At 71.7% G+C, this 55,855-nt stretch carries 51 protein-coding genes, 1 tRNA gene and 2 pseudogenes; 18 read left to right on the plus strand and 36 right to left on the minus strand.

The window, feature by feature from the left end:
* Positions 1–95 precede the first annotated feature (95 nt).
* Positions 96–950: a diacylglycerol kinase gene (locus tag ACIQ9G_RS18490; protein WP_403610402.1), complete on the plus strand. Its 855-nt coding sequence runs from the start codon at positions 96–98 to the stop codon at positions 948–950.
* A 101-nt stretch (positions 951–1,051) separates the two neighbouring features.
* Here the strand turns inward: ACIQ9G_RS18490 and ACIQ9G_RS18495 are convergent, their stop codons facing one another.
* Positions 1,052–1,549: a GbsR/MarR family transcriptional regulator gene (locus ACIQ9G_RS18495; protein ID WP_403610404.1), complete on the minus strand. Its 498-nt coding sequence runs from the start codon at positions 1,547–1,549 to the stop codon at positions 1,052–1,054.
* A 103-nt stretch (positions 1,550–1,652) separates the two neighbouring features.
* Between ACIQ9G_RS18495 and ACIQ9G_RS18500 the strand changes: the two genes are divergently transcribed.
* Positions 1,653–2,555: an ATP-binding cassette domain-containing protein gene (locus tag ACIQ9G_RS18500; protein ID WP_403610407.1), complete on the plus strand. Its 903-nt coding sequence runs from the start codon at positions 1,653–1,655 to the stop codon at positions 2,553–2,555.
* Positions 2,552–4,165: an ABC transporter permease gene (locus ACIQ9G_RS18505; RefSeq protein ID WP_403610409.1), complete on the plus strand. Its 1,614-nt coding sequence runs from the start codon at positions 2,552–2,554 to the stop codon at positions 4,163–4,165. Before ACIQ9G_RS18500 ends, ACIQ9G_RS18505 begins: the two co-directional genes overlap by 4 nt.
* A gap of 5 nt (positions 4,166–4,170) precedes the next feature.
* On the opposite strand, the gene ACIQ9G_RS18510 is transcribed toward ACIQ9G_RS18505, so the two are convergent.
* The 4 genes from ACIQ9G_RS18510 to ACIQ9G_RS18525 form a co-directional block, all read right to left on the minus strand.
* Positions 4,171–5,523: a cytochrome P450 gene (locus ACIQ9G_RS18510; protein WP_403610412.1), complete on the minus strand. Its 1,353-nt coding sequence runs from the start codon at positions 5,521–5,523 to the stop codon at positions 4,171–4,173.
* Between the two features lie 94 nt (positions 5,524–5,617).
* Complete coding sequence (locus tag ACIQ9G_RS18515; protein WP_392192284.1) at positions 5,618–6,283, minus strand: response regulator; 666 nt, start codon at positions 6,281–6,283, stop codon at positions 5,618–5,620.
* A complete protein-coding gene (locus tag ACIQ9G_RS18520; protein WP_403610416.1) occupies positions 6,280–7,623 on the minus strand; it encodes a sensor histidine kinase in 1,344 nt (447 codons plus the stop codon). Before ACIQ9G_RS18520 ends, ACIQ9G_RS18515 begins: the two co-directional genes overlap by 4 nt.
* A 132-nt stretch (positions 7,624–7,755) precedes the next feature.
* Complete coding sequence (locus ACIQ9G_RS18525; RefSeq protein ID WP_403610418.1) at positions 7,756–8,691, minus strand: alpha/beta hydrolase; 936 nt, start codon at positions 8,689–8,691, stop codon at positions 7,756–7,758.
* Positions 8,692–8,929: 238 nt separating this feature from the next.
* On the opposite strand from ACIQ9G_RS18525, the gene ACIQ9G_RS18530 reads away from it, so the two are divergent.
* Positions 8,930–9,622: a TetR/AcrR family transcriptional regulator gene (locus ACIQ9G_RS18530; RefSeq protein WP_403610421.1), complete on the plus strand. Its 693-nt coding sequence runs from the start codon at positions 8,930–8,932 to the stop codon at positions 9,620–9,622.
* A 270-nt stretch (positions 9,623–9,892) separates the two neighbouring features.
* Here ACIQ9G_RS18530 and kynU read toward each other — a convergent pair whose 3' ends face one another.
* From kynU to ACIQ9G_RS18580, 10 genes are all read right to left on the minus strand, one after another.
* Positions 9,893–11,119: a kynureninase gene (kynU, locus tag ACIQ9G_RS18535; protein WP_403610424.1), complete on the minus strand. Its 1,227-nt coding sequence runs from the start codon at positions 11,117–11,119 to the stop codon at positions 9,893–9,895.
* Entirely contained in the window at positions 11,112–11,960 is an 849-nt protein-coding gene (locus tag ACIQ9G_RS18540) for a tryptophan 2,3-dioxygenase family protein (protein WP_403610427.1), read from the minus strand. The genes kynU and ACIQ9G_RS18540 overlap by 8 nt, the downstream gene beginning before the upstream one ends.
* A gap of 185 nt (positions 11,961–12,145) precedes the next feature.
* Positions 12,146–12,559: a DUF3151 domain-containing protein gene (locus ACIQ9G_RS18545; protein WP_356184711.1), complete on the minus strand. Its 414-nt coding sequence runs from the start codon at positions 12,557–12,559 to the stop codon at positions 12,146–12,148.
* A 46-nt stretch (positions 12,560–12,605) separates the two neighbouring features.
* A complete protein-coding gene (locus ACIQ9G_RS18550; protein WP_403610430.1) occupies positions 12,606–14,081 on the minus strand; it encodes an MFS transporter in 1,476 nt (491 codons plus the stop codon).
* A 188-nt stretch (positions 14,082–14,269) separates the two neighbouring features.
* Positions 14,270–15,301 carry a class II fructose-bisphosphate aldolase gene (gene fbaA / locus ACIQ9G_RS18555; protein ID WP_403610433.1) on the minus strand — a complete coding sequence of 344 codons (1,032 nt, stop codon included), beginning with the start codon at positions 15,299–15,301 and terminating at the stop codon, positions 14,270–14,272.
* Positions 15,302–15,441: 140 nt separating this feature from the next.
* Positions 15,442–15,990: an orotate phosphoribosyltransferase gene (pyrE, locus tag ACIQ9G_RS18560; RefSeq protein WP_403610435.1), complete on the minus strand. Its 549-nt coding sequence runs from the start codon at positions 15,988–15,990 to the stop codon at positions 15,442–15,444.
* A 10-nt stretch (positions 15,991–16,000) separates the two neighbouring features.
* Complete coding sequence (locus tag ACIQ9G_RS18565) at positions 16,001–16,789, minus strand: aldose 1-epimerase (protein ID WP_403610438.1); 789 nt, start codon at positions 16,787–16,789, stop codon at positions 16,001–16,003.
* A 107-nt stretch (positions 16,790–16,896) separates the two neighbouring features.
* Complete coding sequence (locus ACIQ9G_RS18570; protein WP_403610441.1) at positions 16,897–17,796, minus strand: SRPBCC family protein; 900 nt, start codon at positions 17,794–17,796, stop codon at positions 16,897–16,899.
* A 75-nt stretch (positions 17,797–17,871) separates the two neighbouring features.
* Positions 17,872–19,512, minus strand: coding sequence for a polyamine aminopropyltransferase (locus tag ACIQ9G_RS18575; RefSeq protein WP_403610444.1), 1,641 nt, complete (start codon positions 19,510–19,512; stop codon positions 17,872–17,874).
* An 88-nt stretch (positions 19,513–19,600) separates the two neighbouring features.
* Positions 19,601–20,128 (minus strand): DUF2617 family protein, encoded by a 528-nt coding sequence (locus tag ACIQ9G_RS18580; RefSeq protein WP_403610446.1) that lies wholly within the window; start codon positions 20,126–20,128, stop codon positions 19,601–19,603.
* 1,441 nt (positions 20,129–21,569) lie between these two features.
* Between ACIQ9G_RS18580 and ACIQ9G_RS18585 the strand changes: the two genes are divergently transcribed.
* The 4 genes from ACIQ9G_RS18585 (at position 21,570) to ACIQ9G_RS18600 (ending at position 26,055) form a co-directional block, all read left to right on the plus strand.
* Entirely contained in the window at positions 21,570–21,923 is a 354-nt protein-coding gene (locus tag ACIQ9G_RS18585) for a hypothetical protein (protein ID WP_403610449.1), read from the plus strand.
* 940 nt (positions 21,924–22,863) lie between these two features.
* Positions 22,864–24,102, plus strand: a complete 1,239-nt coding sequence (locus ACIQ9G_RS18590; RefSeq protein ID WP_403610451.1) for a pyridoxal phosphate-dependent aminotransferase — start codon at positions 22,864–22,866, stop codon at positions 24,100–24,102.
* A gap of 403 nt (positions 24,103–24,505) precedes the next feature.
* Positions 24,506–24,958: a hypothetical protein gene (locus ACIQ9G_RS18595; protein ID WP_403610453.1), complete on the plus strand. Its 453-nt coding sequence runs from the start codon at positions 24,506–24,508 to the stop codon at positions 24,956–24,958.
* Positions 24,959–25,311: 353 nt separating this feature from the next.
* Positions 25,312–26,055 carry a hypothetical protein gene (locus ACIQ9G_RS18600; RefSeq protein WP_403610456.1) on the plus strand — a complete coding sequence of 248 codons (744 nt, stop codon included), beginning with the start codon at positions 25,312–25,314 and terminating at the stop codon, positions 26,053–26,055.
* 46 nt (positions 26,056–26,101) lie between these two features.
* Here ACIQ9G_RS18600 and ACIQ9G_RS18605 read toward each other — a convergent pair whose 3' ends face one another.
* From ACIQ9G_RS18605 to ACIQ9G_RS18620, 4 genes are all read right to left on the minus strand, one after another.
* Positions 26,102–26,263: a hypothetical protein gene (locus tag ACIQ9G_RS18605; protein WP_403610459.1), complete on the minus strand. Its 162-nt coding sequence runs from the start codon at positions 26,261–26,263 to the stop codon at positions 26,102–26,104.
* A 12-nt stretch (positions 26,264–26,275) separates the two neighbouring features.
* Positions 26,276–27,166, minus strand: a complete 891-nt coding sequence (locus tag ACIQ9G_RS18610) for a hypothetical protein (RefSeq protein ID WP_403610461.1) — start codon at positions 27,164–27,166, stop codon at positions 26,276–26,278.
* A gap of 271 nt (positions 27,167–27,437) precedes the next feature.
* Positions 27,438–27,581, minus strand: a complete 144-nt coding sequence (locus ACIQ9G_RS18615) for a DUF397 domain-containing protein (RefSeq protein WP_403610464.1) — start codon at positions 27,579–27,581, stop codon at positions 27,438–27,440.
* A complete protein-coding gene (locus tag ACIQ9G_RS18620) occupies positions 27,532–28,452 on the minus strand; it encodes a Scr1 family TA system antitoxin-like transcriptional regulator (protein WP_403611275.1) in 921 nt (306 codons plus the stop codon). The genes ACIQ9G_RS18615 and ACIQ9G_RS18620 overlap by 50 nt, the downstream gene beginning before the upstream one ends.
* Before the next feature lie 208 nt (positions 28,453–28,660).
* On the opposite strand from ACIQ9G_RS18620, the gene ACIQ9G_RS18625 reads away from it, so the two are divergent.
* Positions 28,661–29,140: an ATP-binding protein gene (locus ACIQ9G_RS18625; protein ID WP_403611278.1), complete on the plus strand. Its 480-nt coding sequence runs from the start codon at positions 28,661–28,663 to the stop codon at positions 29,138–29,140.
* Here ACIQ9G_RS18625 and ACIQ9G_RS18630 read toward each other — a convergent pair.
* A complete protein-coding gene (locus ACIQ9G_RS18630) occupies positions 29,121–29,573 on the minus strand; it encodes a hypothetical protein (protein WP_403610467.1) in 453 nt (150 codons plus the stop codon). The two genes, ACIQ9G_RS18625 and ACIQ9G_RS18630, sit on opposite strands and share 20 nt — an antisense overlap.
* Positions 29,574–29,770: 197 nt before the next feature.
* Between ACIQ9G_RS18630 and ACIQ9G_RS18635 the strand changes: the two genes are divergently transcribed.
* Positions 29,771–30,841 (plus strand): zinc-binding dehydrogenase, encoded by a 1,071-nt coding sequence (locus ACIQ9G_RS18635; protein ID WP_403610469.1) that lies wholly within the window; start codon positions 29,771–29,773, stop codon positions 30,839–30,841.
* Between the two features lie 215 nt (positions 30,842–31,056).
* Here ACIQ9G_RS18635 and ACIQ9G_RS18640 read toward each other — a convergent pair whose 3' ends face one another.
* Positions 31,057–31,593: a YbjN domain-containing protein gene (locus ACIQ9G_RS18640; RefSeq protein ID WP_403610472.1), complete on the minus strand. Its 537-nt coding sequence runs from the start codon at positions 31,591–31,593 to the stop codon at positions 31,057–31,059.
* Between the two features lie 136 nt (positions 31,594–31,729).
* Here ACIQ9G_RS18640 and ACIQ9G_RS18645 point away from each other — a divergent pair, with 136 nt between their 5' ends.
* Complete coding sequence (locus tag ACIQ9G_RS18645; RefSeq protein ID WP_403610474.1) at positions 31,730–32,245, plus strand: hypothetical protein; 516 nt, start codon at positions 31,730–31,732, stop codon at positions 32,243–32,245.
* A 116-nt stretch (positions 32,246–32,361) separates the two neighbouring features.
* Here the strand turns inward: ACIQ9G_RS18645 and clpB are convergent, their stop codons facing one another.
* Positions 32,362–34,959 carry an ATP-dependent chaperone ClpB gene (gene clpB / locus ACIQ9G_RS18650; protein WP_403610476.1) on the minus strand — a complete coding sequence of 866 codons (2,598 nt, stop codon included), beginning with the start codon at positions 34,957–34,959 and terminating at the stop codon, positions 32,362–32,364.
* 131 nt (positions 34,960–35,090) lie between these two features.
* Between clpB and ACIQ9G_RS18655 the strand changes: the two genes are divergently transcribed.
* Positions 35,091–35,507, plus strand: a complete 417-nt coding sequence (locus tag ACIQ9G_RS18655; RefSeq protein WP_403610479.1) for a pyridoxamine 5'-phosphate oxidase family protein — start codon at positions 35,091–35,093, stop codon at positions 35,505–35,507.
* Between the two features lie 148 nt (positions 35,508–35,655).
* Here ACIQ9G_RS18655 and ACIQ9G_RS18660 read toward each other — a convergent pair whose 3' ends face one another.
* On the minus strand, positions 35,656–35,991 hold the full coding sequence (locus tag ACIQ9G_RS18660; protein ID WP_392192264.1) for a hypothetical protein: 336 nt from the start codon (positions 35,989–35,991) through the stop codon (positions 35,656–35,658).
* 292 nt (positions 35,992–36,283) lie between these two features.
* Here ACIQ9G_RS18660 and ACIQ9G_RS18665 point away from each other — a divergent pair, with 292 nt between their 5' ends.
* On the plus strand, positions 36,284–37,294 hold the full coding sequence (locus ACIQ9G_RS18665) for a helix-turn-helix transcriptional regulator (RefSeq protein WP_403610481.1): 1,011 nt from the start codon (positions 36,284–36,286) through the stop codon (positions 37,292–37,294).
* Here ACIQ9G_RS18665 and ACIQ9G_RS18670 read toward each other — a convergent pair.
* The gene (locus tag ACIQ9G_RS18670) at positions 37,257–38,300 is read right to left on the minus strand and encodes a LuxR C-terminal-related transcriptional regulator (RefSeq protein ID WP_403610484.1); all 1,044 of its coding nucleotides are present in this window, start codon (positions 38,298–38,300) and stop codon (positions 37,257–37,259) included. The two genes, ACIQ9G_RS18665 and ACIQ9G_RS18670, sit on opposite strands and share 38 nt — an antisense overlap.
* Before the next feature lie 340 nt (positions 38,301–38,640).
* A complete protein-coding gene (locus tag ACIQ9G_RS18675) occupies positions 38,641–39,747 on the minus strand; it encodes a sugar ABC transporter substrate-binding protein (RefSeq protein ID WP_403611280.1) in 1,107 nt (368 codons plus the stop codon).
* A gap of 296 nt (positions 39,748–40,043) precedes the next feature.
* On the opposite strand from ACIQ9G_RS18675, the gene ACIQ9G_RS18680 reads away from it, so the two are divergent.
* Complete coding sequence (locus ACIQ9G_RS18680; protein ID WP_403610486.1) at positions 40,044–41,729, plus strand: PA14 domain-containing protein; 1,686 nt, start codon at positions 40,044–40,046, stop codon at positions 41,727–41,729.
* Positions 41,730–41,792: 63 nt separating this feature from the next.
* Here ACIQ9G_RS18680 and ACIQ9G_RS18685 read toward each other — a convergent pair whose 3' ends face one another.
* From ACIQ9G_RS18685 to ACIQ9G_RS18705, 5 genes are all read right to left on the minus strand, one after another.
* The gene (locus tag ACIQ9G_RS18685) at positions 41,793–42,239 is read right to left on the minus strand and encodes a heat shock protein transcriptional repressor HspR (protein ID WP_356184975.1); all 447 of its coding nucleotides are present in this window, start codon (positions 42,237–42,239) and stop codon (positions 41,793–41,795) included.
* A 5-nt stretch (positions 42,240–42,244) separates the two neighbouring features.
* The gene (gene dnaJ, locus ACIQ9G_RS18690) at positions 42,245–43,420 is read right to left on the minus strand and encodes a molecular chaperone DnaJ (RefSeq protein ID WP_403610488.1); all 1,176 of its coding nucleotides are present in this window, start codon (positions 43,418–43,420) and stop codon (positions 42,245–42,247) included.
* A gap of 36 nt (positions 43,421–43,456) precedes the next feature.
* Entirely contained in the window at positions 43,457–44,143 is a 687-nt protein-coding gene (gene grpE / locus ACIQ9G_RS18695; protein ID WP_403610491.1) for a nucleotide exchange factor GrpE, read from the minus strand.
* Positions 44,140–45,984: a molecular chaperone DnaK gene (gene dnaK, locus ACIQ9G_RS18700; RefSeq protein WP_356184786.1), complete on the minus strand. Its 1,845-nt coding sequence runs from the start codon at positions 45,982–45,984 to the stop codon at positions 44,140–44,142. The genes grpE and dnaK overlap by 4 nt, the downstream gene beginning before the upstream one ends.
* Positions 45,985–46,078: 94 nt before the next feature.
* Positions 46,079–47,344, minus strand: coding sequence for an MraY family glycosyltransferase (locus ACIQ9G_RS18705; RefSeq protein WP_403610494.1), 1,266 nt, complete (start codon positions 47,342–47,344; stop codon positions 46,079–46,081).
* Between the two features lie 227 nt (positions 47,345–47,571).
* Here ACIQ9G_RS18705 and ACIQ9G_RS18710 point away from each other — a divergent pair, with 227 nt between their 5' ends.
* A complete protein-coding gene (locus tag ACIQ9G_RS18710; protein ID WP_403610496.1) occupies positions 47,572–49,854 on the plus strand; it encodes a (Fe-S)-binding protein in 2,283 nt (760 codons plus the stop codon).
* Between the two features lie 81 nt (positions 49,855–49,935).
* On the opposite strand, the gene ACIQ9G_RS18715 is transcribed toward ACIQ9G_RS18710, so the two are convergent.
* Positions 49,936–50,301 (minus strand): antibiotic biosynthesis monooxygenase family protein, encoded by a 366-nt coding sequence (locus ACIQ9G_RS18715; RefSeq protein ID WP_403610498.1) that lies wholly within the window; start codon positions 50,299–50,301, stop codon positions 49,936–49,938.
* 244 nt (positions 50,302–50,545) lie between these two features.
* Here ACIQ9G_RS18715 and ACIQ9G_RS18720 point away from each other — a divergent pair.
* Positions 50,546–50,746: pseudogene (locus ACIQ9G_RS18720) on the plus strand (hypothetical protein); the annotation flags it as partial.
* Positions 50,747–50,999: 253 nt separating this feature from the next.
* The gene (locus ACIQ9G_RS18725) at positions 51,000–52,004 is read left to right on the plus strand and encodes a Yip1 family protein (protein WP_403610500.1); all 1,005 of its coding nucleotides are present in this window, start codon (positions 51,000–51,002) and stop codon (positions 52,002–52,004) included.
* Between the two features lie 73 nt (positions 52,005–52,077).
* On the opposite strand, the gene ACIQ9G_RS18730 is transcribed toward ACIQ9G_RS18725, so the two are convergent.
* From ACIQ9G_RS18730 to dcd, 3 genes are all read right to left on the minus strand, one after another.
* The gene (locus tag ACIQ9G_RS18730; protein WP_403610502.1) at positions 52,078–52,563 is read right to left on the minus strand and encodes a hypothetical protein; all 486 of its coding nucleotides are present in this window, start codon (positions 52,561–52,563) and stop codon (positions 52,078–52,080) included.
* 472 nt (positions 52,564–53,035) lie between these two features.
* A complete protein-coding gene (locus tag ACIQ9G_RS18735) occupies positions 53,036–53,545 on the minus strand; it encodes a phosphoribosyltransferase (RefSeq protein ID WP_403610504.1) in 510 nt (169 codons plus the stop codon).
* A gap of 11 nt (positions 53,546–53,556) precedes the next feature.
* Entirely contained in the window at positions 53,557–54,132 is a 576-nt protein-coding gene (gene dcd / locus ACIQ9G_RS18740; RefSeq protein ID WP_403610507.1) for a dCTP deaminase, read from the minus strand.
* A 525-nt stretch (positions 54,133–54,657) separates the two neighbouring features.
* Here dcd and ACIQ9G_RS18745 point away from each other — a divergent pair.
* Positions 54,658–54,731 (plus strand) — tRNA-Gly (locus ACIQ9G_RS18745).
* A gap of 49 nt (positions 54,732–54,780) precedes the next feature.
* Here the strand turns inward: ACIQ9G_RS18745 and ACIQ9G_RS18750 are convergent.
* Together ACIQ9G_RS18750 and ACIQ9G_RS18755 are read right to left on the minus strand one after the other, a co-directional pair.
* Positions 54,781–55,239, minus strand: a pseudogene (locus ACIQ9G_RS18750) (tyrosine-type recombinase/integrase); the annotation flags it as partial.
* An 89-nt stretch (positions 55,240–55,328) separates the two neighbouring features.
* Positions 55,329–55,643, minus strand: a complete 315-nt coding sequence (locus tag ACIQ9G_RS18755; protein WP_403610509.1) for a hypothetical protein — start codon at positions 55,641–55,643, stop codon at positions 55,329–55,331.
* Positions 55,644–55,855: the final 212 nt, after the last annotated feature.

Here is a 55,855-nt window from a genome sequence, read left to right on the forward strand (position 1 = left end):
GGACCGGATGCCCCGGAATAGACGAAGCCCCTGGCGCAATAGCGCAAGGGGCTCTTGCACAAAGATGCTACCCGAGGAAGCGAGGCAGGACCGAGGTGGCGACTTCCGACCCGTTGCTGGTGGTCATCGACCCGGTCGCCCGAAGGACCGACGGCGAGTCCGTACGCATCGCGAAGGACGTGCTCAGCGCGGGTGCGGCCGCCAAGGTGTGCCTGCCGGAGGGGCCCGAGGAATTCGCCCGCGCACTGGCGCGGCGCGGCTCGCGCCGGCCCGTGGTGGTGGGCGACGACCGGGCGCTGCTGCGGGCCGTGGCCCTGCTCCACCGGCAGCGGGAGCTGGCGGCGTGCGCGCTGTCGGTGGTGCCGGTCGGGGGCGTGCTGTCCCTGACCCGCTCGCTGGGCGTGCCGGCCGGGGCGGTCGCCGCGGCGCGGGCGGTGCTCGACGGGGCCGAACGACGGCTCGACCTGCTCGTCGACGACAGCGACGGGGTGGTTCTGGGCGCGCTGCGCATCCCGCCGCTCTCCCTGCGGGAGGTGCCCGCCGGGGCGGCTGCCGCGGCGGTCTCCGCGGAGCCGGCCCACCCCTGGCTGCGGACCTGCCAGTCCCTCGTGCGGACGCTGGTGACCCGCCCGCCCCGGACGACGACACTCACCGGGCCCAGCCCCTCCCGGCTGCGGGTGGAGGTCGACGGGCGGACGGTGATGGACCTGGACCACCCCGTGGAGGCGGTGTCGGTCTCCCCGGGCGCCCCGGGGCTGGCGGAGGTGGAGATCCGGCCGCTGTCGGTGGGGGCGGAGGCCTCGCCGGTGCGGGCGGAGGGCCGGACGGTGACGGTGTCGGGCGCGGACTTCCGCTACCGGGCGGACACGGTGCTGTCGGGCCCGGTGCGGACCCGGACGTGGACGGTACGGGAGGAGGCCTGGCGGCTGACGCTGCCCGTGCCGGGGTGATCCGGGACGAGCTGGATTGAGCCGGGGTGATCCCGGGTGAGCCGGGGCAGCCCGCCCGTCCGCGGCACGATCGGCCGGACGGGCGTCCCGGGACAGCACACCTAGTCCTGGCCGAAGAGCCGTTCCCGGTGGACTCGCCAGCGCTCCATCATGGCCTCGACCTCGTGCTCGACGAACTCGAAGAAGGCCAGCGTCTCGGCCAGCCGGCGGCCCGCCGGGGTGTCCGCGCCGAGACTGGTCACACCCTCGCGCAGGGCGTCCTCCCACCGCTTGATGATGGCCTCGCGGTTGGTCAGCGCCTCGTACCACTGGTCGCCGTGGACCCGGTACCGCTCCCGGCGCGAGCCGGGCGCCCGCTCGCGCGACACCATGTGCACCTGGGCCAGATAGCGCACCGCCCCCGAGACGGCCGCGGGGCTGACCTGCAGCTGCTCCCCCAGCTCGGCGGAGGTCAGGGCGCCGGTGTCGGAGGCGAGCAGCGCCGCGAAGACCCGTCCGGGCATCCGGGGCAGGCCGGCCTCGACGAGCTGTGCCGCGAAGTGCTCCACGAACCGCGACACGGACTCGGGGTCACGCCCCACCGCCTTCGGCTCCGTCATGTCCGGATCATCTCCCCTGTTCAGACGCCTCCCACAGTCTACCGGAAGGTTTCCATCCTTCTTTAACTTCACAAATTTCTGAAAGAAGCGTACGTTCTGGAGCATGACGAAGGCCATCACCGTCTCCGGACTGCACAAGTCCTTCGGCCGGACGCACGCGCTGGACGGGCTCGACCTGGAGGTCGAGACCGGTGAGGTGCACGGCTTCCTCGGCCCCAACGGCTCCGGCAAGTCCACCACCATCCGGGTCCTGCTCGGCCTGCTGCGCGCCGACGCGGGCGCCGCGCAGGTGCTGGGCCACGACCCGTGGAAGGACGCCGTGGAGGTGCACCGCCGGATCGCCTACGTCCCCGGCGACGTGACCCTGTGGCGCAACCTCTCCGGCGGCGAGGTCATCGACCTGTACGGGCGGCTGCGCGGAGGGCTCGACCGGGGGCGGCGCGCGGAGCTGACCGAGCGGTTCGAACTGGATCCGACGAAGAAGGGGCGGACGTACTCCAAGGGCAACCGGCAGAAGGTCGCCCTGGTCGCCGCCTTCGCCTCGGACGTCGACCTGCTGATCCTGGACGAGCCGACGACGGGCCTCGACCCGCTGATGGAGGAGGTCTTCCAGCGGTGCGTCGAGGAGGAACGCGGGCGCGGGCGGACCATCCTGCTCTCCTCCCACATCCTCAGCGAGGTCGAGGAGCTGTGCGACCGGGTGAGCATCATCCGCAAGGGGCGCACCGTGGAGAGCGGCTCGCTCGCCGACCTGCGCCATCTCACCCGCACCAGCGTGACGGCCGAGCTCGCGGGCCCGCCGAACGGGCTGTCCCGGCTCCCCGGCGTCCACGACCTCGACGTCCGGGGCAGCCGGGTGCGGCTCCAGGTCGACACCGACCGGCTGGACGGCGTACTCCGGCAGCTCGGCGAGTCGGGCGTGCGCTCCCTGACCTCCAAGCCGCCCACCCTGGAGGAGCTGTTCCTGCGCCACTACCAGGACGACCTCGGCGAGGTGCCCCGATGACCGCGACGGCGACACCGCGTCCGACGGTGCGGCCCCGCGGCACCCGCCAACTCGCGGGCACGGGAGTGCTGTTGCGCTTCGCCCTGCGCCGCGACCGGGTGCTGATCCCGGTCTGGGTCGCGGTGAACGCGGTCATGATCCTCTCCATGCCGAACACGCTGCGCAGCCTGTACGGCACCACCGCCCAACGCGAGGGCCTGCTGCGGCAGATGGAGGCCAACGCCTCCTTCCGCGCCCTGATCGGCCCGGTCTTCGACACCTCGATCGGCGCCCTGACCGCCTGGCGCGTTGGCGTCTACGCCGCCGCGCTCGGCGCCGTGACGAGCCTGCTGATCGTCGTCCGGCACACCCGCGACGAGGAGGAGAGCGGCCGGCAGGAGCTGTTGGCGTCGGGGGCGGTGGGCCGCCGCGCCTCCCTCACGGCGGCGCTGCTCGCCGCGGCCGTCGCGAACGCGGCCCTGGCCCTGCTGGTCACGGCGGGCCTGGCCGGGCAGGGCGGCGCGGGGGCGCTGTCCTTCGGGCTCGGCCTGGCCGGGGTCGGCATGGTCTTCGCCACGACGGCGGCGGTCGTCGCCCAGCTGACCGAGAGCGCGCGCCTCGCCCGCGGGCTGACGGCGGCGGTGCTGGGTGCCGCGTTCGTGCTGCGCGCGGCGGGCGACTCCGCGAGGGCCGACGGCTCGTCCGTGCCGACCTGGCTGTCGCCGCTGGGCTGGCTGGAGAACCAGCGGTCCTTCGCCGGCGAGCGGTGGTGGGTGCTGGTGCTGTTCGCGGCGGCGGTGCTGGTCCAGGGCGCGCTGGCGTACCAGCTCGCCGGGCGCCGGGACGTCGGCATGAGCTTCCTGCCCACCCTCCCCGGCCCCGCCGCCGGCCGCCTGGGCACGGCCGGCGCGCTGGCCTGGCGGCTCCAGCGCGGCGGCGTGATCGGCTGGTCGCTGGGCTTCCTCCTCGCCGGGGTGGTGTACGGCGGGATGACGGACGGCGCGGCCGACCTGGTCCGCGACAACGACCGGGCGCGGGAGATCTTCGCGCGGATGGGCGGGCAGAGCGCCCTCACGGACATGTTCCTCGCCGCGATGGTCGGGATGCTCGGCCTGATCGCCGCCCTCTACGTCGTGGGGTCCGTGCTGCGCCTGCACGGCGAGGAGACCTCGGGCCGCGCGGAACCGCTGCTGGCGGCCCCAGTGGGGCGGCTGCGCTGGGCCGCCGGCCATCTGGTGATCGCCTTCGGCGGGACCGTCCTGATCATGCTCCTGGCGGGCCTGGGCCTCGCCATCGGCTACGGCAGGGAGGCCGGACCGATCCTGGGCGCCTGCCTGGTGCAGCTCCCGGCGGTGTGGGTGATCGGCGGGCTGACGCTCCTGCTGTACGGCCTCGCCCCCCGCGCGGCGACGGCGGCCTGGGGCGTAGCGGTGGCCGTCCTCCTGATCGGCTGGGTCGGCCCGGCCCTGAACGCCCCCCGACTGGTCCTGGACCTCTCCCCCTTCGCCCACCTGCCGAAACTGCCGGGCGGACAGATGCAGTGGGGCCCGGTACTCCTCCTCACGGCCCTGGCCGCGCTGCTGACGAGCGCGGGCCTGGCCGGTCTGCGCGGGCGGGACATGACCACCTGACGGGATCACCCCACCTCGACGTCCAAGCCCTCCAGGCCGCGGATCACGAAGTTCGGCTTGCGTTTCGGTTCCGCGGCCGCGGTGAGGGTGGGGGCCTTCTTCAGGAGGGCCGTCATCGAGGCGGCCAGCTCCATGCGGGCCAGGGGGGCGCCGATGCAGTAGTGGATGCCGGCGCTGAAGGAGATGTGCGGGTTGTCCCGGCGGGTGAGGTCGAGCCGGGCGGGGTCGCCGAACACCGCCGGGTCGTGGTTGGCGGAGCCGAAGAGCATGGCGATCTCCGCGCCCCTCGGGACCGTCGTGCCGTCGATCTCGATCTCGTCCAGGACCCAGCGCTCGAAGAGCTGGAGCGGGGTGTCGTAGCGCATCAGCTCCTCGACGGCGGACGGGACCAGGGAGTGGTCCGCGCGCAGGGCCGCGAGCTGGTCCGGGTTGCGGAACAGGGCCCACCAGCCGTTGACCGTGGCGTTCACCGTGGCCTCGTGCCCGGCGTTGAGGAGGAGGACCGCCGTGGAGATCATCTCCTGCTCCGTCAGGCGGTCGCCCTCGTCGTGCGCCGCGATCAGGCCGGAGATCAGGTCCTCGCCGGGCTCCGCGCGGCGGGCCGCGATCAGCTCGCGCAGGTAGTCGGAGAACTCCACCGACGCCCGCACCGCCCGCTCGGCCGTCTCCCCGGACGGGTTGAGCTCGTACATCCCGCAGATGTCCGCCGACCAGGGGCGCAGCAGCCCCCGGTCCGGCTCGGGGATGCCGAGCATCTCGGCGATCACCGCGACCGGCAGCGGCTCCGCGACGTCCGTCAGCAGGTCGCCGCCGCCCGCCTCCACCAGGGCGGAGACCAGGTCGTCCGCCAGGCCGTGGACGTACGGCCGGAGCCGCTCCACCGTGCGCGGGGTGAACGCCTTGGACACCAGGCGCCGGATGCGGGTGTGGTCCGGCGGTTCGAGGTCGAGCATCCCGTGGTCGTTGAGGACGTGGAACGGCTCGTGTTCCGCCGGGGGCGCGGTGCGGCCGAAGTCCTCGTGCGTGAACCGGTGCCGGTACGTCCGGCCCAGCCTGCGGTCCCGCAGCAGCGCCGAGACGTCCGCGTGGTGCGGGACAAGCCACTGGTCGGTCAGCGCGTAGTGGAGCACCCGGCCCCGGGCCCGCAGCTCGGCGTACGCCGGGTACGGATCGGCGAGGAAGGCCGGGTCCCAGGGGTCGAAGGCGAGGCCGGAGGCCGGGCCGGAGGCCGGGCCGGAGGCGGGTTCGGGGGCGGGGCCGGAGGCGGGTTCGGGGGCGGGGCCGGAGGCGGGTTCGGGGGCGGGGCCGGAGGCGGGTTCGGGGGCGGGGCCGGAGGCGGGTTCGGAAGCTGCTGCCATGGACGGACGCTAGCCCGGCCGCCCCCGGTCCGACCAGGGCTCCCCGGGTCCGACCAGGGCTCCCCCGGTCCGGACGGTCCCCGGTGTGCCGGGCTCAGCCCGGTGTGACCAGCCTCGCCTCGTAGGCGAACACCGCCGCCTGGGTGCGGTCGCGCAGGCCCAGCTTCACCAGGATCCGGCTCACATGGGTCTTGATGGTCGACTCGGCGACCACCAGCCGCTCGGCGATCTCCGCGTTCGACAGGCCCTGCGCGATGAGCACCAGCACCTCCGTCTCCCGCTCGGTGAGCTCGCCGTACGCCCCCGGGCCGGCCGGGGTCGGGCGCGGGACGTCGGCCAGCTTCGAGAACTCCGTGATCAGCCGCCGGGTGACCGAGGGCGCGAGCAGGGCCTCACCGGCCGCCACCACCCGTACGCCGTCCGCGAGTTGCCTCGCCGAGGCGTCCTTGAGCAGGAACCCGGAGGCGCCCGCCCGCAGCGCCTGGTACACGTACTCGTCCAGGTCGAAGGTGGTCAGCACCAGCACCTTCGCCGTACCGTCCGCGGCGACGATCTCCCGGGTCGCCTCGATGCCGTTCAGCTCCGGCATACGGATGTCCATCAGCACCACGTCCGGGGCGAGTTCGCGGACCCGGTCCACGGCCTCGCGCCCGTTGACGGCCTCGCCGACGACCTCGATGTCCGGCATCGCGTTCAGCAGGACCGAGAAGCCCTCGCGCACCATCATCTGATCGTCCGCGATCAGCACGCGGATCGTCATGCCGCATCCTCGCCCGCGGGCGGCACCGGCAGGAACACCGCCACCTCGTATCCGCCGTCCGGTGCCGGCCCCGCCGTCATCTCGCCGTTCAGCATGGCCACCCGCTCCCTCATGCCGGTGATGCCGTGTCCGGCGCCGGGCGACGGCCGCAGCGGCGCCGGACCGGGCGGCGGGCCGTTGACGACGCGCAGGCCGAGCCCGCCGAGGACGTAGCCGACCTCCACGCGGGCGCTCGCGCCGGGCGCGTGCCGCAGGGTGTTGCTCAGCGCCTCCTGCACGATCCGGTACGCCGACAGCTCGACGCCCTGCGGGAGTTCACGGACCGCGCCGGTCACCGCCCGCTCCACGTCCAGGCCCGCCTCCCGCACGTTCGCCAGCAGGGTGCCGAGATCGGCGAGCGTGGGCTGCGGGGCGTCCGGCGCCGCGTAGTTCTCCGCGCGGACGACGCCGAGCACCCGGCGCAGTTCGGTCAGCGCGGCCACCGCGTTCTCCCGGATGGTGGCGAAGGCCTTCTCCAGCTCCGGCGGCGGGTTCTCCACCCGGTAGGGGGCGGCCTCGGCCTGGATGGCGACCACGGACATGTGGTGCGCCACCACGTCGTGCAGCTCCCGCGCGATGGTGGTGCGCTCCTCCAGGAGGGTGCGGCGGGAGCGCTCGTGCGCGGTCACCGACTGCTGGGCGGTCACCTCCTGCTCGGCGCTGCGGCGGACGTGCCAGACGGTGACGGCCAGCAGCGCGAGCGCGGAGACGGCCAGCACCGGCGCCGAGTTGGTGCTGAAGCGGTAGCCGAACAGGCCCTCGGCGAGGAAGGAGTAGGCCGCGGTGAGCACCCACATCCACGCCGCCGTGCGCGGCCTGGTGCGGATCGCCACCACGGTGAGCACCGTCAGGTGCGAGACGATGCTGCCGGGCTGCCACGGCCAGTCGCCGAAACCGCCGGAGATCACCGACGAGGCCGCGGCCGCCGTCAGGGACACCCAGAAGGCGCCGACCGGGCGGACCAGGGTCAGCAGCACCGGGACAAGCGCCAGCAGACCGGTCACCAGGCCCGCCGGGCCTTCGGCCTGGGCCGCCAGGGCGACGAGCATCGCCAGCGCTCCGGCCGCCGCCACCAGGGCGTGCGGCCGCCAGGCCGCGTACCTTCGGGTGCGACCGGACAGCCGCCTGCCCAGCGGGCCGTCGGCGCTCGCGCGGGGCAGCGGGCGGTAGGCGAACGCGTCGTGGAACAGGTCCTGCCGCAGTCCGCGCAGTGCCTGCGCTGCCGCCCGGTACTCCGGGCTGCGCGGGATGTACGGGCGGAACGCGCCGTCCGGCGGCTGCGTCTGGGTCGTCTCGGTCACGGTGGAAACGGTAGGCGGGGGCGGGCCCGGGGTCGTCACCTGTGAGAGGGGCCTTCGGCATCCTTCTCAGGTACTACCCGCCGGCCTGCCCGCGCGCCTGCCCGACTGCCCGCGCGCCGCGACGCCGCCCGCTCACCACGCCAGTTGGGCGATCTCCTCCGCCACCACCGCGCACGCGTACGCCGCCGGGTCGATCAGCGGGAAGTGTCCGGCGCCCTCCAGCAGGGTCAGGCCCACCACCTCGCCGGCCTTCGCCGCCGCCTCCGCGTAGGACTCGGCCACCGCCTGCGGCACGACCACGTCGGTCCGCCCCTGCACCAGCGTCGTCGCGATGCCGGTCGGCAGCAGCAGGGCCGGGTCGGCGTACGGCTGCCGCAGCGGGAACTGCTCCGCGCCGCCGAGGAGTTGCCCGGAGGCGCCGCCGCACACGTCCAGCTTCTCGGCGACCGCGAAGTCGGCGATCGGCGCGAGGGCCACCACACCGCGCAGGGGCGCGGGGCCGTCGATGCGCCAGGGCGCGTCGGCGGGGAGCACGTGCCGGGCGGCGGCCCACAGCGCGAGCTGGCCGCCCGCCGAGTGCCCGGTGAGCACCGTGCGGCCCGGGTCGGCCTGCGGGAGCGCGTCCCGTACGAGCGCGGGCAGGGCGTCCAGCGCGGCCGCCACGTCGTCGAAGGTGTCCGGCCAGCGGCCCGCGACCGGGGCCTCGCCCGGCCGGTCCGGGGCGTCGGCGCCGCGCCGGTACTCGACGCTGGCCACGGCGAAGCCCCGGCGGGCCAGGAAGTCGGCGAAGGGGCTGATGTGCCGCCGGTCGTACGGGGCCCGCCAGGCGCCGCCGTGCAGGACCACGACGAGCGGGGCGAGGGCAGGGGGCGCCGCGGCGCCGGAGCCGCGCGGGGCGTAGAAGTCGATCACCTGGTCGGGGTGCTCGCCGTACGCGGCGGTGGCGTCGGGGTCGACGGGCGGGTGCGAGAAGGCCGACTCCTCCTCCGCGGCGTCCCGTGCCGCGGCGTCCCGGCCGGTGGTGTTCTCCGGCTCGGCGGCATCGCTGGGTGGGGCGGCGTCCGACATGCTCCAACCTCTCAGTAACGGAACGTACTTGACGGACCAGGAGTGAATCGGCCGTTGGCGGGGACGGTACCAGGCCGGTGACGTGGGCGGACAAGGGGAGGTCACGCTCGGTGAGGGTCCAAACGGCTCTGCCGTCTCGTCAGCCACCTCGTTACGCTGACGACGTACCCGCCGCCAGGCCCCGACCACACATCCGCACATCCGGCCGTCCTGCCGTCCGGCCACCCGAGGAGGCGCCATGCCCGCCGAGTCCGGCACCGCACGCCCGTCGGCGCCCTCCGCCCCTCCCGGCACCGCACGGCACGGCGAGCCCGGCTCGGCGCCCTCCGCCGAACCCGGCACCGTGCGCCCCGGCGGCCGTACCGCCCGGGTGCGGGCGGCCGTCCTGCGCGCGGCCGGAGACGTACTGGCCGAGCAGGGGTTCGCCCATCTCGACCTCGCGGACGTGGCCCGGCGGGCCGAGGTCGGCAGGACGACCGTGTACCGGCGCTGGGGGTCGGTGACGGGCCTGGTCGCCGACCTGCTCGCGGAGATGGCCGAGGAGTCGCTGCCGCGCACGGAGACCGGGTCGCTCCTGGACGACCTGCGGGCCAACGCCGCGCTGGTGCGGCGGACCCTGGCGGACCCGCGCCAGGGCGCGCTGTTCCGGGCGGTCATCGCCGCCGCGACCTGCGACGACCGGACCGCCGGGGCACTGCGCCGGTTCTACGAGGTGCGGATCGCCGAGTGGGCGCCGTGCGTCGAGCAGGCGGTGGCCCGCGGCGAGGCGCCGGCGGGCACGGACGCGGCGGCGGTCGTCCGGGCGGTCTCGGCGCCCCTGTACTACACCCTCCTGACCACCGGCACGCCTCCCGGCGCCCCCGCCGCCGACCAGGCGGCCCGCGCCGCGTACGCCGCCGCGACGGCGGGGGTGTACGTCAGGGAAACCTGACCGGCACAGCCGGAGCACGCCCGCCAGGGGGATGCCCCGCAGGCCGGTGCGCGTGACCGGCACAGCCGGAGCACCCCCGCCGGGGGATGCCCCGCCGTGCGCATGACCGGCCCAGCCGGAACACCCCGCCAGGGGATGCCCCGCAGGCCTGTGCGCATGACCGACACAGCCAGAGCACCCCCGCCAGGGGATGCCCGGCCGGCCGGTGCCATGGCCCGGCGCGACCCGGCGCACGCCACCGGGTCGCGTCCGGCACCGCCTTGCCGGTGGCTACTCCGCCAGCGTCTCCGCCAGCACCCGCGCCGCCCGTTCCGTGTCGGCGAAACCGACGTACAGCGGGGTGAAGCCGAAGCGGAGCACGTCCGGGTGGCGGAAGTCGCCGACCACCCCGCGCGCGATGAGCCGTTTCATCACGTCCCCGGCGTCCGGGCAGCGCAGCGCGATCTGGCTGCCCCGCTCGGCGTGGGCGGACGGCGTCACCGACTCCACGCGCCCGGCCGGGACATAGGCGGCGACGCACTCCAGGAAGAAGTCCGTCAGCGCGAGGGACTTCGCCCGGACCGCCTCGATCCGCACGCCGTCCCAGACCTCCAGCGCCGCCTCCAGGGCGAGCAGGGAGAGGATGTCCGGGGTGCCGACCCGGCCGCGCAGCGCGCCCCCCGCCGGTTCGTACTCGGGGCGCATCCCGAACGGCTCGGCGTGCGAGTTCCAGCCGGGCAGCGGGGAGTCGAAGCGGTCCTGGAGGTCCCGGCGCACATAGAGGAACGCGGGTGAACCGGGGCCGCCGTTCAGGTACTTGTACGTGCAGCCCACCGCCAGAGCGACCCCGTGCTCGTCCAGCCCCACCGGCAGGGCGCCCGCGCTGTGGCACAGGTCCCAGACGGCGTACGCGCCCGCCGCGTGCACCGCGGCGGTGAGCGAGGGCAGGTCGTACAGCCGGCCGGTGCGGTAGTCGACGTGGTTCAGCAGGACCGCGGCCGTACGCCCGGACAGGGCGCCGGGCACCTGTGCCGGGGCCACCGGCCGCAGCGCGCAGCCCGTCATCCGGGCCGCCGACTGGGCGATGTACCCGTCCGTGGGGAAGGTCGTGGCGTCGACGAGGATCTCGTCGCGGCCGTCGCCGCCCGCCTCCCGGGCCATCCGGACCGCCGCCACGACCGCCTTGAACACGTTGACGCTGGTCGAGTCGCCCACGACGACCTGACCCGGTGCCGCCCCGACCAGCGGGGCGATCCGGTCGCCGATCCGCTCGGGCGCCGTCCACCAGCCGCTCTCCTCCCAGGAGCGGATGCGCAGTTCGCCCCACTGGCGGCGGACGACGTCCGCGACCCGGCCCGGCACGACGGCCGGCAGCGCGCCCAGCGAGTTCCCGTCGAGGTAGACGCCCGTGGCGTCAGTCGCGTGATCGGACACGGTGTCGAGGACGAACCGGTCGCGCAGCGCTGCGAGTTCGTCCGCGGCGTCCAGCTTTCCCGCGCGAACGACGAGGTCAGACATGAGACCTCGCCGTCCACAGCTCGGGGAACACGTTCTTCTGCGCCCGCTTCTCCAGCCAGGCGACCCCCGCGGAGCCGCCGGTGCCGGGCTTGGCGCCCATCGCGCGGCGGGTGGCGACGAGGTGGTCGTTGCGCCACCGCCACACCAGTTCGGCGACATCGGTCAACGCCTCACCGAGCCGGGCGAGTTCGTCGGTGGCATCACCGGCGTAGATCGCGGTCCAGACGGCCTCCACCTGCTCCGACGGCGTGTACCGCTGCGCGACGTCGCGGCGCAGCGCCTCGTCCGGGACGGCGTGCCCGCGCCGGGCGAGCAGCCGCAGCACCTCGTCGTACAGGGAGGGCTCGTGCAGCGCCTTCTCCAGCTCGGCGTGGACGCGCGGGGCGCCGCGGTGCGGGACGAGCATCGACGCGGACTTCTCGCCGAGCAGGAACTCCATCCGCCGGTACATCGCCGACTGGAAGCCGGAGCCCTCGCCGAGCGCGCCGCGGTAGGAGTTGAACTGGGCCGGGGTGAGCTGGCCGAGCGGCTTCCAGGAGGCGTTCAGCGCGTCCAGTTCTCGTACGGAGCGCTTCAGCGCGTCGATCGCCACCGGCACCCGCTCTTCGCGGAGGGCGCGCGCGGCGGTCTCCCACTCGTGCACGATGACGGTGAACCAAAGCTCCATGACCTGGGTCGTCACCAGGAAGACCATCTCTCCCGGGTCGTCGGAGAGGGTGTGCTGGAGGTGGGTGAGCACGTCCGCCTTGACGTAGTCCTCGTACGGCGTCGTGCCCGCGAAGTCGAGATGCGGGGTCTCGGGCTCCTGCGTGTCCACGGAACGATGAGCCTGTTGGGACATCGCTGTCTCCTGTTGTTGCTCCGGGTAGCGGTCCGCCCCTGCCGATGCCGGCACGGGGGCCCCGGTCCCCACCCGCATCTTCCGCATCACCCACCCGGATCGCAAGGTCGGGCCCGAAAGGCAGGGGCCCGCCCGGCCGTGCGGGCGGGCCCCGGGTGTGCTCCGGTCAGCCCAGGGTCCGGGCGTCAGCCCAGGGTCTGGGCGGCCGTCGGCGAGGAGTCCTTCAGGAACTGCGAGCAGCGCTCGTACTCCTCCTGCTCGCCGATCGCCTGCGCGGCGCGGGCCAGGGCGTGCAGGGCGCGCAGGAAGCCGCGGTTCGGCTCGTGCTCCCAGGGGACCGGCCCGTGCCCCTTCCAGCCGCTGCGGCGCAGGGCGTCCAGGCCCCGGTGGTAGCCGGTCCGGGCGTACGCGTACGACTCCACGGCCGCGCCCCGCTCGAAGGCGTCGTCGGCCAGCTGCGCCCAGGCCAGCGAGGACGCCGGGTGCTGGGCGGCGACCTCGGCGGGGGCCGTGCCCCGGGCGAGGAGCTCGCGGGGCTCCGGGTCGTCGGGCAGGTGGGTGGGAGGCGGACCGCCCAGGAGGTTCTCGTGAATGCTCATGGGTTCAGTCTGCGGTATCCGCCCGGCGCCGGTCCGGGCGGCGTCCTCACCCGTGGTGCCCGTCCTCCAGCGGCGGAGCCGTCACGCAGCCGTGGGTGCGGCACTCGGGGTGACGGCAGTCCGGGGCCGGCCGGCGCACCGTCGCGCAGGCCAGCACCGCCCCCGCCACCAGCACCCCGGCGAGGACCGGCATGGCCCGGCGGAAGGCGGCGTCGAAGGCGGACGCCGAGCGGTAGGCCTCCGGACCCATCCCGCTGACCAGCGGCAGCGCGGCCACCGCGACCAGACCGGCCGCGCGTGCGGCGGCGTTGTTGATGCCGCTGGCCAGCCCCGCCCGGGAGGTGGCCACGGAGGCGAGGACGGTGGCGGTCAGCGGGGCGACCAGGGTGACCATGCCGGCGCCCATCACGAGCAGGGCGGGCAGCACGTCGGTGAGATAGTCCGCGCCCTCGCCGACCCGCAACATCAGCAGCATCGCGGCGGCGCACAGCAGAGGGCCGACCGTGAGGGGGATGCGGGGCCCGATGCGGTCCGCGAGGGCGCCCGAGCGGGCCGAGAACAGCAGCATGAGGACGGTCGTCGGCAGCAGGGCGGTGCCCGCCTGGAGCGCCGACCAGCCGACCGTGACCTGGAGCTGGAGGGCGGTGAGGAAGAAGAAGCCGCCGAAGGCCGCGTACACGCACAGGGTGACCAGGTTGACCGCGGTGAACTGGCGGGAGGCGAAGATGTCGAGCGGCATCATCGCCGTGGCGCGGTGCTTCTCGACGTACACGAAGGCGACGCCCGCGGCGACTCCGGCGGCCGCGGTCGGCGCCACGGCGGCGGACCCGTGCCCCGCCTCGATCAGCGCGTACGTCACCAGCGCGAGGGAGAGGGCGCCGAGGGCCGCGCCGAGCACGTCGAAGCGGCCGTGGGCGCCGGGGTCCGCCGACTCGGGCACGTGCCGCACCGCGACGGGGGCGCAGACCAGGGCCAGTGGCACGTTGAGCAGGAAGACCCAGCGCCAGCCGGGGCCGTCCACCAGCCAGCCGCCGACGAACGGGCCGACCGCCGCGCCGATGCCGCCGAACCCCGACCACAGGCCGACGGCCCGGGCCCGGTCGTCGGGGTGGAAGGAGGCCTGGATGAGGGCGAGCGAGCCGGGGGTGAGCAGGGCGCCGCCGATGCCCTGCAGGGCGCGGGCGGCGACCAGGACGCCGGCGTTCGGGGCGAGGCCGCAGAGCAGGGAGGCGGCGGCGAACCACAGGACGCCGAGCACGAAGATCCTGCGGCGGCCGTAGCGGTCGCCGAGGGAGCCGCCGAGGAGGATCAGGCCGGCCAGCGTGAGCATGTACGCGTTGACGGTCCACTGGAGGGCGGCGAGGCTCGCGTCGAGGTCCCGGCCGATGTGGGGAAGGGCGACGTTGACGACCGTCGAGTCCAGCAGGGCCATGCTGGAGCCGAGCACGGTGGTGAGGAGGATCCAGCGCCCGGTGGGGGTGGAGATCCTGACGGCGGGGGCGTGCTGTGCGGTGACAGCCATGGAGGGATCATCCCGCGCCCGCCCTCGCGCTGCCAGACGGCGGCAACCGCGGTGCCGGACGGGGAACGGCCCCGGCAGCGGACGCGGGGTACGACCCCGGCGGCGGACCGGGACGGCCCCGGCAGCGCACGGGTACGGCCCCGGCGCCGTGGGCGCCGGGGCCGTCACCGGCCGTGCGGGAGCGCCGGTTACTTGATCTTCGTGCCCGTGGAGCGCAGGTTGTCGCAGCCCTGGACGACGCGCTGCGACATCGACGCCTCGGCGAGCTTGCCCCAGGTGCGCGGGTCGTAGGTCTTCTTGTCGCCGACCTCGCCGTCCACCTTCAGGACGCCGTCGTAGTTCCTGAACATGTGGTCGGCGACCGGGCGGGTGAAGGCGTACTGGGTGTCCGTGTCGATGTTCATCTTCACGACGCCGTTCTCCAGCGCGGTGCGGATCTCCTCCTCGGTGGAGCCGGAACCGCCGTGGAAGACGAAGTCGAAGGGCTGGCTGCCGGACGGCCGGCCGTACTTCGCCGCGACACCCTCGTTGAGCTCCTTGAGCAGATCGGGGCGGAGCACGACGTTGCCCGGCTTGTACACGCCGTGCACGTTGCCGAAGGAGGCGGCCAGCAGGTAGCGGCCCTTCTCGCCCAGGCCGAGGGCCTCGGCGGTGCGGACCGCGTCCTCGACCGTGGTGTACAGCGAGTCGTTGATCTCGTGGGAGACGCCGTCCTCCTCGCCGCCGGTCGGGGTGATCTCGACCTCGAGGATGATCCTGGCGGCGCGGGCCTGCTCCAGCAGCTCCTGGGCGATGGCGAGGTTGTCCGCGAGGGTCTCCGCCGAGCCGTCCCACATGTGCGACTGGAACAGCGGGTTCAGACCGGCCTCGACACGCTTCTGGGAGAGCGCGAGCAGCGGACGCACGTACCCGTCGAGCTTGTCCTTCGGGCAGTGGTCGGTGTGCAGCGCGATGTTGACCGGGTACTTCTCGGCGACGATGTGCGCGAACTCGGCCAGGGCCACCGCGCCGGTGACCATGTCCTTGCTGTACTGGCCGCCCAGGAACTCGGCGCCACCCGTCGAGATCTGGACGATGCCGTCGCTCTCCGCCTCGGCGAAACCGCGCAGGGCCGCGTGCAGGGTCTGGGAAGACGTCACGTTGATGGCCGGGTAGGCGAACTTGCCTGCCTTCGCCCGGTCGAGCATCTCGTTGTAGACCTCGGGGGTTGCGATGGGCATGGTCCGCTCCTCGTATGTGCGGGTGGCGTTCTGCGTACTGAAGGCCCTGACCTAGGGGGTGACGTCGTCGTCGGCCCCATCTTCGCAGACGGAGCCGGATCCTTCGGACACCCTGTCCAGCCTGTGGATAACCCGGGGTCTCAGTCGAGACCCAGGTCGTCCTTCGAGTACGCGAACACGTAGGGGACACCGGCCTTTTCGGCGATCGCCTCGGCCGCGCCGGTCGCGCGGTCCACGATCGTGGCGACCGCGACGACCTCCGCGCCGGCCTCCCGCAGCGCCTCCACCGCGGTGAGCACCGACCCGCCCGTGGTGGAGGTGTCCTCGACGGCCAGCACCCGGCGGCCGGCCACCTCGGCGCCCTCGATCCGGCGCTGCAGCCCGTGCGCCTTGCCCGCCTTGCGCACGACGAAGGCGTCCAGGGTCCGGCCGCGGGCGGCGGAGGCGTGCAGCATCGCGGTGGCCACCGGGTCGGCGCCCAGGGTGAGGCCGCCGACCGCGTCGTAGTCCAGGTCGGCGGTCAGGTCGAGCATGACCTGGCCGACCAGCGGGGCGGCCACGCCGTCGAGCGTGATGCGGCGCAGGTCGATGTAGTAGTCGGCTTCCTTGCCCGACGACAGGGTCACCCTGCCGTGCACCACGGCCTTGTCCTTGATCTCCTGCAGCAGCTCGCCGCGAACGTCACTCATGGCAGCCAGCTTAAGGGCGGCGCCAGGCCCAGGTGGTCGTGGCCTCCAGCGGCTCCAGGGGCGTGACCAGGCGCGGGAGGGTGTTGAGGCCGTTGGGCGGGCCGGTCTGCGGCTCCACGCACACGGCGGCGTCCTGCTCGTCGTAGACGACGACCCACTCCTCGGGGCTGGTCACCCTCAGCTCCAGCTGCCCCGGCCAGGTGAGCGTGACGTCGACGCCGCCGGGCATCCCGAAGCAGTCGTCCCAGGGGCCGGGGGCGGGGTCGGTGCGCTGCCCGGTGGGCAGGTGGTCCGCGCCGCGCTCCTCCTGCCAGGCGGCGCTGAAGTCGATCAGCACGCCCTCGCCGCCGAGGGTGCGGTTGAACCACGGGTGCCAGCCGATCTGCGCCGGGAACGAGGAGTCGTACGTCTCCACGGACATGGTCAGCGTCAGGGCGTCCCCGGTCAGGGCGACCACCTGGGTGACGCGGCCGGCGTAGGGCCAGGGGTCGACGAGGTCGTACGTGAGGACCGCCTCGCTCCGTGTGGTGCGGGCGGTGGTCCACGCGCCGTCGCGGGCCGTGCCGTGGATGGCGTGCGGCGGGGAGTTCAGCGGCATCTGGTGGACGGCGGCACCGTCCCGGAAACGGCCGTCGCGGATGCGCCCGCACCAGGGGACCATCGGGAAGCAGCCGAACCGCTCACCCTGGCGCAGCAGTTCGAGCCCCCCGACCCGGAGCCCCCCGATCCGTCCCCCGTCGCCCGGCCGCACGGTCACTTCCGCGTCACCCGCGGTCAGCGTGATGTCTTCGTTACTCACGCGACGAGGCTACTGGGCCGATCAAGAGCGCGGTGCGCGTCCCGGCCACCGGCGGTGGGTGGGGGTGGGATGGAAGCGGAGGTGGGGGCGGAGGTGCGGGTGGGAGGTCAGCGGCGGCGTCTGAGGGCTCGCCCCAGGACGATCGCCGAGGCCACGACCAGGGCCGCCGCGGGGGCCGCCCAGCGGAGGGTGGGGCTGGAGGAGACGGTGAGCGGGGCCGGGACGGGGGCGTAACGGCCGCGCGGCGGGGCGTGGTCGACCTCCTCCGCACTGCGTCCGATCATCGTCCGCCGGGCGTGCGCCGCCTCGGCGGGCGGCTCGGCGGCCGGCGCTGCCGCCGCTTTCGGTGCTGCTTCTTCCGAGGCCTCTCCCCCGGCTTCCCTTGCTTCCGTCTCTCCCGCTTCCCCTGCTTTTTCTTCCTCGCCCTCGTCCGCCGACGGGGCGAGGGAGGGCGGGGGCACCTCGGTGTCGAACACGGAGGCGGGCTCGGGCTCGGCGGGCTGGTTCTCCGTGTCCTCGGCGGGCGCGCTCTCCGTGCCGGTGCCAGTGCCGGAGGCGGAGGCGGTACCGGAGTCGGAGTCCGAGTCGGCGCCGGTGGCCAGGTGCTCCGCGAAACGGTTCAGCAGCCGGATCGCCGCCGAGCGCACCGCGTCCTCGGGCAGTTCCTCGACCCGGCCGTCCGCGGAGGCGGTGCCCTCGAAGACGAGCGCGCAGCCGCCCTCGGCGTCCCGCACGCGGAGCGTGAGCGCGAGCTTGACCGAACCGGTGCCCCGGGACTCGGTGGCGTCGCCCTCGACGGCGTACGACCCGTCGTCGCGGGCGGAGACCCGCAGGGCGCCCCGGTAGGTGATGGAATGGCCGCCGATCCGCACCTTCAGGCGCCCGGCGACGGGCTCGGCGCCCGCGTCCCGCTGGAGCCCGGGCACCGCGCGCGCCACCTGTGCGGGGTCGGCGAGCGCCGCCCGCAGCCGCCGGGCCGGGACCGGAACGAACACCTCGTGCTCCATGTCAGCCGAGGGTACCCAGTTTGACGGCCGGGGATACGTCCTCGTAGCCGTCTCGTTCTCCCGCGGGCGGGTCCCTCAGTCCGTGTATCGCGGGTGGACCAGCGTGGACGGCGGCAGATGGCGTACACGTGTGCGGGCCGCGGCGCGGAAGTCCACTGCGAGCCCGGCCGGGGTGAGCGTCCGCGGGCGCGGGGCGCTCGGGTCCAGACGCAGCGCGGGGGTCGTCCGCGCCGCCAGCACGAACCCCCAGTCGCCGGGCGACCGGGAGGCTCCGGCCGTCCGGTCGGGTCCGGCGGCGAACCCGGCGTCCCGGCCGCCGACGCGGTACGGAGCGGTGCGCAGGCCGGCCGCCCGGATCGTCGCCTCCACCGTCCAGAAGACCCGCGGGCGGGAGGAGACCGGACCGGCGTGCACCACGAGCCGCCCGTCGGCGGCCAGGGCCCGCCGAGCCAGGCCGTAGAACTCCTGCGCGTACAGCTTCGTGCTCGCGGTGATGCCCGGGTCGGGCAGGTCCGCGATGACCACGTCGTACCCGGCGGCCGGGGCCCCGCGCAGCCAGCCGAAGGCGTCGGCCGTGGTGACGTGCACACGCCGGTCGCGGTACGCGTGCCCGTTCAGCCGGGCGAGGGACGGGTCGCTGCGGGCCAGACGGACGACGCCCGGGTCGAGTTCGACGATGTCCACCCGGTCGACGCCGGGATGCCGGAGCACCTCGCGCGCGGCGAGGCCGTCGCCGCCGCCGAGGATCAGCACACGCGCGTGCGGTCCGGCCATCGCCGGGTGCACGAGCGCCTCGTGGTAGCGGCGCTCGTCGCTGCCGCCGACCCGCAGCCGCCCGTCGAGATAGAGGTCCAGGGGCCGGCCCCGGGCGCCCCCGGCGAGGACCACCTCCTGCACGCCCGTCTGCAGCGCCACCCGGACGTCCGTGCCGTACACGGCCTGCCGCGCGGCCCGTTCGAAGTCGCCGACCAGGGCGGCGGCCGAGGCGAGCAGGCCGAGCACGGCGAGGTTGGCGGCCAGCAGCAGCCAGCGCCCGCGCGGGCTCAGATCCCGGCGGAACAGGCCGAGGACGAGAGCGCCGCCCGCCACCACGTTGACCGCGCCGGTGAGGAGCGCGCCGGTCAACTGGCCCAGCATCGGCAGCAGCAGGAAGGGAAAGGCGAGGCCGCCGACGAGCGCGCCGACGTAGTCCGCGGCGAACAGGTCGGCGACCGCGCCGCCCGCGTCCTGGCGCCGGATCCGCTGGATCAGCTCCATCAGCAGCGGCACCTCGGCGCCGATCAGCAGGCCTATGGCGAGCGAGAAGGCGACCAGCAGACAGCGCGGACCGTTCGCCCACAGCCCGCCCCAGGCGCCGGTCCAGGCGAAGACGGCGTACAACGCCATGGCGCTGCATCCGCCGACGAGGGCGAGTGCCGCCTCGATCACCCCGAACCCGATGGCGGCATGGCGCCGCAGACGCTTCGCGGCGAGCGAGCCGATGCCCATCGCGAACACCATGACGGACAGCACGACGGACGCCTGGGTGACCGAGTCGCCCATCAAGTAGGAGGCGAGTGCGACCAGTTCCAGCTCGTACACCAAACCGCAGGCCGCGCAGACGAAGACGCCCGCGAGGACGAGGAACCGGCCGGTGCCCGGCCGGACGGGGAGTCTCGCGGGGCCGCCCCAGGGTGGTGCGGTACCGGGCGGGGCCGGGGCGTGCGGTTCGATCACGACTGCGACGTTACGTCACGGCCATGGGGCGCTTCGTCACCCACACGTGTGGAAAAAGAGGTGGATGGGGCACGGGAGTTTGAATGGTTCAGCCGGTCCCGGCCAGCGCCGATCTGCGCGCCCCCACCTTCGTCCGGGTCGCCACCAACTGGCCGTCCTGCGGGTACGCGTGCCAGGTGCGCCAGTGCACCTGGCCGTCGTGCCGCTGCGCGAGCAGCGCGGTGAACGCGTGCGGGCTGCCGGGGAAGACACCGGCGAGGCCCTGGGGATGGTCGGCGACGAGGGCGAGCAGTTCCTGGGCGCGGCCGGCGAACGATCCGGGCGACAGCACTTCCACGCGGGCCGCGAACTCGTACTCCCAGTCGCCGACCCGTTTGGCGACGCCCAGCGGAAGGGGCGTACTCGAGCCCGGCAGGCACGCCACGGTCTCCGAACAAAGGCCCCGGGCCTCCTCCAGGAGTACCTGGTGGGACGCGCCGAGAAGTCTCAACTGCATTTTCGCACCGGCGAGTTCAAGGTCCAGCGTGGCCAGGGCAGGGAGCGGTTCGCGCCCCAGGGCCCAGGCGAGGTCGGCCGCGCGCGTGTCGGTGTAAGAGGTGTTCAGGGTCGTGAGCATGGGTCGGCTCCGCTTGCACGCAAGAAAAGGGAGGTGTGGGGCCGACGTACCCCTGTCGGCACAGGGGGACGGCCCGGTCAGCCCAGTTCGGGAGGGGGGTGCGGGACGTCCGAGGGGCTGCGTCGGTGAAGTAGAGGGAATCATGAACGGCGGTTTCGCCACAGCGTTTTTACCCAACTTCGGGGGCTTTCCATCCCCTAGAGGGCCCCACAGCTCAACTGTTCAACCAGCGAGGGCGCCGGGCACGCGGGCACACACCGGGCCGCACGCCAGGGCGCCCGCCGGGAGAGGTTTCCCGCCGGACGCCGTCGGTGTGCGATTCCCGTGAGCGGGGCCGGCTGCCCCGCGAGCCGTGCGCTCCCCCGTGTCAGCTGCCTCCGCCGCATCCGCCGCCGCCCCCGCAGGACGAACCGCCCCCACAGGAGGACGCTCCCCCGCAGGAGGAGTGACCACCGCAGGAGTGACTGCTGCCGCAGGAGTGGCCGTGGTGCCCGCCGGAGTGGTGCCCCCCGGACGACGACGAGCCACTGTCCCCCGAAGCGGCCCACCAGCCGACGGCACCGGCGTCACTGCTGCTCCCGCTGCTGCTTCCCCGGCTCCCGCTGTACGACCGTGTGCGCATCCCGCTCCGCCGGGCGTTCCGCCGGATGTTCCGGCTGCGCCCGTTCCGGCGCAGGCCGGACACCAGCACCGCCACGAACAGCACTGCCATCACCGTCAGGATGATGCCGATGGCCATGGCGTCACCCTCCTTCCGATTCCCCGTGATGTCCCCCGAAGCGGCCCCCGTGGACGCCTCGCTCGTTGCGTGACCCGGGGATGCCCGGCCGCCACACCGGCCAAAGCACACTTGAGGAACTTCAGAGGGTCCGGCCGGGGGAACGACCCACGGGGTCGGACTTGCCGTTGGCCCGCCGGGCCCGAAGCGTCAATCGTTCGGTGAGTCAAGCCGCCGAGCAGTGCCATGACCGAACCTCACAGTCGTTCGTACAGTGGCGCGCACCACCTGGACGCCAGGAACCACGCCCGTGTTCGAGCGTTTTTCTGCCGCCCCGCGCCTCAGGTCCGCGTTTTTGAGAAGAGTTGGGCCTTTGGTACGTCACGGCGGTTTAGTCCAAGAGGAGTTGGGGCTTCAATTCCGTGGGCGGCGGGTGCAGGTCATCGCCGTGTTCTCACGACAGTTGAAGCATCAATCGCGCGCGTTAGGCCTTAAGTGGACACGTTGCACGCCACTCGCTACGGTCGAATCAGGGGCGCCACAAGTACAAGAATGGTCCGCACGCAGAGAATTTGGCGTCAGAAGCCGGAATTCATCCGCCCTCATGGTGCCCAGCGCATCGTGGCGTATACACCGCTCCCTGGACCGTAACCGCACACGGGATGTGTCCTGGCCAGGTCGAGGCACCATGTGCGTGTGCCGTCTCGAAGAAAGAGGATAGCTATGCGCGCGAAGCGATTCACCGTGGTCGTGGCGGGCCCCCTCGCCGCAGCAGCACTGGGATTCTCACCGGCGCTGATGACGCAGGCGGTAGCCGACACCACCCAAGCACCGGCGGCGTCCGCCCCACAGGCCCCGAACGCCAAGAGCCCGGCGCAACAGGGCAAGACGGACGGCGGCAAGGCCGGGAAGAAGGACGGCGAGAACTGCGATTCTCAGGGGTCCTACAACCCCGCTGCAAAGAAGAAGAATTACCCGGACGCCTCGGATTACAGCGTGTACAAGGCCGCCTACAAGGCGGCGTATGGTGCGGCCTACAAGGCCAACTTCGACCAAGATGCCTGTGAGGAAGAGTAGCGTTCATTGCCCGCAAGGGTGGGGCACCTGTCGTCCGGTAGGGCCGCCCGCCCTCGCGGGTCCGCCATGACGGGTGCCGCGCTCGCCCCGAACGCGCGGCCTCCCGCCGCCACGGACCACCACCGGCCGGCCCGATGGCGGGTGGTGGTCCGGCCAGTGGCTGTTGAGCAGACGTGCGGACCCGGCGACGTCCACGGCCCGGGCCGTCCGAGGCCGACCAGCGCTGACAGGTGGCCACGGCATCTCCGCAGGTCGAAGTTGTATGCAGCCCCAGAGCTCCGTGTCGGCGTAGTCGTATCCCACTTCCCGCGCAACAAGAAGCCAGCTGGAGCGCCTGCGCACCTAGGTCGCAGAGATTGCGACACGGACGAGGTGTGGACGAGCCGCTTCTTCCCGTCGTCGGCGAGCGCGCACACGGAGACCGCGGCCATGCCCGGTGTCGTGGTGACTCCCATGACGTCGACGCCCTTCGCGGCGAGGGACTCCGTCGCGTAGGCGCCGAGCACATCGTCTCCCACGACGGCGAGCAGAGCCGTGGCGTCGCCCTATCGGGCACAGGCGACAGCCGAGTTCCCACTCCACCGGCACTCACCAGGTTCTCGAACGCGTGCGTCTTCTGGTCCGCGTCAGGGTGGTGGAAAACGCGCAACGCCACATCGAGGGCGATGTCTCCACAGAACAGGGCCGTGGCCGTCATGCCGGGTCCCCTCATCGTGTCCTCGTCGGCCGGGGTCAGGTACCTACCCGGCCCCGCTCGTCGACACGCTCCGCCGCGCCCGGCCCAGAGGCTGACACGCCGTGCCTCCGTGGGCCGTCCGAGGACGGCCGACGACGACAGTCGGCGAACGGCTCTTCCCCTGCTCAGAGAAGGTGCTGCGGGTACTGGGGCAGGTGGCCGCCAGTGAAGCAGGGTTGAGGAACTCCAGGGCTTCGACGCAGGATGGCCGCCATGACCTCCACCGCACGCCCCTCCGGCGCCGACGCCGCCGGCGCACGCCCGCTCCTGAACCGGCGGCTCGCCGAGTTCGGGACGACGATCTTCGCCGAGATGTCCGCCCTGGCGGTGCGGACGGGTTCGATCAACCTCGGGCAGGGCTTCCCCGACACGGACGGCCCCGAGGAGATCCGGGAGGCCGCCGTGCGGGCCCTGCGGGACGGACGGGGCAACCAGTACCCGCCGGGCCCGGGCGTCCCCGAGCTGCGCAACGCGATCGCCGCCCACCAGCAGCGGCGGTACGGCCTGTCGTACGACCCGGACACGGAGGTGCTGGTGACCGCGGGGGCCACCGAGGCCATCGCGGCCTCGCTGCTGGCACTGCTGGAGCCCGGGGACGAGGTCGTCGCCCTGGAGCCGTACTACGACTCCTACGCCGCCTGCATCGCGATGGCGGGCGGCAGGCGGGTGCCGGTCACCCTGCGCCCGCACCGCGAGGAGGGCGCCCGGGACGCCGCGTTCCGCCTGGACCTCGACGAACTGCGCGCGGCGGTGACCGACCGGACCCGGATGCTGCTGGTCAACACGCCGCACAACCCGACCGGCACGGTCCTCACCCGCGAGGAGCTGGCGGCGATCGCGGAGCTGGCCGTCGAGCGGGACCTGCTGGTGGTCACCGACGAGGTGTACGAGCACCTCGTCTTCGACGACGCCGAGCATCTGCCGCTGGCGTGCTTCCCCGGGATGCGCGAGCGGACGGTGACGATCGGCTCGGCCGGCAAGACGTTCTCGTTCACCGGCTGGAAGGTCGGCTGGATCACGGCGGCTCCGGCACTGGTGGCGGCGGTCCGCTCGGCGAAGCAGTTCCTGACGTACGTGGCCTCGGGCCCGTTCCAGTACGCGATCGCCGAGGCCCTGGCCCTGCCCGACTCCTACTTCGACGGCTTCCGCGCCGACCACCGCCGCAAGCGCGACCTCCTCGCCGACGGCCTGCGCACCGCCGGCTTCACCGTCTACCAGCCGCAGGGCACGTACTTCATCACCACCGACATCGCCCCCTTCGGCGAGAAGGACGCCTACGCCTTCTGCCGCGCCCTCCCCGACCGCTGCGGCGTCGTCGCCGTCCCCAACTCCGTCTTCTACGACGACCCCGAAGCGGGCCGCACCCAGGTCCGCTTCGCCTTCTGCAAGAAGGACGAGGTACTTCAGGAGGCGAGCAACCGCCTCCGGCGTCTGGCGCCCTGAACCCCGGATCGCTCCCGGGGCATTGAGCCCGGAACAGTCGCGTCGACGAATTCGTGGTGGAGGACTGGCGCCGCGTCATCCGCAATTGGGGCTTTGCGTCCGGCTCATGGGCAACAAAGGCGAACGGAACGTGAGTTGGACGCCCAGCCGCCTGAGCGACCACTACGAGGTCGACCTGTGACCGGACGGACGCCTCACGGGGCAGGCCTGGAAGAGCGGAGCGGCTGTTGCCTGCGGTCCAAGGCTTCCCAGACGTTCACCTGTGAAGGTCTCTCCGCGCTCCGCGCACCAGTTGCGGGAGCACATCAGGGCAAATAAGTTTGATGTGCACCATCCGAATCCGGACCAGGTGGCTTCTTGCGGCTCTCCGCTACATCCAACCTCGCCAAGGAGGTGCTTTCGGATGTCAACCGATCGAACCATCAATGTACGATTCTTCAACAGGTGGGGTGCGGATCTTCAGAACGTCGTCCTGAAGTTCAGCACCTCCAAGAGCGGTGTGGAGTCCGACACTTACAAGATCGACCTGCTGAAGGACGGGGACAGCGCCGGACCCTTCCTCAGGCACTACCAGACCGGGATCGGCTCGGAGAACTTCGACTACTGGTACGTCGAGTTCGTATCCACGGGATCACCCAGCGGGAAGTTCTGGTGCAAGAACAACTTCTCATGCGTGCTGGACTCCGACGTCGACAATACCCGGGAAGCCCACTTCTGGGTCGGTGGCACCCAGAAGGAGGCCTACACGGGCTTCCCGGAGTCCGGTGGCGGCTGGGAAGGCGGATACGACGGTAATCCGCAGAGCGACCCCAAGAGCGACTACACGTGCTACGTCAGCCTGGACGGCCCCGCCTGATCACGAAAACACGGCCCGCCCCGTCGTTGGGCGGGCCGTTTCCGTGCTTTTGGCGCGCGTCGGCTCGAGTCGCGAGGCCGCTTCGTTGTACGTGAAACATTTTCACCAACCCCGCGTCCGCATGGCGCGATGGTACGGACCCCACGTGCCGGGGGCCACCGAGTTCCCAGGCCGCACGATCTGACATCTGTCTGGCGTCTGTTGCCGAGTGTTTCACCGGGATGTCAGTGGCGTGCTGTTCCATGAGTCCCGTGGAGGACTCGAAAGTGGTTGCCGCCGTTCGGGAGGTCATCGACTCGTCCGGTGCGGGTGTTGCGGCCGGAGCGCCGGTCATTCTCGATGCGCCGGAGGGCATGAGCCTGACGGGGCTGACTGCCGAGATCGGGCGGTGGGCGGGCAGACCACGGAACCTTGCCGCGGACGGTTTCACCGATACGTCGCTCACCGAGCGCACCGGACTGCCGCTCGTCGAGCCGTTCGGGAGCGAACTGAGGGAGATGCGGGGCTGGGCCCACCGGTCCCACTGGATCGGTTGCGGCAGCGTGCGCACCTCGCAGCGGGAGCGCGTGGTCGTGGTGATCGCCCATCGCGAGGATCCCGCGTTCACCGAATTCCCCGAGGACGCCTCCTGGGCCGAGAAGCTGCGCATCCTCACCGGATGGGAGCCGGTGCCGCGGCCGGCCGTCGACTGGCCCGCCGTCGAGGCCGCGCTCGGCACCTCGCTGCCGAGCGACTACAGAGAGATCGTCGACCTCTTCGGCCCGGGCGGCTTCGACGAGTACGTCGACCTTCTCGTCCCCGGGGCCCTGGGCCTGGACCTCGTGGACTGGGCGAAGAGCGAGGGCTGTCCGGCAGCGGACGGGCTCCTGCGGTGGGGGTCGTCTGAGCAGGAGTTCGACTTCGTCTGGCACACCGGGACGGCCGATCCGAACAACTGGCCTGTTCACGTCGGCCAGTTCGGCGAGTGGGAGCGATACGACTGCGGGCTGGGCGAGTTCCTCGTCCGCATGCTCACGGACCGCACGTACGCCTTCCCCACGAGTCGCCTCGACGCGCACTTCTTCCAGAGTCACGATCTGCGATCCCCTGAGGGGTGAGTCGGCGGCGGCGCCCGAGGCTCCACCCCCCAGGGCTGTCCGCCTCTCACGGCCAGGTGCGCTCGATGCGGTCTCGTCGTACGGCGTAGGCCGCAGGACCGCCCTTCTCGACGGCCCGGTGGATCGCGTCCCGGCGTGCCGCGAGCCGGTCGACCGTCTCGGCGCTGCCGTCTTTCGAGAGCGGGACCCACGACGCCCGACCGCTCACCCGCCCACCGGCTCAGACCGCCGCACGCAGTCGCTCCCCCGCTCGGCAGTCGCGGCAGTGTCCGGGGGACGGAGCGCGGAAGGCGCGGTCGCAGCCGTCGCAGGTCTGGAGGGGCGGTACGGCCGGCCGGTCCACGGGGTGTGCCGGTGGGGCGGGCAGGGGTGTCCCGCGCAGGCGGAAGGCGAGGATGCTCGCCGGGCGGGCGCGGAGGCGGTCCGGGAGGCTCGCGGTCAGCAGTTCGGTGATCTGTGGTGCCTGGACGCCTGCCGCCAGCCACTGGGTGACGGCAGGTGCCAGTCGCGCGGCCTCCCGCCCGGAGAGGATCAGACGCGGGTCGACCCGGCGCAGGGCCGCCAGTACGGCGACGGCCTCCAGGTCGGCGTCGGGGAGGTCGGCGTCGGAGAGGGGGAGTGCGGTATCCGGCCCGGACTCCGCGGGTGCGTGCTCCGTTTCCTGCGCGGTCGCGGATGCGGACCTGGGCGCGGGAACGGAGGGGGCGGGCTGCTTCCTGGGGCGGGGTGGCCTCGGGGGCCCGGGAGGGCCCTCCGGGGAGCCGCCGGGTGTGTCGTAGAAGTAGGTCCGGGTACGGATCTGCCCCGCGGGCAGGCGTTCGCGGCGGCGCTCCAGGTATCCGGCCACCTCCAGCTCCCTGAGCGCTCGCGAGATCAGGATCTCGCCCTCCGTGAAGTGCTCGCACAGGGCGGCGATGCTCACCGGGGAGCCGTCCGGCAGGGAGAGGATGTACGCCGCCACGCCGACCGTGACCGCGCTGCCGCGCCGCTGGGCGAGGGCGTTGGAGATCACGGTGAAGTCGGCCGTGAGGCGGGTGCGTACGTGGATCACGCCGGAAGTCGGTACTCCGGCGTCGGCGCGCAGGCGCGCGTTAGACTGCGAGTCAGCCATTGGGAAGGTCGGTACTTCCTGATCGGTCAGGCCCTCGATCGGGATTGCCGTCCCGGCCGGGGGCCGTATCTGTCTGCGGTTGTCGCGGTGAACGTAACGGCCCGTATCCCGCGCCTGCAAGCCGGTCACTCGGACGGGTGAACGGGGCGGGAGGGTGGGTGGGCGGGTGGTTCTGTACCCGGTTCTTTGCGGAGGTCAGCGGCGCGCCGGGCCCTCGTGGACGAGGGTCCGGCGCACCCGGGAAGCGGGCCGTGCCCGAGACCCGGCGGACTCAGGCGCGGTGCCGGCCGGTCTTCAACTCGCCTATGAAAGCCGTCCAGGAGTCGGCCTCGAAGAACAGAGCGGGACCGTGTGGGGCCTTGCTGTCACGGACGGGGACGATGCCGGGGGTTCCGGTCGCCACCGCCACTTCCACGCAGTCGCCTCCCGCCTGATTGCTGTAACTGCTCTTGCGCCACTCGGCGCCGTTCAGATCTGGACGGGACATTCGCGCCACGGTAGTTGCCCTCCATCGCGGACCGAATCATGTCGAGTGACATGAACGGGGGCAGAGCTGCCGCCCGCAGCCGATCGTAAATCGCCTTGTAGCGGGTGACGTCGGCAGTTTCCTCGATGAGCCGGCCGTAGTCCGCGCCTTCCGTGTAGGCCGCCACCGAGCCGTCCGGGAGGGTCAGGATCGTCAGCGACCCGCCCATCGCCTCATGTCCGCCCTGGTCGAACGGGAGTACCTGCAAACGGATGTGGTGTCCGTTGGCGGCATCCAGCAGCCGCGCCAACTGCTCCCGCATCACGGCACGGCCACCGACCGGACGCCTCAGCACCGCCTCGTCCAGAACGACCCACAGGTGCGGTCGGTCCGGCGAGCGAAGTCGCTCCTGCCGACCCAACCGGGCTTCCACGCGCTCCTCCAACTGCTGTTCATTGCACAGGAGTACGTCGAGGCTCAGGACCGCCCGTGCGTACGCCTCGGTCTGCAACAAGCCCGGGACCACGTGTGCCGCGTACTGGTTGATGGACTCCGCCCGCTCCGAGAGTTCGATGAACGCCCGCGACCAGTCCGGAAACGCCTCCCGGTACACGTACGGCCACAGCTCCACCAGCAGGTTGTCCGCGCCGAGGGCGGCGTCCAGGGCACGGGCGAGTTCCAGCGTCGGTTTCGCTCCGGAGGCGCGTTCGATCTGGGTGATGCGGGTGCTCACGACATGTGTCTTCCTGCCGAGTTCGGCCTGGGTCAGGCCGGCGGCCGTGCGGAGTCTGCGGACCCGTGAGCCGAAGAGGGCCGCCATGGAGGCGCTGGGGTCAATTCCGTTGGCCAAGGCGTTACTTCCGTTCCTTACGAGCTGAGAGGTAAGGCTGCGCCGTCTTCCGAGCGTAGGGGCGCCCGGCGACCCTTGGGTACGGAACGTGACGTCTCGCGCACAGGGCGAGACGTGCCAGGGCTCGCCAGACAAGGACGGACACGCCGTGCCGACAGAAACGACCAGCTCGGGCGTGATGGCCGCGCAGTTCGCCGCTTCGCCGCGAGGCGCGCGGCTCGCCCGGCGCCTCGCCGTGCGGCGCATGGAGGAATGGGGGTACCCGCCGGTTTCGGACGTGTCGTGCGCGGTCGCGCTCGTCGTCGGCGAACTCGCGGCGAACGCCGTGCGGCACGGCCGGGTTCCGGGGCGCGGCTTCGGTCTGCGGCTCGCTCTCGACACCACAGCGGGGCTGGTCCGCGTCGAGGTCGCGGACGCGGCCGCGCGGAAGCGGCCGCCCGCCGCCCCGCCCGCCGCGTGCCCCGAGGGCGAGTCGGGCCGGGGGCTGCTCCTGGTGGACTTCCTCGCAGCGCGCTGGGGTTGGGCCCCGCGTCAGCCCGTGGGCAAGACGGTGTGGGCGGAGGTGTCCCTCGATGAGGTGCCCCTGGACTCGTCCCCCGATGTGCCGCCCATCGCGTCTCTCGACCCGGCGGCAGGCGCTATCGCGGATACGTGGTGATGGAGATCGAGGTGCCCGACCCGGTGGGGCTGACCTGGACGGTCACTCCCTCGTCGGCGCGCTGGGCGACGACGTTGACGCTGAACTCGCCCTGGTACTTGGAGATCGTCCGCCATCCCTCCCGGGCGAGGGTGTCCACGTAGAAGGCACCCACCTTGCGGACGGAGTCGTCGGAGTGCAGCAGCGTGAACCCGTCGGTGTGGGTGGTCACCGTGGCGCCCGGATAGGCGGGTACCGGGCCGGAGGCGGTGGCGGACGGTGTCGCGGCGGGGCTGCTCGGCGACGCGGGACTCGTGGGGCTCGCCGGGGTCGTGGCCGTGGTGGTCGGGGGCTGCGTCGTCGGCGCCGGTTCCGGGTTGCCGGAGCACGCCCCCAGTGCCAGGACACCCGCCGCGGCGCCCGCAACTGTCGTGCTCAGAAGCCTTTTTCTCACGGCGGCCTCCTGCCTTCCGGCGGTACGTCGATTCTCCGGGGGCGGCGGACGCGCAGCAACCCGGGCCGCCGGGGGCCGGGCCGCCACCGGCTCGCGGCGGCCCGGCCCCCGGCTTACGCTGAGGAAGGCTGCGGTCACGGGACGGACGTACGTACCCGTCAACTGCTCCTGACCGGTGGGTCGGAGGAGGCGAGCCGATGGCGGCGGAGACCATGCGAGCGGCCCGTTTCGAGCGGGCCGACGGCCGGTTGACCGTGGAGAAGGACGTGCCGGTGCCCCGGCCCGGGCCGAGCGAGGTGCTGGTGCGCGTCGAGGCGTGCGGCATCTGCCTGTCCGACGTGCACATGATCGACGGCATCCTGCCCTGCCCTCTGGAGCGGGTCACCCCGGGCCACGAGCCGGCGGGCACCGTCGCCGCGGTGGGCTCCGAGGTGCCGTACTGGCAGCCGGGCCGGCGGGTGGTCATCGCGCCGGGCAGGTCCTGCGGGGCCTGCCCCCACTGTGGAGATGCGCTGGCCTGTCCAGCCCCCCAGACCATGGGGCAGCACTGGGACGGCGCCTGGGCGGAGTACGTCATCGTCCCGTACGCCACGCTGGTGAACGTGCCCGACGACGTGCCGATCGAGCAGGCGGCGATCTGCGCCGACGCGGTGGCCACGCCCTACTCGGCGCTGGTCGACCGCGGTGGGCTGCACCCGGGCGAGACCGTCGGCGTATGGGGGGTCGGCGGCCTCGGTGTGCACGCCGTGCAGATCGCCCGCCTCGCCGGAGCGAGCCTGGTCGTCGCCGTGGACACCCTCGACGCCGCCTGCGAACGGGCCCTGGAGGTCGGGGCCGACCACGCCGTGAACCCGGCCACCGCGGACGTCCGCGAAGAGGTGCTGCGGCTCACCGGCGGCGACGGGCTGGACCTGGCGGCCGAGCTGTCGGGGGCCGGCCGCGCGCTCGACCAGACGGTCTCCTGCCTCGGCCGGTACGGGCGGACCGTCGTGATCGGCATGTCGCAGGAGCCGGTCCGCCTCAGCGAGAACACCATCATGTTCGGCTACAACAACCACGCCGTCCTCGGACACGACGGCTACACCCGGCGCCACCTCACCCAGCTCATGCGCCTGCTGGCCGCCGGCCGCCTCGACCTGTCCCGCTCGGTCTCCGGCCTCCTGCCCCTGGAGGACGTCGGCCTCGGCGTGGAGCGGATGCGGACGAAGGAAGGCGACCCGGTCCGCATCGTCGTCACGCCACAGCCGCCGGGCGGCGGCGCAGGTTAACCCGTACGGCGTCCCCCGGACCGCCTGTACGGCGTAGGGGCTCGGGGTGAGCCGTACGGCACAAGGGCGCGCTGGTCCGCGCAGGACCCGTGGGCGCGCTGGTCCGCGCAAGGCGAGAGCACGAGGAGAGCCCGGCCCCGGCGCACGGCCGTGACGGGCCTGCGCCCTGGCCGGGCTCTCGCTCGCTCAGCGCGTGTCCGGTGGTCCGGGGAGGACTACTCCTCGCCGTCTCCCTCTCCGGGCTGGTCGGAGTCGTTGACCTCCTCCTCCAGGCCGAGCTGCTCGACGAGCCACTTGTCGAACTCGATCGCGGCCCGCACCCAGCTGACGGTGGAGGACACGAAGTGCTCCAGGCTCACGCCCATGCCGATCAGCATCTGCGCCTCGCCGATGAGGCGGACGGTGCCGTCGTCATGGGTGTGGGTGTAGACCTTGGGCCACAGGGTGCGCCGGTTCCAGTCGTCGATGGACTCGAGCAGCTGCGGCTTCTCGTCGATCTTGTGGGGCCGGTCGTAGAAGGTCCGCACCGAGAAGACCTGCTGGTCGGCCTCGCCCCGGAACATGAAGTACGTGCGGAACTGCTCCCACGGCGCCGCGAGGTCGCCCTCGTCGTCGACGACGTACTTCAGCTCCATCTGGTCGAGGAGCTGCTTCACGAGGTCCTGATCCGGGACGACGGGGCCCGCCGGTCCTTGCGGCTGCGGCTCGGGCTGGCCCCCGAAGTTCGGAATCGAGGACGGGTCGATGGTCACCGTGTTTTTCCCTTCGTACGGATTCCGCCATCCTCTCCCATCCGGGGAGGGGGGTGGCAAGCCTGTCGGCGGCCTGTCAGCCCTGGGCTGACATGATCCGGCCGACGGGTGAACGTCTGGCGTTGGAGGTGGGGTCATGACGCGGAGCGGAGCGCCGGTGCCGGACGGCACCGCGGGGGCGTCGCGGGGCCGGACCAGATGGTGGCTGGTGGCGGCGGTCGCGGCGCTGCCGGCGCTGGCCCTGCTCCCCTTCCTGGTCGTCTTCGTGGGCATGGCCCTGTCCGATTCCGAGTACCCACTCGGCGGCGGGCCCAAGGCCGTCCCGTGCGCCGAGGTGCTGAAGTCCGGCGGGGCAGTGCTTCCGGAGGGCGCCCAGCCGGTCGGTGCGTGTGTGGAGCGGAGCTGGCAGGACGTCTCCTACCTGGCGACCTTCCGGATGCCGCGAGCCGGCGTCGCGGAGTGGCTTCGCCTCACCTACCCGGAGGCCCCCGCACCCGAGTCCGACCTCTGCGAGGACGACGCGGAGCTGTGTCTGGACCTGAGCCACACCCGGGGCCTCCCTGCGACCGTGCACGTCGACGCCGTGCAAATCGAGGTGGAGTACGAGAACCCCGACACCGCACTGGTCCACTTCGCGGCGTTCACGGTGTGACCCGGCCGGCCGAGCGCCCACCGGGGGAGGGGCGGCGGCCCGTCACCCTCTGCCTGGGTGACGGGCCGCGCACGGGGCCGGAAGGAGGCGGGGAGACGCCGCGGACCGGGCCTGGGTCACAGCGTCTTCCCCGTCGCCGGCCCGACCAGGAGGCCGTCCTCGAAGCGGTCGACGCGGACGGTGTCGCCGTCCTTGATCTCTCCGGAGAGGATCTCCCGGGCGAGCCGGTCGCCGATGGCGGTCTGCACCAGGCGGCGCAGCGGCCGGGCGCCGTAGGCCGGGTCCAGGCCCTCCTCCGCGAGCCAGGCCAGGGCCTGCGGAGTGATCTCCAGGGCCAGGCGCCGCTCGGCCAGGCGCTTGGCGAGGCGGTCGATCTGGAGCTGTGCGATCCGCTCCAGTTCGGCCTTCGTCAGCGCGGAGAAGACCACCAGGTCGTCCAGCCGGTTGAGGAACTCCGGCTTGAAGGAGACCCGCACGACCTCCAGGACCTGCTCCTTCTTCTCCTCCTCGCCGGCGATCGGGTCGACCAGGAACTGGCTGCCCAGGTTGGAGGTGAGGATCAGGATGGTGTTGCGGAAGTCGACGGTGCGGCCCTGGCCGTCCGTCAGGCGGCCGTCGTCCAGCACCTGGAGGAGGATGTCGAAGACCTCGGGGTGGGCCTTCTCCACCTCGTCCAGCAGGACCACGCTGTACGGGCGGCGGCGCACGGCCTCGGTGAGCTGGCCGCCCTCCTCGTAGCCGACGTATCCGGGCGGGGCGCCGACCAGACGGGCGACGCTGTGCTTCTCGCCGTACTCCGACATGTCGATGCGGACCATGGCCCGCTCGTCGTCGAAGAGGAAGTCGGCCAGTGCCTTGGCCAGTTCGGTCTTGCCGACTCCGGTCGGGCCGAGGAAGAGGAACGAGCCGGTCGGGCGGTCCGGGTCGGCGATGCCCGCGCGGCTGCGGCGGACGGCGTCCGAGACGGCCCGGACGGCCTCGCCCTGGCCGATGAGCCGCTTGCCGATCTCCTCCTCCATGCGCAGCAGCTTCTGCGTCTCGCCCTCCAGCAGGCGGCCGGCCGGGATGCCGGTCCAGGAGGCCACGACGTCCGCGATGTCGTCGGGGCCGACCTCCTCCTTGACCATGGTGTCCTTGGCGGCCTCCTCCTCGGCCTCCGAGGCGGCCTCCAGTTCCTTCTCCAGGCCGGGGATCTCCCCGTACAGCAGCTTGGACGCGGTGTCGAAGTCGCCGTCGCGCTGGGCGCGTTCGGCCTGGCCGCGCAGGTCGTCGAGCTTCTCCTTCAGCTCACCGACGCGGTTGAGGGACTGCTTCTCCTTCTCCCAGCGGGCGGTCAGGCCCCGCAGCTCCTCCTCCTTGTCGGCGAGGTCGCGGCGCAGCTTCTCCAGCCGCTCCTTGGAGGCCTGGTCGGTCTCCTTGCCGATCGCCAGCTCCTCCATGCGCAACCGGTCGACGGCGCGCTGGAGTTCGTCGATCTCGACCGGGGAGGAGTCGATCTCCATGCGCAGCCGGGAGGCGGACTCGTCGACCAGGTCGATGGCCTTGTCGGGCAGGAAGCGGGAGGTGATGTACCGGTCGGACAGGGTGGCCGCCGCCACCAGCGCGCTGTCCGCGATCTGCACCTTGTGGTGGGCCTCGTAGCGTCCCTTGAGGCCGCGCAGGATCGCGATGGTGTCCTCGACGGTCGGCTCGGAGACCAGCACCTGCTGGAAGCGCCGCTCCAGTGCCGGGTCCTTCTCGATCCGCTCGCGGTACTCGTCCAGGGTCGTGGCGCCGACCATGCGCAGCTCGCCGCGGGCCAGCATCGGCTTGAGCATGTTGCCCGCGTCCATCGCGGAGTCGCCGCCGGCACCCGCGCCGACGACGGTGTGCAGCTCGTCGATGAAGGTGATGATCTGCCCGTCGGAGTCCTTGATCTCCGCCAGGACCGTCTTCAGGCGCTCCTCGAACTCGCCGCGGTACTTCGCCCCGGCGACCATGGCGCCGAGGTCGAGCGCGACCAGTCGCTTGTCCTTCAGGGACTCGGGCACGTCGCCCTTGACGATCCGCTGGGCGAGGCCCTCGACGACGGCGGTCTTGCCGACGCCGGGCTCACCGATGAGGACCGGGTTGTTCTTGGTGCGGCGGGACAGCACCTGCACGACGCGGCGGATCTCCTGGTCCCGGCCGATGACCGGGTCCAGCCTGCCCTCACGCGCCGCGGCGGTGAAGTCGGTGCCGAACTTCTCCAGGGCCTTGTACTGGCCCTCGGGGTCGGGTGTGGTCACCCGGCGCCCTCCCCTCGCCTTCTGGAAAGCCTCTTGCAGTTTCTTCGCACCGGCCCCCTGCCCGGACAGCACCTCGCCGGCCGCGCCGCCCTTGGCGGCGATGCCCATGAGCAGATGCTCGGTGGACAGGTACTCGTCTCCGAGGTCCCGGGCCCGGCTCTGCGCGTCCGCGATCGCGGAGAGCAGCTCGCGGTTGGGCTGCGGCGGCGCGACGGTGGACCCGGTCACACTGGGCAGTCCGGCGAGCACGCGCTCGGTCCCGGAGCGGACGGACGCCTGGTCGGCGTCCACGGCGGACAGCAGGTCGATGATGTTCTCGTTGTCCTGCCCCTCGAGCAGCGCGAGGAGCAGGTGGGCGGGGGTGAGGTCCGGGTGTCCCTCGGACACGGCCCGGTTGCTGGCCGCGTTGATCGCGTCCCGGCTCCTGTTGGTCAGCTCGGCGTCCACGGTCGCGTTCTCCTCCTTGGCGTCAGCGCTCTGCCACGTCTCCCAATGCTGACTCAGTCAGCGTACACAAAGTTGAGTCTATTTCACTCAAGGCGGCACGCGGGAGTCCTGGCGGGCTAAGTTCCGGTCCCATGGCCACCACATATGCCCAGAACCCCGGCGATCCCGACGTGCCGTACCGCGACTTCTGGCGGGAGCGGCATTTGTGCACGCTGACCACGCTGCGCCCGGACGGCACCCCGCACGTCGTCCCCGTCGCGGTGACCTACGATCCGGCGGCGCGGCTGGCTCGGGTGGTCGCGAACAAGTCCAGCGCGAAGGTGCGGCACGTGCGCGCGGCCGGCGCCGAGGGCGCGCCGGTCGCGGTGTGCCAGGTGGACGGGCGGCGCTGGGCGACGCTGGAGGGGCGCGCGCACGTCCGGACGGAGCCGGAGCGGATCGCGGAGGCGGAGCGGCGGTACGCCGAGCGCTACGAGCGGGCGCCGCGACCGAACCCGTCCCGGGTGGTGATCGAGATCGAGGTGACACGGGCGCTGGGGCGCGGCTGAGCCGGAGCGCCGGTTTTCGGCCAGCGCGTGAACCGGGGGATTCCCGGAGATTCCAGGGAAAACTGCAGCGGCGTCACCGTGTTCAGGTCACGGTGACGCCGCTGCGGGGGGAAGCACCTGAGCGATCTGTTACGACGGGGGAATCGCGTCAGGCACTGCGGGGGGTGGCTGAGATGGTCCTGATGTCCTGCGGTTCCGGCGCCACCTGCCGGTGGTCCCGCTGGTCGAGATTCACGAAGATCATTCCGTACCGGATGGCGCACCGCACGGGCTGCGGCGCCCCCCGAGGCCGTCGCAGACAGCGGTACGCCCGTAGGTCTCCGTCCTCGTCCCGCGTGACCACGACCGGCTCGCCGAACACGGTCACCATCAACGAGTCACCGCTGTGGGGGATGGCGGTGACCAGGTCGATGAAGTGCCAGCCGGAGCGGTAGGCCGTGGCCATTTCGCGACGGAAGGAGCGGTCGTCGGGTGGCGTGGTCACTTGGAGCCACCACCTGCGCCGGCCGGCGCGCCACCACTGTCGAAGGATGTGCTGTTGACAGGCGCTATCGGCCAGGCACTGTCCGCCCGCGTATCACCCTTCGCACCCGCGAGGCCACTCAGCGCACCGACGGCCACAACGGTGGTGAAGGCTGCTACAAGCACCGAGCGAAGCATTCTCTTACGCATAGTCGGCTTCGTCCTCACTTGAAGGTCCCCTCTTCCCCCGTCGACTACGACGATGGCTCATTCGGGCACGTCATGGCCACACAATCGGTGCATCATGTTCCTGCATGTTCAGGACCCTGGGGGGTGGAGATTTGGCAACGAATCGTACTAAGGCGACACATCCCCATGCGATGACCCAGATGTGCGAGGAAGGCGGCCGTCTCTACGCGCACGCCCTGCGCCTGGGACGTGTCTCCCGCGCCGACGTCGAGTCCGCCCCCTGTCTGATCGAGTTCGCCCTGCTGCACCCCGACCCGGAGGACGCGCGGTGGCTGCGCCCGGTGCCTCCGGCGGCCGCGCTGGCCCAGCGGCTCAATCCCATCGAGCAGGAGATCACCGAGCGGCGGCGGTTGTCGATCGAACTGTCGGACGCATTCGAGCCATTCATGACCCTCAGCGCGCAGGCGACGGCCGGCACGGACGCCATCACCGTGCTGGAGGGCCGGGAGCGGATCAACTCGGCCCTCAACCTGGCCGCCGCCCAGTGCCATTCGGAGATGCTCACCATCCAGCCCAGCGGCAACCGCAGCGAGGACAGCATCCTGCAGGGCCTGGAGCGCGACCGGCCGATGACCGAACGCGGCGTCCGGATCCGCACCCTCTACCAGCACACCGCGCGCTTCAGCCCCGAGAAACTCGCCTACGGCACGCAGCTGACCGACGGCAAGGCCGAGTACCGCACCATCGACGAACTCGTCGAGCGCCTGATCATCTGCGACGAGACCGTCGCCTTCATCCCGGCCCGCGACGACCAGCAGGTCGCCCTGGAGCTGCGGCACCCGGGGCTCGTCCGCTACCTCATCAAGCTCTTCGAGTTCCTGTGGGACCGGGCGGTCCCGCTGAGCACCGGCGCCCCCTACGAGACCGCACCCGGCGGCATCACGGAGATCCAGCACTCCATCGCCAAACTGCTCGTGGAGGGCCACGTCGACGAGGCCATCGCCCGCCGCCTGGGCATGAACGTCCGCACCTGCCGGGCCCACATAGCCAAGCTGGCCACCGCCCTCGGCAGCGGCAGCCGCGCCCAACTCGGTTACCTCATCGCCCAGTCCGGGATCCTGGACCGGGAACCGTGAGCGGGGCCGGCGCTGAGGTGCGCGGCGGCCCGTCCAGGCCGGCCTGCGCGATGCGCACACCGAGCTGCGTCCGGCTCGCCGCGCCCAGCGTCTCCGACAGCCGCGCGATGTGGGCGCGGCAGGTGCGCACGCTGATCCCCAGCCGTTCGGCGATCACCGCGTCCTGGTGCCCCTCCGCCAGCAGCGCGGCGATGGACTGCTCGCGGTGTGAGATGCCCTCGATGCCAGTGTCCGGCAGCGGCGCGGTCAGCGGGATCGCCAGCCGCCACAGGCGCTCGAAGACCGTCACCAGGTACTCGATCAGCGCGGGATGACGCAGCTCCAGCGCCATCGTGCGGTCGCTGTTGGCGGGGATGAAGGCGACCGTGCGGTCGAACAGGATCAGACGGTCGATCACCTCGTCGAGCGTGCGCGCCTCGACCGCGTCGCCCATCAGCTCCAGGTAGGTGAGCAGGCCCTGGCCGTGCCGGGCCACGTGCGTGTACAGGTCGCGCATCCGCACCCCGCGGCCGCGCAGCGCCAGGGCGCGGTGCAGGCCCTCCGACAGCTCGTGCTCGCGGCGGATGCCGCCGGGCTGGACGGTGAGCACCTCCGTGGTGCACGCCTCGGTCGCCTCGTCCATGGCCGCCTGGATGCGGGCCAGTCCGTCCAGGACGCGGATCGCCGTGCCCTCCAGGGCGGCGGAGGGAAACGGGACCGGACGGCCCAGCCCGGCGTACCGCTCGAAGGCGGCGACGACCGAACCCACCCGCCGGTGGCTCTCGCTGACCTCGTCGTACATCCCGCGCAGCAGCCGGGTCATGACCTCCTGCGGCGCGGTCGGCACCAGGAAGTCCATGTCGTCGGGGTCCGGGTGCAGCAGCGCCAGTTCCAGCAGGCAGGGCACCGGTTCGGCGTCCCGGCGCGCCACACGGCCCCGCCGTACGGCCCGGGAATACACGCGATCCCCGGCCTCGCACAGTCGGTCAGCACCGTGAGGATGCCCCTCCGCCCCGTGCCCGGCCATGGCCCATCACACCCCCGGTTTCCGTCTTCCGCAGCGCAACTATGCGCGGACGGGACCGGCTCCGCAACACGGCTCCCTGCGTCATGCCCCCCGGTAACCACCGGTATCGCCCGCTGTGTACCGGCCCTCGGCTGGCGCATTGCCGCAAGGTGGAAGCGCCCGCCGCGACCCGCCCGGAGGCACCCCTTCACCCGCACCGGAAAAGGGTTCGCACCCGCGAAAGCGGTCGCCCGGCGGCCGTACGCGCGAAGGAGGCCCGGGACCGAGTCCCGGGCCTCCTTCGTGCGCTGCGTGCGGTGCGCGTGTGCGGCCGTGCGCGTGTGCGGCCGTGCGCCGCGGACTACTTGAGGCCGACGGCCGCGCAGGCCGCCCGGTACCGGCTCGTGCAGATCTCGGAGACCTTGTAGATGCCGTCGGCGATGACGGTGGACTTGATGTTGCTCTTGGTGAGCGCGGTCACCGAGACGAGCTGGGCCGGGATGCTCTTGTCGGTCGGGCTGCTGACCGTGTCCCGGGTGAGGGAGTCGAACTGGATGTCGCGGCCCTGGACCTTGGCGACGGCCATCTCGGCGGCGGCCTCCGCCTCGGTCGGGTAGGACTTGTACACGCTCATGTACTGCTCGCCGGTGAGGATCCGCTGGACCGCGTCGAGTTCGGCGTCCTGGCCGGTGATCGGGGGCATCTTGGTGACCCCCGCGGCCTTCAGCGCCTTGATCACGCCGCCCGCCATGCCGTCGTTCGCGGCGTAGACGCCGACGAGGTTGCTCCTGCCGATCTCGTTGAGCGCCTCGGTCATGTTGGCCTGGGCGTTCTCCGGCTTCCAGTCCTTGGTGTCGTAGGACTTGGCGACCGTCACCTTGCCGTTGAGCTCGGACAGCGCGCCGGCCTTGAACTGCTTGGCGTTCGGGTCGGTGGGCGAGCCGTTCATCATGACGATCTTCGAGGAGCTGTCGGCCTCCTGGCCCAGGGCCTCCAGCAGGGTGCGGCCCTGCACCTCGCCGACCAGCTCGTTGTCGAAGGAGATGTACGCGTCGATCGGGCCCTCGGCCAGCCGGTCGTAGGCGAGTACCGGGATGCCCGCCTCCTTGGCCTTCTTCACCTCGCCCGCGATGGAGTGCGAGTCGACGGCGTCGATCAGGATGATGTCGACCTTGTCGTCGATCATCCGCTGCATCTGGCTGATCTGCTTGTCCGCGCTCGCACCGGCGTTGGCGTAGTCCACCTTGCCCTGGTTACGGGTGAGTTCGGCCACCTTCGCCTTGAAGATGGGGTAGTCGAACTTGTCGTAGCGCGTGTTCGCCGTCTCCGGCAGCAGCAGGCCCACCGTGAGGTCGTTGCCCTTGGTCGGGCTCGCGTCACTGCCGCTCCCCGATACACCGAGCGCGCCGCAGGCGGCCAGCGAGAGGGTCAGCGTGGGCGCAGCCACGGCTATGGCGATACGACGCATCGAGGTGCTCACTTCTGGTGCCTTCCGGACGCGGGCGCAACTTTGCGCCCCAGGTGACTGAAAAGCCAACGCGGAGGCGGGTACCGGCGTCAACCCATGCCACTTAACGAGATGACAACATCACCCTCCGCTTCTCTTGTGAAGGGGCTGGGGAATCGTCTCCAAACGCGCGTTACGGACCCTTCACTCAACGGCAGTTCACGGAGAGGCAAAGATCCGTACAACCAATTCCATTCCGCGCGAGTCGTGATCACGAAAGCTTCGCCCGCCCGTCCAGGCGTCGACCAGAGGACCGAATGAACCCAGCCAGACGCACGACGGCCACCGCCCTCGTGCTCACCACCGCGGCCGGCGCGCTCTGCGCGGCCGCCGTCCCGGCCTCGGCCGCGGTCAGTTGCGCCTCCCCCGTCTACAAGCGGCAGTTCTACGCGAACACCACTTTCTCCGGTACACCGAAGAAGACGGACTGCGACAGCGCGATCGACCAGAACTGGGGCACCGGCGCGCCCGCCTCCGGCCTGCCCTCCAACTACTTCGCCGTCCGCTGGACCGTCACCCGCGACTTCGGCTCCGGCGGTCCCTTCGCCCTCGCCGCGTCCGCGCAGGACGGCATCCGCGTCCACCTGGACGGCGTCCGCAAGATCGATCTGTGGAAGAACGTGTCGTCGACGGTGCACAAGACCGTCAACGTCACCGTTCCCTCCGGCAAACACACCCTCCGCGTCGACTTCGTCAACTGGACGGGCACGGCCAACGTCGCCTTCACCTACAAGCCGCGCACCACCGCGGACGTCGACAAGGTCGCGCCGCTCACCCCGGCCGGGGCTTCGGCCGCCTATGACCCGGCGACCGGCAGGGCCCGGCTCACCTGGTCGAAGAACAAGGAGATGGACCTCGGGGGCTACCGCGTCTACCGGCGCCTGAAGGGCACGTCGTTCGGCGGCACCCCGCTCGCCACCACCACCTCGACGTCGTACACCGACGCGACCCTGCCGGTGACCGGCCAGACGTACTACTACGAGGTCCGCGCCTACGACAAGGCGGGCAACACCTCGGCCGGCACGGCGGACCAGCCGGTGACCACGGCCGACCGCACGCCGCCCGCCGCGCCCACGGGGCCGACCGCCGACTCCGAGACGGACGGGCTGCGGATCGGCTGGAATCCGGTCGCGGACGCCGCCTCCTACCGGGTCTACCGGGCAACCAGCGCGGACGGCGCGTACACCCTGGCCGGCAGCACCGGCCAGACGTCCTACCTGGACACCTCGGCCGTGGAGGGCGCCACCTCCTACTACCGCGTCACCGCCCTCGACGCGGCGGGCAACGAGTCCGCGCCGGCCGCCGTCAGCGCCCGGCGCATCGACCTCACCCCGCCGTCCGCCGTGACCGGGCTGACCCTCACCCCGACCGGGTACGGCTTCCACCTGGCCTGGGACGCCAACACCACCCCCGACCTTGCGCGGTACGTCGTCTACGCGGGCGAGATCGTGGGTGACGACGAGGAGCGGGTCTGCTCCGCGCACCAGGTGGAGTGGCTGTTCACCGACACCACCTCCTACGACTACGCCACCCTGCCGGACGGCGAGGAACGCTGCATGTTCGTCGACGCCGTCGACGACGACTGGAACTCGCACTACCAGTGGACCCGCGCGCCCGAGGTGGTGACCGCGACCGAGCTCGACACCACGCCCGGCGTGGCCACGCCCGAGGGCTCGCCCGTCGAACTGGCGGCGACCACCGCCGCGCAGCGCACCGCGCCCGTCACGCTGTCCTGGAACACGGTGGCGGACGCCACCGGCTACCAGGTCTACCGCTGGGACCCGGCCACGGGAGCCTACGAGAAGCTGGCGGCCACCGAGCAGCAGACCTACGTGGACACCACGGCCGGCGCGGACACCACCCGCTACTACTGGGTGACCGCGCGGTACGCGGACGGCACCGAGTCGGCACCCGGCGCCGACTACGCGATCCTGTTCCCGTGAGTACGCGAAGGGGCCGGGAGGCTGTTGCCTCCCGGCCCCTTCGTCGTGGCCCTCGCGGGCGGGTCAGTCCTTGGCCTTCTTGGGACGCCACACCACCAGCGCACTGGTCTGCTGGACCTCCTGGTACGGGACCAGGTCCCGGCGGTAGGAGGCGTGCACGGCGGCCTCGCGCTGACGCATGGCGGCCGCGGCTCCGTCCAGGGCCGCCTCCAGCTCCGCCACCCGGGACTGGAGCGCGACGACCTGGTTCTCCAGTTCGATGATCCGCTTGATGCCGGCCAGGTTGATGCCCTCGTCCTGCGACAACTGCTGCACCTGACGGAGCAGTTCGATGTCACGGGCCGAATAGCGGCGGCCCCGCCCGGCGGTGCGGTCGGGCGAGACCAGGCCCAGCCGGTCGTACTGACGGAGCGTCTGAGGGTGCAGTCCGGAGAGCTGAGCGGCCACCGAGATGACGTACACCGGTGTCTCTTCCGTCAGTTCGTACGGGTTTCGGCGGCGGCCGTCCATCTCACTCATGCTCCCTTCGCGGCCTCGAACAGCTCCGCCCGCGGGTCCTCGCCCGCGGTCGCCTCGCGATACGCCTCCAGTGCGTCACGAGCCTTCCCCGCCAAGTCCTTCGGGACACTCACCTCGACGGTGACCAGCAGGTCCCCGCGGGTGCCGTCCTTGCGGACCGCGCCCTTGCCCCGGGCCCGCATCGTCCGGCCGTTCGGCGTGCCCGGCGGCAGCTTCAGCGTCACCGGGGGTCCGCCGAGCGTCGGGACCCGCACCTCGCCGCCGAGCGCCGCCTCCGCGAAGGTGACGGGCACCGTGACGGTGAGGTTGTCGTCCTTGCGGCCGAAGACCGGGTGGGCGCCCACGTGCACGACCACGTACAGGTCGCCCGCGGGGCCGCCCCGCTCGCCCGGCGCGCCCTTGCCGCGCAGCCGGATGCGCTGGCCGTCGAAGACGCCCGCGGGGATGCGCACCTGCATCGTCCGGGACGACTTGGCACGGCCCGAGCCCTTGCACACCTCGCAGGGGTGCTCGGCGATCAGGCCGCGGCCCTTGCAGTCCGGGCAGGGGTCGGTGAGCGAGAATCCGCCGCCCGAGCCGCGCGCCACCTGGCCGGTGCCGACGCAGGTCGGGCACACGCGCGGTGTGCCGTTCTTGTCGCCGGTGCCCGAACAGGCCTTGCACGGCGACTGCGAGGACATGCGCAGCGGAACCGTCGCGCCCTCGATGGCCTCCGTGAAGCTCAGCGTGACCTCGGACTCGATGTCCTGGCCGCGCCGGGGCTGGGTGCGCGGGGCGCCCGCGCCGCCGCGGTTGAACAGGCCCCCGAAGACGTCACCTATGCCACCGCCGAAGCCGCCGGTGCCCCCGCCCTGGGCGCCGCCTCCGAAGAGGTCGCCCAGGTCGAAGTTGAACGAGCCGCCGCCCGCGCCCGGCCCGGGGCGGAACCCGCCGCTGCCGAAGAGGGCGCGGGCCTCGTCGTACTCCTTGCGCTTCTTGGGGTCGCCGAGGACGTCGTTCGCCTCGGAGATCTCCTTGAAGCGCTCCTCGGCCTTGGCGTTGCCCTTGTTGGCGTCCGGGTGGAACTCGCGGGCGAGCTTCCGGTACGCCTTCTTGATCTCGGCGTCGGTGGCGTCCTTGGGGACGCCGAGGACCTTGTAGTAGTCCTTCTCGATGAAGTCCTTGGTGCTCATCCCCGACGTCCCTCCTTCCCTGCGTTCGTGTCGACGTCAGCCCTCGTCCGGGCCACCGCTCTCCTTGTCCTCGGCCGGCTCCTCGGCCTTGGCCTGGCCCGACTCCTCGGCCGGCTTGACCGTCTGCGCGCCCGGCTGGGGCTCGGCCACCGCCACCCGCGCGGGGCGGATGGTGCGCTCGCCGATCCGGTACCCGGGCTGCAGAATCGCCACGCACGTCGTCTCCGTGACGTCCGGGGCGTAGGAGTGCATCAGGGCCTCGTGGATCGTCGGGTCGAAGGGCTCGCCCTCCTTGCCGAACTGCTGCAGGCCCAGCTTGGCCGCCACGGTCTCCGTCGACTCGGCGACGGACTTGAAACCGCCCACCAGTTCGCCGTGCTCCCGTGCGCGCCCGATGTCGTCGAGCACGGGCAGGAGTTCGGTCAGGAGATTCGCGACGGCGATTTCCTTGACCGTGACGCGGTCGCGCTCGACCCGGCGCCGGTAGTTCTGGAACTCGGCCTGCAGCCGCTGCAGGTCCGCCGTCCGCTCACCCAGCGCCGTGCGTGCCTGGTCCAGCTGCGCCGTCAGGCCCGCCACGCGGGCCTCGTCCCCGGCCGGGGCCGCCTCCTTCTCCTGGGAGGAGGCGGCGGCCTGCGGCTCGGCGTCGTCAGAGGTGGCGCCGGAGGGGACGTCGGGCTGCTGAGACTGCTGCTCGTCGAAGCCCGGGGTCTCCTCCGTCACGCGGCACCGTCCTTGCGCTCGTCGTCGACGATCTCGGCGTCCACCACGTCGTCGTCGGCCCTGGCCTCACCGGCGCCGGCGGACTCGCCGCCCGCGGCCTGCGCGGCCTGGGCGTCGGCGTACATCGCCTGGCCGAGCTTCTGGGAGACGGCGGCGACCTTCTCCGTGGCGGTGCGGATCTCGGTGGTGTCCTCGCCCTTGAGCTTCTCCTTCAGCTCGGCGACGGCCTCCTCGACCTCGGTCTTGATCTCGCCCGGGACCTTGTCCTCGTTGTCCTTGAGGAACTTCTCGGTCTGGTAGACGAGCTGCTCGCCCTGGTTGCGGGTCTCGGCGGCCTCGCGGCGCTTGTGGTCCTCCTCCGCGTAGCGCTCGGCCTCCTCGCGCATCCGGTCGACCTCGTCCTTCGGGAGCGAGGAGCCGCCGGTGACGGTCATCTTCTGCTCCTTGCCGGTGCCGAGGTCCTTCGCCGTGACGTGCATGATGCCGTTGGCGTCGATGTCGAAGGAGACCTCGATCTGCGGGACGCCGCGCGGCGCCGGCGGCAGACCGGTCAGCTCGAACATGCCGAGCTTCTTGTTGTAGGCCGCGATCTCGCGCTCGCCCTGGTAGACCTGGATCTGCACCGACGGCTGGTTGTCCTCGGCCGTGGTGAAGATCTCCGACCGCTTGGTCGGGATGGTCGTGTTGCGCTCGATGAGCTTGGTCATGATGCCGCCCTTGGTCTCGATGCCGAGGGACAGCGGGGTCACGTCGAGGAGCAGGACGTCCTTGACCTCACCCTTGAGGACACCGGCCTGGAGCGAGGCGCCGATGGCGACGACCTCGTCCGGGTTCACGCCCTTGTTGGCCTCCTTGCCGCCGGTCAGCTCCTTGACGAGCTCGGCGACCGCGGGCATACGGGTGGAGCCACCGACGAGGACGACGTGGTCGATCTCGCCGAGCTGGATGCCGGCGTCCTTGATGACGTTGTGGAACGGCGTCTTGCAGCGCTCCAGCAGGTCGGCCGTCAGCTGCTGGAACTGAGCCCGGCTGAGCTTCTCGTCCAGGTGCAGCGGGCCCTCGGCGGACGCGGTGATGTAGGGCAGGTTGATCGTGGTCTCGGTGGACGAGGACAGCTCGATCTTGGCCTTCTCCGCCGCCTCACGCAGGCGCTGGAGGGCCATCTTGTCCTTGCTCAGGTCCACGCCGTGACCGGACTGGAACTGCTTGACCAGGTAGTCGACGACACGCTGGTCCCAGTCGTCACCACCGAGGTGGTTGTCACCGTTGGTGGCCTTCACCTCGACGACGCCGTCGCCGATCTCCAGCAGCGAGACGTCGAAGGTGCCGCCACCGAGGTCGAAGACCAGGATGGTCTGGTCGTCCTTGTCGAGGCCGTACGCGAGAGCGGCGGCCGTCGGCTCGTTGACGATGCGCAGCACGTTCAGGCCCGCGATCTCGCCGGCCTCCTTGGTGGCCTGGCGCTCGGCGTCGTTGAAGTACGCCGGAACGGTGATGACCGCGTCGGTCACCTTCTCGCCCAGGTAGGACTCGGCGTCCCGCTTCAGCTTCTGCAGCACGAACGCGCTGATCTGCTGAGGGTTGAAGTCCTTGCCGTCGAGGTTGATCTTCCAGTCGGTGCCCATGTGGCGCTTGACCGACCGGATGGTCCTGTCGACGTTCGTCACTGCCTGACGCTTGGCCACCTCGCCGACCAGCACCTCGCCGTTCTTGGCGAAGGCGACGACGGACGGCGTGGTCCTGGCGCCCTCGGCGTTGGTGATGACGGTGGGCTCGCCGCCCTCCAGAACGCTGACGACGGAGTTAGTCGTGCCCAGGTCGATGCCGACCGCACGTGCCATGGTGAATTCCTCCAGCTGACTTGAGTGGAACGGACTCAAGTGTGCATGAGGCTCGCCATGCGGTCAACAGACCTGAGTCGCTCCGACTCAAGTCTTATCCATCCCTTACACGCAAGGACTCGCTGACCTGCGCCGATGTGGACTGCCGGGGCGGGCGCGGGGCGACCTGAGGGTGACGACCGGTCGCCTGGGCGGTTGACTGACCGCGGGTGGACCGGGGCGCTCGGACGGCCGTCTCCCCTCGGGTGGGCGGGACCTCGCGGACCCCCGTCCGCCCTCGGACGGGCGGGGTCTCACGGAGGCCCGTCCGGTGGACGCCCGTCCGGCTCCCCGTCACCGGTGCCCCGTGGACGCCCGTCCGAATCCGGGTGTGATGGGTCTCGCCCGGGCGCCGGGCCCCCCGGACCCGCAGCAGTGCGAGCACGGCCACCAGGGCCACGCCGGCCACCCACAGGCCGCCGGTCCACGGCAGCCAGCCGGTGTGCACCAGCACCCCCACGAGTACCGCGGAGAAGGTGCCCGCACCCAGCAGAACGGTCGCACCCGGCGGGGTGAGCCCGAGCCGGCGCAGCCGGTGCGCGAGATGCTCCGGCCCGCGGCGCGGCGCGGGCCGCCGGAACAGCGCCGGCCCCCGGGACAGCAGCACGAGGAGGGCGTCGGCGGCGGCCGTGGCGGTGAGCGCGAACAGCACCGCCGCGCTGGAGAGGGAGTCGTACCCGCTGCGGGTGAGCACCGCCGCCGAAGCCAGTACGAAGCCGGTGAACAGGGAGCCACACGCGCCGAACGCGATCCGCGCGGGCGGCCAGTTGTGCATCAGGAAGCCGGTGAGGGCGGCCGCCAGCACGCTCAGCAGCACCGCCAGGTCGTCCATCACCTCGGCCGCCGCGCAGGCGCCCACCCCGAAGGCGGTGACCACGCCCACCGTGCCCGCCAGGCCGTCCGCGTGGTCGAGCCCCCGGAAAGCGGCCGCCACACAGGCGATCCAGACCACGGCGCAGATCCCGGCGGGCAGCCCGGTCTCGTCGTAGGGCACCACGAAGGCGGCCGCGACGGCCGCGCCCACGAGCAGGAGCCGTGTCCTCAGCCGCCACAGGTCGGCGGCCAGACCGAGGAGGGCGACCCCGGCACCCGCGACCAGCAGCCCGCCGACCGGGTCGCTGAGCGGCGCGGCGCCCGTCCAGCCCCCCGCCGCAGCGACCAGACAGGTGCTGGCCACCACGGCCACGCCCCCGAGCAGCGGTACCGGCCGCACCCGCCGCCGGTCGACGAGCCCCAGCCGCAGCGCGGGCGTCCGGAGCAGCGCCGAGAGCAGGGCGGCGAGGAGCAGAGCGGTGATGGCGGTGACGATCCCGTAGAGCACGGTTCTTAAATTAGGGGTGAATGTACCGATTGGGTGTGAATAACACGAATGGATCGTCAGGCAACCCTCAGCGACCGAGATCACCCCGCGCTCGGCTACATTGCGTCGCAGGATGGGGGTAGTCTCAGTCGGACTGCATAAGTTACCGCTTAGTAATCTCCGTCCTCTCCCGCGATCCCCGTCGTGGGAGCCGCTCGAAGAGAACCTCGCAGGCCCGAGGAGCCCCCATGCAACTCGCCGCGATCATCGTGTCGCTGGTACTGACCGTGGTCGGCGTCGCGCTGCTCGCCCGCGCCATCGGCCAGTTCGTCCGGTACTTCAAGCTGGGCCAGCCCGTGCCCGCCGGCAGCCGGACCGACAACCCCTACCAGCGCAGCGTGACCCTGGTGCGGGAGTTCCTCGGCCACACGCGCATGAACCGGTGGGGGATCGTGGGCTTCGCCCACTGGTTCGTCGCCGTCGGCTTCCTGACGCTGCCGCCGACTCTCGCGCAGGCGTTCGGCCAGCTCTTCCAGGCCGACTGGACGCTGCCGGTCATCGGCGACTTCCTGCCGTTCGAGATGTACACCGAGTTCATCGGTGTGATGACCGTCCTGGGCATCGTCGTGCTCATCACGATCCGCCTGCTGAGCCTGCCCTCGCGGCCCGGCCGCAAGTCGCGGTTCGCGGGCTCCAAGGCCGGCCAGGCGTACTTCGTCGAGTACGTCATCCTCACCATCGGCCTGGCGATCTACGTGCTGCGCGGCCTGGAGGGCGCCCTCCACCACGTCGAGGGCTACGAGGCCGGGTACTTCGCCTCGTACCCGCTGGTCCTGGCCTTCAAGGGGCTGAGCGTCCCCACGCTGCAGAACCTGGTCTACCTGGTCGCGACGATCAAGATCGGCACCTCGTTCATCTGGATGATCGTGGTCTCGCTGAACACCAACATGGGTGTGGCCTGGCACCGCTTCCTCGCGTTCCCGAACATCTGGTTCAAGCGCGAGGCGGCCGGTGGGACGGCCCTCGGCGGCCTCCAGCCGATGACGAGCGGCGGCAAGCCGATCGACTTCGCGGACCCGGGCGAGGACGACGTCTTCGGCGTCTCCCAGGTCGAGCAGTTCTCCTGGAAGGGCCTCCTCGACTTCTCCACCTGCACCGAGTGCGGCCGCTGCCAGTCGCAGTGCCCCGCCTGGAACACCGGCAAGCCGCTCTCCCCGAAGCTGCTGATCATGTCGCTGCGCGACCACGCGCACGCCAAGGCCCCCTACCTGCTGGCCGGCGGCGGCAAGACGATGGAGGGCGAGGAGAGGGCCTCCACGGAGCAGCTCGCCGGTGTGCCCGCCGCGGCCCTCGCCGAGGCCGAGCGCCCGCTGATCGGCACCGCCGAGGAGAACGGCGTCATCGACCCGGACGTCCTGTGGTCCTGCACCACCTGCGGCGCCTGCGTCGAGCAGTGCCCGGTGGACATCGAGCACGTCGACCACATCGTCGACATGCGCCGCTACCAGGTGATGATCGAGTCGGCGTTCCCGTCCGAGGCGGGCACGATGCTCAAGAACCTGGAGAAGAAGGGCAACCCCTGGGGCCTGGCCAAGAAGCAGCGCCTGGAGTGGACCAAGGAGGTCGACTTCGAGATCCCGGTCGTCGGCCGGGACATCGAGGACCTCACCGAGGTCGAGTACCTCTACTGGGTCGGCTGCGCCGGCGCCCTGGAGGACCGCGCCAAGAAGACCACCAAGGCCTTCGCGGAGCTGCTGCACATCGCGGGCGTCAAGTTCGCGATCATGGGCGGCGACGAGAAGTGCACCGGTGACTCCGCCCGCCGCCTGGGCAACGAGCCCCTGTTCCAGGAGCTCGGCATGGAGAACGTCATGGCGCTGAACATGGCGTTCGGCGAGGAGACGGACGACGAGGGCAAGGTCACCGAGGAGTCCCGCAAGCCGAAGTCGGCGAAGAAGATCGTCGCCACCTGCCCGCACTGCCTCAACACCCTCGGCAACGAGTACCCGCAGCTCGGCGGCGACTACGAGGTCATCCACCACACCCAGCTGCTCCAGCACCTCGTCGACGAGGGCAAGCTGGTCCCGGTGACCCCGGTCGAGGGCATCATCACCTACCACGACCCGTGCTACCTGGGCCGCCACAACAAGATCTACACGCCCCCGCGCGAGATCATCGGCAAGGTCCCGGGCCTGCGCAACGAGGAGATGCACCGCCACAAGGAGCGGGGCTTCTGCTGCGGCGCCGGCGGCGCGCGGATGTGGATGGAGGAGCGCATCGGCAAGCGCATCAACAACGAGCGCGTCGACGAGGCTCTGTCGCTCAACCCCGACATCGTGTCCACGGCCTGCCCGTTCTGCCTCGTCATGCTCACGGACTCCGTGAACGGCAAGAAGAACGACGGCAAGGCCAAGGAGTCGATCCAGGTCGTCGACGTCGCCCAGCTGCTCCTGGACTCCGTCAGGACGCCGGTCGACCCGGCGGGCGAGGCGGAGACCGAGAGCGAGCCGGAGCCGGAGCCGGTGAAGTAACCGGCCGCGTCACCACGACCGACGCCCCCATGTCCCGTACGGACATGGGGGCGTCGTGTCGTACCGGGCGGCGCGGGCGGACTACTCGCCCTTCGGCCCCGCCTGCTGCACCACCTCGAAGGACCACAGCGTGGCGCCGGAGGCCGCGGGCCGCGGCCGCTCCCCGCCCTCACCGCCCCTTCCGCCCTCCGCGCCCTGCGCGCCCTGCCCGGCGCCCTGGTGCGCCGCCTTCATCGGCCCCTCCATCCAGGCCTGGAACGCCTCCTCGTCCCGCCAGCGGGTGTAGACGAGGTAGGTGTCGGTGCCCTCGACCGGACGGAGCAGCTCGAACCACTCGAACCCGTCGGAGTTCTCCACGGCGTGCGCGCGCGAGGCGAACCGCTTCTCCAGCGTCTCCCGCTGCTCGGCGGGAACGGTCAGCACGTTGATTTTTACTACGCTAGGCACATCACACCTCTCGTCAAACGGGGCCCCGACTGGACCCCTGAATCCGGACCATGTGCGCGCAGTGTCCTACATCCGACAGTCAAGGAAGCGTGAGGACGACTCCGCGTCGTCCCCCGAAGCACATCGGACCAAGCGCGAGGCGCTGATCACGGCCAAAGGCTGGGACAACGCGGGCCACTTGGCCGACGTAGTCCGCATCCTCCGTGACCCGCGCCTCGCCGGCGAACGCCGGGGGACCAAGCGCGTCAAGCTCGACGACGTCACCGGCGACGGCAGGGCCGACCTGGTCGTCGGCAGTGACGAGCACGGCTCCGACGGCGCGATCACCTACCTGCCGTCCAACGGAACGAAGATCACCACCACCGGCTCGCGCTCCGTCTCCGCCGGCGACCTGGGCGTCTCGACGGTGGGCACACCGCAGCTCGGCTCGGTCTTCGCCGACTGACCCCACACCCGCCGCCCCCCGCTCCGCGGAACGACTCGCGGGGCGGGGCGCGTGACCGCTCGCAGGACTCCTGCGACGTGATCCTCCTCACCGACGCCGACGGCGACCGCCGCGCGTAACCGGTGGCCGACGCCGAGTCCTTCGGCGGCACCGCCCCACCGGGGCCGCCCGTCCACGGATGGAGCAACCCCCTACTCCGGATGGAGCAGGGACCCGCTCAGGTAGGACAGCCCTCCCGCGATCCCCCTAGGGGATGTCACAGCTCGGCAGCAAAGGCGGTCCCGAATCCCTGGGCCTCGCACGTCACTCTCCGGGACCAGGTACGTTCGAAGACGTGGCTGGATTCAGGAACGGACGCGGCGGCCGGGACAACCGGGCCCCGCAAGCGCGCCCCCAACAACCCCCGTACGGACAGCAGGCGCCCCAGGCGCAGTCGTACGGCTACCCGTCGGCGCCGCAGCCGCACCCGCAGCAGCAACCGCCGTACGGCAACGGCGGCGGCGGTGCCCGGGGCGGCCAGTGGCCGCAGTCGAACGGCGGCGGCTACGGCGGCCAGGGCGAGCCGGAGTACTTCGGCGACGGGTCCTACGCGCAGGGCGGCCCCGACCCGTACGCGGCCAACAACCCGGGGCACACCCAGGCCTTCTCGGTCGGCGAGGACCCGTACCAGCAGAGCGGGACCTACCGGGCCGGTTCGGCCCCGGCCGGCCCGATCGGCCCCCGGCTGCACTGGAAGGAACTGCTGCGCGGGATCGTGCTGGCCCCCAACCAGACGTTCCTCCAGATGCGGGACTACACGATGTGGGGCCCCGCCCTCACCGTGACGTTCCTCTACGGCCTGCTGGCCGTCTTCGGCTTCGACGGCGCCCGCGAGGACGCCATCAACGCCACGCTCTCGAACGCGGTCCCGATCGTCCTGGTCACCGCCGTGGCGATGGTGATCAGCTCCTTCGTCCTCGGCGTGGTCACCCACACCGTGGCCCGCCAGCTCGGCGGCGACGGCGCCTGGCAGCCCACGGTCGGCCTGTCCATGCTGATCATGTCCCTCACGGACGCGCCGCGCCTGCTCGTCGCCATGTTCCTCGGCGGCAACGCGGGCTTCGTGCAGCTGCTGGGCTGGGCCACCTGGGTCGGGGCCGGCGCCCTGCTGACGCTCATGGTCAGCCGCTCCCACGACCTGCCCTGGCCCAAGGCGCTGGGCGCGAGCGCGATCCAGCTGATCGCCCTGCTGTCGATCGTGAAGCTCGGCACCTTCTGACGCATTGACGCACGACCGCACACGAAAGGGCCCCCGGCTGCGTGCCGGGGGCCCTTCTCACGCGGTCACGCGGTCACGGGGGTGGGGCGGCCGCGGGGATCCACTGCGCCCAGTCCTCGATGTACTCAGCGGTGACCGGAGTGACCGGCGTACCTGCCGCATGGGTGGACGCGATGGTCCCGAATCTCCCCCGCCGCACACGCAGGGGCTCACCCGGCGGCATCGGCTCTCCCGCCGCGATCCGGACCACCTCGCAGGTCGGTTCCCCGGGGCCGCCCAGCAGGTAGTTCCCGCCGGGCAGCAGTTCCTGGTGGGGGACGGAGACCGACAGACTCTCCGCCCGCATGGAGCCGATCCGCTCCGCCAGCGTCATCGTGGGCGCCCCGGGCACCACGCCGATCAGGTAACCGCCCCGCGCGGCCCCGTCGTCATTGTCGTCATCGTCGTCGTCGCCGACCGGGACGTCTTCGTCGAGACGCCGACCGCGCAGACCGCGCCGCACCAGCATCGTCCCGACGGCGAAGCACAGCAGCACGACGAGCACTCCCAGGACAGGCATGTGTGGGCCCCCTGCCGACTGTCGGACACCGCGCTGCTGGGGGACCCTCGCACCGCAGATCACCAGGACTCAAGCCCTTGGATCACCCGGGCTTCGCAAAGCGTGGAGCGGTCGGCCTGGAGAATCGGTGCATGGATGTCCCGCGACTGCTGGAAGCCGCGCGCCTGCTGGTGCCCGAGGGCGTGGCCACCGAGAACGACATCACGGTGCGAGATGGGACCTGGAGCCCGGCCAGGTGATCACCATGCACGAGGACCGATCCGTGGCCGGTACCGCGGTCGTTCTGGAGGTCCGTGGTCGCGGCGTCGGCCTGCCGCCGGCGTAGGCATCGCCAGGGCGCCCCCGTCGCAGCCCGGTGCCGGTCACCGGGCCGGCGACGCGGCGACGCGGCGACCCGGCGACCCGGCGACCCGGCGACCCGGCGAGCGAGGAAACAGCCCGCGTCGAGGGCCGACGCGGGCAGATCCGCGGCTCAGAGGGCTTCCTTGTTCTCCTTCGGCGCCTCACCCGACTTGTGCACAGGAGGCAAAACACTCCACGGGAAGTTGATCCACTCGTCCGTGCGCTTCCACACGTACTCGCACTTCACCAGCGACTGGGACTTCTCGTAGACGACGGCGCTGCGCACCTCGGCGACGGTGTCGAGGCAGAAGTCACGGACCAGCTTGAGCGTCTTGCCGGTGTCGGCGACGTCGTCGGTGATCAGGACTTTCTTGTCGGAGAAGTCGATGGCGTTGGGGACGGGCGCGAGCATGACGGGCATCTCCAGCGTGGTGCCGACCCCGGTGTAGAACTCCACGTTCACCAGGTGGATGTTCTTGCAGTCGAGGGCGTAGGCGAGCCCGCCCGCCACGAAGACGCCGCCGCGGGCGATCGTCAGGACGATGTCGGGCTGGTACCCGTCGTCGGCGATGGTCTGCGCGAGCTCGCGGACGGCGACGCCGAACTGCTCGTAGCTGAGGTTCTCCCGTATGTCGCTCATGCCCGTGTCGCTCACACCTGCGTCCGGTGGAAATTGAGGTAGGACCGGGAGGGGGTCGGCCCGCGCTGGCCCTGGTACCGGGACCCGTAGCGTTCGCTGCCGTAGGGGAACTCGGCGGGCGAGCTCAGCCGGAACATGCACAGCTGGCCGATCTTCATACCGGGCCAGAGCTTGATCGGAAGGGTGGCGAGGTTCGACAGCTCCAGCGTCACGTGCCCGGAGAAACCGGGGTCGATGAAGCCGGCGGTGGAGTGGGTGACCAGCCCGAGCCGCCCGAGCGAGCTCTTGCCCTCGAGCCGCGAGGCGAGGTCGTCGGGCAGCGAGATGACCTCGTACGTCGAGGCGAGGACGAACTCCCCCGGATGCAGGATGAACGGCTCGTCGCCCTCCGGCTCGACGAGCCGGGTGAGGTCCGGCTGCTCGACGGAGGGGTCGATGTGGGGGTAGCGGTGGTTCTCGAACACCCGGAAGTAGCGGTCGAGTCGCACGTCGATGCTCGACGGCTGCACCATGGATTCGTCGTAGGGATCGATCCGCACCCGGCCGGCGTCGATCTCGGCCCGGATGTCCTTGTCTGAGAGAAGCACGCCCCGAGGATACGCAAGGCGCGCGGAGCGGCCACAATCGTGACCGGCCCCACGCGCCTGTGATCAGCCGCTCTGCTGCGTGCCCTACCGCCTCTCCAAGCTCACCGGCACGACACTGCGGAGCCGGGAACACCCCGGACAGCGCATGAGCCGGCCGGGGCCGAGCCGCTCGGCCTTCTGCATCGGGAACGAAGCGGTGCTGAACACGTGCCCATCGGCACAACGGACGACGGTGCGCTCCATCAAGTCCTAGAGTCCCTTCCCCAGAGCCGCGTCGGGCTGCTGCCACCTGACGACAAAAGGCACATTACGGGATGGAAGAGACGACGCTCCAGGCGGCACTCCGACCCCACCCGGCCCCTGCTCCCCGGACCACCGTACGCCCCAACTCCGGTACCCCGCCGCCCCGTCACCACACCTCCCACCCCCCTGAAACGCACTCAGGCCCCTCGGCTCGAGCACCGGGGGCCACGCATGGGGTACAGTGGGCGAGCATTCGACACCGGGGCGATCTCGGCGTCTTACGCGGGTGTAGTTTAATGGTAGAACATCAGCTTCCCAAGCTGAGAGCGCGAGTTCGATTCTCGTCACCCGCTCCACGAAGAAGGCCCAGGTCAGAGACCCGGGCCTTTTTGCTGTCCGCTGTGATCACTCGCCGCGTGCCAGATTCGTGCCAGAAGACTCGTCGGCCGCCTTCTTCGCTGCCTCAGCCCGAGCCTTCCGGACGGTGGCGTCGAGGCCGGCTGCGACCTCTTCCTGTCGCTCGTCGTCGGAGTGCTGATAGATCAGCGCCGCCTTCTCCGAAGACTGCCCGGCTCGCACCATAGTGTCCTTGAGCGTGGCGCCGGACCGCGTGGACAGTGTGTGCCCAGTGTGCCGGAGATCGTAGAACCGGAAGCCCTCGGGCACGCCGACGATCTCCCGCGCCCTGCGCCACCTCCGTCCGAACGTGCTCCGCCGGAAAGGCGCCCCCTTCTCCCCCACGAAGATCAGCCCATCGGGGCCAGGGTCGGCGTAGGACTCCAGGTGCCAGCGGAGCTCCCGCCGCAGGAACGCGGGAAGAATCACAGTCCGCGTCCCCGCCTCGGACTTCGCCATCGACCCAGGCAGAGCCGAGCAGACGCGGTCCATGGCGTGTGGGTCGACGGCGTACGGGACAGGAACTGGGGAGGGTTGTTGGTTAAGGAAGTGGGCGGCTAAGGCGTGCCGTTGCCCTCTCGATTACCACCCGCGAGCTGGCCCAGCGCCATTACGATGATGCCGACCAACAGAATCACGCTGCCGGTCAGGGTGCCCCACGGCCGGGTATCCGAGTCGCTGATCACCAGCCCGAAGACCGCCTGCCAGCACAGCGCGAAGGCCACCACCAGCTGGCCCCAGCCATAGAGGTGAGGGCCGCGAACGTGGCGACGGTTCATGGGGAGCACCCAGCCACGGGCAACCGCCGCCACGCCGGAGGCGGCGATGAGCAACGCCAGCAGAACAAGAGGTATGGCGAGGTAGAGCTTCATGATCCCTCCCCTGCGCGCCAGGCCCACGCCGGACGCCAGCGTGATCATGGCACCCGCCGCCCCGCCCGTCCATAGGCTTCCCCGCCTGTGCACCAGGACAGCGGCTCAGAGCACCGCGTGAGAGCCGAGCAGAGTCCAGGACAGGCTGGTGGGCGACTCGAAGACGTGTGGGGGCAGTACGGCCTTACGCGCGCTGCGCCACGCCCGTCGGA

The organism is Streptomyces sp. NPDC096152 (assembly GCF_044763235.1).
GTDB lineage: Bacteria > Actinomycetota > Actinomycetes > Streptomycetales > Streptomycetaceae > Streptomyces.

Coding starts and splice junctions, on each gene's coding strand:
- ACIQ9G_RS18495 (WP_403610404.1), bottom strand. CDS start 1,549: ATGACGGAGCCGAAGGCGGTGGGGCGTGACCCCGAGTCCGTGTCGCGG.
- ACIQ9G_RS18500 (WP_403610407.1), top strand. CDS start 1,653: ATGACGAAGGCCATCACCGTCTCCGGACTGCACAAGTCCTTCGGCCGG.
- ACIQ9G_RS18505 (WP_403610409.1), top strand. CDS start 2,552: ATGACCGCGACGGCGACACCGCGTCCGACGGTGCGGCCCCGCGGCACC.
- ACIQ9G_RS18510 (WP_403610412.1), bottom strand. CDS start 5,523: ATGGCAGCAGCTTCCGAACCCGCCTCCGGCCCCGCCCCCGAACCCGCC.
- ACIQ9G_RS18515 (WP_392192284.1), bottom strand. CDS start 6,283: ATGACGATCCGCGTGCTGATCGCGGACGATCAGATGATGGTGCGCGAG.
- ACIQ9G_RS18525 (WP_403610418.1), bottom strand. CDS start 8,691: ATGTCGGACGCCGCCCCACCCAGCGATGCCGCCGAGCCGGAGAACACC.
- ACIQ9G_RS18530 (WP_403610421.1), top strand. CDS start 8,930: ATGCCCGCCGAGTCCGGCACCGCACGCCCGTCGGCGCCCTCCGCCCCT.
- kynU (WP_403610424.1), bottom strand. CDS start 11,119: ATGTCTGACCTCGTCGTTCGCGCGGGAAAGCTGGACGCCGCGGACGAA.
- ACIQ9G_RS18540 (WP_403610427.1), bottom strand. CDS start 11,960: ATGTCCCAACAGGCTCATCGTTCCGTGGACACGCAGGAGCCCGAGACC.
- ACIQ9G_RS18545 (WP_356184711.1), bottom strand. CDS start 12,559: ATGAGCATTCACGAGAACCTCCTGGGCGGTCCGCCTCCCACCCACCTG.
- ACIQ9G_RS18550 (WP_403610430.1), bottom strand. CDS start 14,081: ATGGCTGTCACCGCACAGCACGCCCCCGCCGTCAGGATCTCCACCCCC.
- fbaA (WP_403610433.1), bottom strand. CDS start 15,301: ATGCCCATCGCAACCCCCGAGGTCTACAACGAGATGCTCGACCGGGCG.
- pyrE (WP_403610435.1), bottom strand. CDS start 15,990: ATGAGTGACGTTCGCGGCGAGCTGCTGCAGGAGATCAAGGACAAGGCC.
- ACIQ9G_RS18570 (WP_403610441.1), bottom strand. CDS start 17,796: ATGGAGCACGAGGTGTTCGTTCCGGTCCCGGCCCGGCGGCTGCGGGCG.
- ACIQ9G_RS18580 (WP_403610446.1), bottom strand. CDS start 20,128: ATGCTCACGACCCTGAACACCTCTTACACCGACACGCGCGCGGCCGAC.
- ACIQ9G_RS18585 (WP_403610449.1), top strand. CDS start 21,570: ATGCGCGCGAAGCGATTCACCGTGGTCGTGGCGGGCCCCCTCGCCGCA.
- ACIQ9G_RS18590 (WP_403610451.1), top strand. CDS start 22,864: ATGGCCGCCATGACCTCCACCGCACGCCCCTCCGGCGCCGACGCCGCC.
- ACIQ9G_RS18595 (WP_403610453.1), top strand. CDS start 24,506: ATGTCAACCGATCGAACCATCAATGTACGATTCTTCAACAGGTGGGGT.
- ACIQ9G_RS18600 (WP_403610456.1), top strand. CDS start 25,312: ATGAGCCTGACGGGGCTGACTGCCGAGATCGGGCGGTGGGCGGGCAGA.
- ACIQ9G_RS18610 (WP_403610461.1), bottom strand. CDS start 27,166: ATGGCTGACTCGCAGTCTAACGCGCGCCTGCGCGCCGACGCCGGAGTA.
- ACIQ9G_RS18620 (WP_403611275.1), bottom strand. CDS start 28,452: ATGGCGGCCCTCTTCGGCTCACGGGTCCGCAGACTCCGCACGGCCGCC.
- ACIQ9G_RS18625 (WP_403611278.1), top strand. CDS start 28,661: ATGGCCGCGCAGTTCGCCGCTTCGCCGCGAGGCGCGCGGCTCGCCCGG.
- ACIQ9G_RS18635 (WP_403610469.1), top strand. CDS start 29,771: ATGGCGGCGGAGACCATGCGAGCGGCCCGTTTCGAGCGGGCCGACGGC.
- ACIQ9G_RS18645 (WP_403610474.1), top strand. CDS start 31,730: ATGACGCGGAGCGGAGCGCCGGTGCCGGACGGCACCGCGGGGGCGTCG.
- ACIQ9G_RS18655 (WP_403610479.1), top strand. CDS start 35,091: ATGGCCACCACATATGCCCAGAACCCCGGCGATCCCGACGTGCCGTAC.
- ACIQ9G_RS18665 (WP_403610481.1), top strand. CDS start 36,284: ATGTTCAGGACCCTGGGGGGTGGAGATTTGGCAACGAATCGTACTAAG.
- ACIQ9G_RS18670 (WP_403610484.1), bottom strand. CDS start 38,300: ATGGCCGGGCACGGGGCGGAGGGGCATCCTCACGGTGCTGACCGACTG.
- ACIQ9G_RS18675 (WP_403611280.1), bottom strand. CDS start 39,747: ATGCGTCGTATCGCCATAGCCGTGGCTGCGCCCACGCTGACCCTCTCG.
- ACIQ9G_RS18680 (WP_403610486.1), top strand. CDS start 40,044: ATGAACCCAGCCAGACGCACGACGGCCACCGCCCTCGTGCTCACCACC.
- ACIQ9G_RS18685 (WP_356184975.1), bottom strand. CDS start 42,239: ATGGACGGCCGCCGCCGAAACCCGTACGAACTGACGGAAGAGACACCG.
- dnaJ (WP_403610488.1), bottom strand. CDS start 43,420: ATGAGCACCAAGGACTTCATCGAGAAGGACTACTACAAGGTCCTCGGC.
- dnaK (WP_356184786.1), bottom strand. CDS start 45,984: ATGGCACGTGCGGTCGGCATCGACCTGGGCACGACTAACTCCGTCGTC.
- ACIQ9G_RS18710 (WP_403610496.1), top strand. CDS start 47,572: ATGCAACTCGCCGCGATCATCGTGTCGCTGGTACTGACCGTGGTCGGC.
- ACIQ9G_RS18725 (WP_403610500.1), top strand. CDS start 51,000: ATGTCACAGCTCGGCAGCAAAGGCGGTCCCGAATCCCTGGGCCTCGCA.
- ACIQ9G_RS18730 (WP_403610502.1), bottom strand. CDS start 52,563: ATGCCTGTCCTGGGAGTGCTCGTCGTGCTGCTGTGCTTCGCCGTCGGG.
- ACIQ9G_RS18735 (WP_403610504.1), bottom strand. CDS start 53,545: ATGAGCGACATACGGGAGAACCTCAGCTACGAGCAGTTCGGCGTCGCC.
- ACIQ9G_RS18755 (WP_403610509.1), bottom strand. CDS start 55,643: ATGAAGCTCTACCTCGCCATACCTCTTGTTCTGCTGGCGTTGCTCATC.